Genomic DNA, 56,368 nt, shown 5'->3' with positions numbered 1-56,368 from the left:
GTTGCGAATGCGCTCGTCGAGCAGATTGTCGCCGACCACGCCGATGGTGAGATCGCGCAAGCCCCCATCGACCTTCGCGAATGTGTGCGTGTAGCTGACCTCGGCCTTGAGAAGGTTATAGCCCGCGGTCGAGGTCTCGTTGAGGGCGATATCGTCCTGCGTGAAAGCATGCAGCAGTCCGAGGCGCGCATACCAGGCGGCGCTGCGGAACCAGATGCCGCCGCCGAGCCGCATCGGCGCGATGCGCGGCACATTGCTGCCATCGGCGAACGTGGCGCGCACCACGTCGAACTGGCCGTCGAGGCCGAACATGCCGTCATGCATGGGCGCGACGTCGAGCTGCGCCATCAGTTCGGCGCCGCGGAAATTGGCATCGCGCTGGCCATAGGCGACCTGCAGCAACGGACCGGCCGCGCCGCAACTCGCGAACACGTCGGTGCAGAAATTGCCGGTGACCTGCTTGAAGATGAAGTCGAGATAGCGCGTGTAGTAGATATTCGCCTCGAAGCGCAGCTGGCCTGTGCTGCGCTTCAGCCCGAGTTCGAGCGACTCGGCGGTTTCGATCTTCAGGTCGGGATTGCCGATCACGAAGGTGCCGGAAGCGCCATCCGAGCCGCGCGAGAACAGTTCGGGGGCTGCTGGTGCGCGCTGGGTGCGGTTGGCGTTGAACGACAGTACCATGTCCCAAGGCAGCGACTTCAGAACGCCAAAGCTGAAGCTGGCCGGCGTGAAATTGCGGGTGGCGGCCGATTCCGTGAAGGTGTTCGGCGGCGGCAGGAAGTTGGCCGGGAAAATCGGCGCGAGGCCCGAGACCGTCAGTGTCTCGACGCGCGCGGCCGTCTGGATCTTCAGCGTGTCGGAGAGTTGCAGCTGCTCAAAGGCGAAGCCGGCAACCGAATCCGTATTGGTCGGCGCCAGCAGGCCGCCGAGCACGCCGAATGTGCCGAGCTTGCGGTTGCTGGCCTGAATGCCCCAGCTGCCGGTGAGAGCACCGAGTGGCGTCGAAACGGCAGCGTGATCGAGTTCGACGCGGCCTTCGATTTCCTTGTTGGTGATGGTGTTCTGCAAGCCATCGACGCCATTGCCGTCAAGGCCGTATTCGCCGTGCTTGTAGTCGCTGACGCCGACTGCGAAGCGGATCGCGGCGATCTGCTCATTCGGCGCGCGCCATTCGCCCTTGGTGGTCCATTTGGTCTGTTCGAGATCGATGCGCGTGCGCGCGGCGGATTCGGCGATGCCGGGGATATGATAGAGGCTGGTGATGTGCTGGATCGCGGTACCGATATAGCCGCCGTCGAAGATATAGGATCCGCCGATCGCCTGGCCTTCGGACTGCTGGCGCGTATTGGCCTGCACGCCGCCGCCGGGAATGCGATAGTCGCCGGCACGGCGGCCGAATGCATCGACATGGATGGCGACATTGTTGCCTGATGCATCGATGCTCGCAGCGCCGTCGATGCTGCCGTCCACGGTGGAGCCGCCGCTCTTCAGTTTGGCTGCAAAACCGTCCGGCACCAGATTCTCCGGAATGCGATTGTTGATGGCATTGACCACGCCGCCGATGGCCTGGTTGCCGTAGCGCAGCGTGCCCGGCCCGCGGATCACCTCGACCTTGTCGGCGGTGAGCGGATCGACCGGCACTTGATGGTCCTGGCTGAAGTCGGACGCATCCTGGCTGCCGACGCCGTTCTCCTGAATGCGGACGCGGTAGTCGTCGAGGCCGCGGATGTTCGGTCGGCTCGCCCCCGGCGCGAAAGTGGAGGCGGCTATGCCGGGCTGGGTCGCGAGCAGGTCGGCCAAAGACGACGATGCAGCGCGCTGCAGCGCTTCACCACTCAACTGGGTCGTGGTCTGGAATGCGTCGGTGTCCTTTTCGCGTTCGGCAGTGACCACGATCTCCGACAACGCTTCCTGCGCGCGCGCCATCTCCGCCCATGCGACGGGAATGCAAGCTGCCCCCGATAGTGCCGCGACCGACGCCCAATTCCCCAGCTTCACACTATTCCCCCGACAGTCTCATGCGAATGCTAATGCGAACTAGTCGCAATAGATGTCTATTGCGAATGACTGTCAAGAAGCGATGAGGCTGGCTACCCCGTGGGCGGGCCGTTGAGACCGCCTAATAAATAGGCGTTTAAGCATTTATGTATGCAATAAGCGGCGGGCAGGATGGCCCCGATGTCGAGAAAGCTGAGCGGTATCAGTCCTCTGGACTTCTCACGCCCGGTTCCGTCGGCTGGCACGAACCTTGCGATGCAGCATTCCAGTCAGGATTCCCTTGGGAGAGTTGAGAATGAAGCGTCGCGATTTTCTGAAGGCCGCCACCGGTGCCGCCGCTGGCACCATGGTGTCCGGCCCGGCCATCTGGTCCGCCGCAAAGGCGGATGCCCGGTCGGAGACCTTGCCGGTGGTGTCCGAGAGCGGCCCCAACAATCTCGACATCATGGGCGTCGGCACCAATGTGCCGAGCTATGAGGTTGCCTGGAATTGCTACGACCGCCTGATCACCCATGAGATGAAGGAAGGGCCGGGCGGCGTCACCTATTACGACAAGGACAAGTTCAAGGGCGAACTCGCCGAAGACATGAATATCGGCGACATGTCGGTGACGTTCAAACTGAAGAAGAACGCGAAATTCCAGGACGGCACGCCGGTGACGGCGAAGGACGTGAAGTGGTCGCTTGATCGGTCCGTCAGCGTCGGTGGCTTCCCGACCTTCCAGATGAGCGCGGGATCGCTTACCAAGCCGGAACAATTCGTGGTGGTCGATGACAACACCGTGCGCGTCGATTTCCTCACCAAGGACAAGCTGACGATCCCCGATCTGGCTGTCATCGTGCCGAGCATCATCAATTCGGAACTGGTGAAGAAGAATGCCACGGAAAAGGATCCGTGGGGTCTCGAATATACCAAGATGAACACGGTGGGCTCCGGCGCCTACAAGGTGACCAAGTGGACGGCCGGCACCGAAGTGATCATGGAGCGCAACGACGCCTGGGTCGGTGGTCCCCTGCCGAAGATCAAGCGCGTGATCTGGCGCATGGTGCCGCAGGCCGGCAACCGTCGTGCGCTGCTCGAGCGTGGCGATGCCGACATTTCGTATGAATTGCCGAACCAGGATTTCGCCGAGATGAAGCGGGCTGGCAAGCTCAACGTCACCTCGGTGCCGATCAGCAACGGCATCCAGTATCTCGGAATGAATGTCACCCAGCCGCCCTTCAACAATCCGAAGGTGCGCGAAGCCGTCGCGCTTGCGATCCCGTATCAGAAGATCATCGATGCCGTGATGTTCGGCTTGGCAAATCCGATGTTCGGTGCCGCGGCGAATGCGCCGACCGAGGCGAAGTGGCCGCACGCGACCAAGTACAATACCGATATGGCCAAGGCGAAGGCGCTGATGGCGGAAGCCGGAATGGCTGCCGGTTTCGACACCACGCTGTCATTCGACCTCGGCTTTGCCGGCGTCAATGAGCCGATGTGCATCCTGATCCAGGAAGCGCTTGCGCAGATCGGCATCCGCGCCACCATCAACAAGATCCCCGGCGCTAACTGGCGCACCGAGCTGAACAAGAAGGTGCTGCCGCTCTACGTCAACATCTTCTCGGGCTGGCTCGATTACCCCGAATACTTCTTCTACTGGTGCTACCGCTCCGGCAATTCGATCTTCAACACGATGAACTATTCATCGCCGGAGATGGACAAGCTGATCGCAGGCGCCCGTACGGCCGCAGCGAATGGGGACAATGCGGCCTATGACAAGGACGTGAAAGGCTTTGTCGATCTCGCTTTCACCGACATCCCACGCATCCCGATCTATCAGCCCTATCTGAACGTCGCGATGCAGAAGAACGTGTCCGGCTTCCAGTACTGGTTCCACCGCCGGCTCGACTATCGGGCCATGGTCAAGGCGTAAGCGTCGGGGGATCGCCATGCTCGCTCTTATCGGCAAGCGCCTGATGTTCGCCATCCCGAGTTTGATTGGGGTGGTGATCGTCACCTTTCTGCTGACTCGCGCGTTGCCGGGCGATCCCGCGGCATATTTTGCAGGGCCTGCGGCTGACAAGCAGGTCGTCGAGGACATCCGCAAGAAGCTCGGCCTCGACAAGCCGTTGATCGAGCAGTTCGTCCGCTACAGCGCTGATCTCGCGCGCGGAGATTTCGGCGACTCGCTCACCACCGGCCAGCCGGTGGCGACTGAACTCCGCAATCGCCTGCCGGCCTCGGCGGAGCTGACGCTGCTCGGCCTTCTCGTCTCGATCACGATCGCCATTCCGCTCGGCATTCTCGCGGCGACCAGGCCGGGATCATGGATCGATCACCTCTGCCGCGTGACCACGACGGCCGGTGTCTCGCTGCCCGTCTTCTTCACCGGGCTCGTGCTGGTCTATGTGTTCTATTTCAAGCTCGGCTGGGCGCCGGCACCGCTCGGGCGTCTCGATGTCTTTGCCAGTGCGCCGCCGACGGTGACCGGCTTCTATGTGATCGACAGCATCATCGCCCGCGACTGGGAGACTTTACGATCGGCGCTCAGCCAGTTGATCTTGCCGACGGCCACGCTTGCGATCTTCTCGCTGGCGCCCATCGCGCGCATGACCCGCGCCTCGATGCTGGCCGTTCTCGCCTCCGATTTCGTCCGCACCGCGCGTGCCTCCGGCCTGTCGCCGCGCGCGGTCATCGTCACTTACGCATTTCGTAACGCCATGCTGCCGGTCATCACGACGCTGTCGATGACCTTCTCCTTCCTGCTCGGTGCCAATGTGCTGGTGGAGAAGGTGTTCGCCTGGCCGGGTATCGGCTCCTACGCGGTGGAAGCGCTGATCGCGTCGGATTTCGCGCCGGTGCAGGGTTTCGTGCTGACCATGGCGATCATGTATGTGTTGATCAATCTGGTCATCGACATCCTTTACGGCATCATCGATCCGCGCGTGCGGCTGGAAGGCTGAGGTTTGACCATGAATGCGATCACGCCCATCGCCGTCGATACGTCGGCATCACCGCGCCGGACCTCAAGCCTTAAAGCGACGCTGCAGCACACCCGTTACATTCTCGGCGAGAACCGCGTCACGGCCTTCGCCTTCGGCCTGCTTGTCGTAATCGTGTTTGCGGCGGTGTTCGGCCCCTATATCGTTCCGCACGATCCCCTCGCCAGCAACACGATGCAGGCGCTGAAGCCGCCGTCGGCGGCCAACTGGTTCGGTACCGATCAACTCGGCCGCGACATCTTCAGCCGCGTGGTGGTGGCGACGCGGCTCGATCTCTTCATTGCCGTCGCGTCGGTGGCGCTTGTGTTCGCCATGGGCGGGCTGGCCGGCATTGCTGCCGGCTATTTCGGCGGCTGGACCGACCGTATCGTCGGCCGCATCGGCGATACGATCATGGCGTTTCCGCTCTTCGTGCTGGCCATGGGCATCGTCGCGGCCCTCGGCAACACCGTGCAGAACATCATCATCGCCACGGCGATCGTGAATTTTCCGCTCTATGCGCGTGTCGCCCGCGCTGAGGCCAATGTGCGCCGCGAGGCCGGCTTCGTGCAGGCCGCGCGACTGTCGGGCAATAGCGAGATGCGCATCCTGCTGGTGCATATCCTGCCCAACATCATGCCGATCACGATCGTCCAGATGTCGCTGACCATGGGCTACGCCATTCTCAATGCAGCCGGCCTGTCCTTCATCGGCCTCGGCGTGCGACCGCCCACGGCAGAATGGGGCATCATGGTCGCGGAAGGCGCGTCCTTCATGGTGTCCGGCGAATGGTGGATCGCACTGTTTCCCGGCCTCGCGCTGATGATCGCGGTGTTCTGCTTCAACCTGCTCGGCGACGGTCTGCGCGACATCGTCGATCCGCAGCGGCGGACGTGAGGAGATCGGCATGACCGCACAGCCATTGCTCGACGTCCGCGATCTCACCGTCGAATTCGCCACCCGCCGCGGCATCGTCAAGGCGGTGCAGCAGGTCGATATCTCCGTCGCCAAGGGCGAGACGCTCGGCATTGTCGGCGAGAGCGGTTCCGGCAAGTCGGTGACATCCTATGCGGTGATGCGCATCCTCGATCGCGCCGGCAGCATCGCCGAGGGTTCGGTGATGTTTTCCGGCGTCGATGTGAAAGCCGCGACCGAGACGCAGATGCGCGACCTGCGTGGTCGCGAAATCTCGATGATCTTCCAGAATCCGCGCGCGGCGCTCAATCCGATCCGCAAGGTCGGCCACCAGATCGAGGACGTGCTGCGTCAGCATGCCCAAGCGGGCAGCGCAGATCGCGCCGAGAAGGCCATCGAGGCGCTGGAGCAGGTCAAGATCGCGCGGCCGCGCGAGCGCTACCATGCCTATCCGTTCGAATTGTCCGGCGGCATGTGCCAGCGCGTCGTCATCGCCTTGGCGCTGGCCTGCAATCCGCAGCTCCTGATCGCTGATGAGCCGACCACGGGTCTCGATGTCACCACGCAGAAGGCGGTGATGGATCTCGTGACAGAACTGACCAGGAGCCGTGGCATGTCCACGATCCTGATCACCCATGACCTCGGTCTGGCCGCGGCCTATTGCGACCGCGTTGTGGTGATGGAGAAGGGGCGGGTGGTGGAGACGGCTTTGTCCGCCGACATCTTCGCCAATCCGCAGCATCCCTATACGAAGAAACTCATGCAGGCGACGCCGCGGCTTGGCGTGTCATTGCGGGATCTGTTGCCGGTGGAGGAGCGTGCGGCGATGGCTTCCTTCACCTCTCCCCTCCGGGGACAGGTCGATCCGGCGAAGCATAGCGAAGCCGGAGCGGGTGAGGGGGACTTCACGCCGACGGCACCCGCGGCTCCTCCTCACCCCGGCCCTCTCCCCGGAGGGGAGAGGGGGCAATCACCGCTGCTTGTGGTGGAAAACCTCATCAAGGAATATCCCCGCCAGGGTGCCACCGCGACACTGTCAAAATTGTTCGGCCGCAAGCCGGCGTTGGAGCCCGATGTGTTCCGCGCCGTGGATGGCATCAGCTTCAGCGTCGGCCGCGGCGAAAGTGTCGGCCTGGTCGGCGAATCCGGCTGCGGCAAGTCCACCACATCGATGATGGTAATGCGGCTGATCGACAAGACTTCCGGCCGCATCGCCTTCGACGGCGACGAGATCGGTGAAATCGCACCAAAATCCTTCGCGCGGCTGCCGTTGCGCAAGAGCATCCAGATGGTGTTCCAGGATCCGACCGACAGTCTCAATCCGCGCTTCACCGCCGCGCGTGCCATCGCCGATCCGCTTCTGCAGCTCGGCGATATCAAGGGCGCCGATGCGTTGCGGGCAAAATGCGAAGACCTCGCGCGGCAGGTCGGCTTGCCCCTGGAATTGCTCGATCGCTTTCCGCATCAGATGTCCGGTGGCCAGAAGGCGCGTGTCGGCATCGCCCGCGCCATCGCGCTGCAGCCGAAGTTGATCATTCTCGACGAGCCGACGGCGGCGCTGGACGTCTCCGTGCAGGCGGTCGTGCTCAATCTGCTGCAGGATCTCAAGCAGTCCATGCGCATGAGCTACCTGTTCGTGTCGCATGACCTGAATGTGGTGCGGCTGTTATGCGATCGTGTCATCGTGATGCGCGCGGGCCGCATCGTCGAGCAGGGTGCGACCGAGACGGTGATGAGCGCGCCGCAGGACGACTATACGAAGCAGCTTTTGACCGCGATCCCGCATCCGCCGCTGCCGGTGCATTGAGAGAGGACGGACCATGAGCGACAGTCTGGACGACTATATCGATGCTGTCGCGGCGGCGCTGTCGCTGCCCATCGATGCCGCATGGAAGCCCGCAGTAAAAATGAATCTCGAAGTATCGCTGCGCATGGCGCGTCTCGTCGATGAATTCCCGCTGCCCGATGAATCCGAAACGGCTGATATCTATGTCGCTTGATCACGTTTTCACGCCGAATGGCGCCTGGCGCCCGGCCTCGGATATCGCCAAGGCCGTCGCCGCGCAAAAAATCTCTGCGCTCGCGGTCGTCGAGGCGGCGCTGGGGAAAATCGAGCGTCACAATCCGATGCTCAACGCCTTCACCGATGTCACGGCGGATCGTGCCCGTGCCACGGCGCATGCGCTCGATGCAGTCATTGCCAAAGGGGAAAGCGTCGGCCCGCTCGCCGGTGTGCCCTTTGCGGTGAAGAACCTGCTCGACATCGAAGGCCTGCCGACACGGGCGGGATCGAAGATCAACCGCGATCGGCCGGCTGCGCTCCGCGATGCGACGCCGGTGGAGCGCATGGAGGCCGCCGGCGCGGTGCTGGTCGGCGGGCTCAATATGGGCGAATACGCCTATGACTTCACTGGCGAGAACAGCCATGACGGCGCCTCGCGCAATCCGCATGACATCACGCGCATGACCGGCGGCTCGTCCGGCGGTTCGGGCGGCGCGGTGGGTGGCAGTCTGGTGCCGCTGGCGCTCGGCTCCGATACCAATGGCTCGATCCGCGTGCCGTCCTCATTCTGCGGCATCTTCGGTCTCAAGCCCACTTATGGCCGGCTGTCGCGCGCGCGTTCGTTTCCATTCGTGGGGAGCCTCGACCATCTCGGCCCGTTCGCGCGGAATGTCGAAGATCTCGCGCTGTCCTATGACGCGATGCAGGGGCCGGATGCGGAGGATGCCGCCTGCAGCAACCGTCCGATAGAGCCCATATCGGCATTGATCGGACAGGATATTGGCAGTCTCCGCATTGCGACGGCCAGTGGCTACTTCCAGAAAAATCTGATGCCGGAGGCGCGGGAAGCCGTTGCCATCGTCACCAAGGCGCTCGGTGTCACACGACATGTCGAGCTGCCCGAAGTCGCCCGCGCGCGTGCGGCCGCCTATCTGATCTCGACCACCGAGGGCGCGTCGCTGCATCTCGATCGCCTGCGCCAGCGTGCTGCCGATTTCGATCCCGCGGTGCGCGACCGCCTGATCGCCGGCGCCATGGTGCCGGCGGCACTGGTCGATCGCGCGCAGAAATTCCGGCGCTGGTATCGCGCCCGTGTGCTGGAGATTTTCAAGGACGTGGACGTCATCATCGCCCCGGCCACGCCTTGCATTGCACCAAAAATCGGCCAGGCGACGTTCGAGCTCGACGGTGTCGAGCTGCCGGTCCGCGCCAATATCGGCATCCACACCCAGCCGATCTCCTTCATCGGCCTGCCCGTTGTTGCAGTGCCGGTGCCGCAGGATCCGATGCCCATCGGCGTGCAGGTCATCGCAGCACCCTGGCGTGAAGACATCGCGCTGCGTGTCGCCTATCATCTGCAGGAAGCGGGCGTCGTCGCCGCACCGCACGCAAAAGCGTTCAACTAATCAGGGACTGGAAATGGATATCGATCTGCCGGACGTCATCGCCGAAGTGAGCGCGGCTTTCGCGCGTTACGAGACGGCGCTGACGACCAATGACACCGCCGTGCTCGGCGAACTCTTCCGCAACGATTCGCGCACCATCCGCTACGGCATGGGCGAAAATCTCTACGGCTATGACGAGATTCAGGCTTTTCGTGGCGCGCGCTCGCCGGTCGGCCTGATGCGCCGCACCGATCGCACCGTGATCACCTCCTATGGCCGCGACACCGCGGTGGCCTCGACGCTTTTTTATCGCGACAATGCACCGGGCAAGGTCGGCCGACAGATGCAGACCTGGGTCCGCTTCCCCGAAGGCTGGCGAATCGTGGCGGCCTCTGTCAGCCTGATCGACGAACCGCAGGCAGCAAAAGCATAGGCCGCAATGAGCTTCGACGACATGTTGATGACGCCGGGCAAGCCGCGCCGTCTGCGCAGCACTGGCGCGGTGGATCGTGCGACAGGCAAGCTCACGCGCGCCGAGGAGCTGCGTCAGCAATTGTCCGACGATATCGTGCGCGGCGCGCTGCCACCCGGTGCGCCGCTGGACGAAACCGAACTGGCCCAGCGCTTCAACGTTTCGCGCACGCCGGTGCGCGAGGCGTTGCGTCAGCTCACCGCCAGCGGTCTCATCGAGTCCCGCCCGCATCGCGGCGCCGTCGTCGCGCAACCGTCTGCAGATCGTCTGGTCGGCATGTTCGAGGCGATGGCCGAACTCGAGGCGCTGTGTGCGGGCCTTGCCGCCGAACGCATGCCCGCGGTGCAGCGCCGTCAGCTTGAGGCGATTCATGAAGAGCTGCGCGTGCTCAGCTATGACGGCAATCCCGAGCGCTTTCATGAAGTAAACGAGCGCTTCCACAATGCGATCTACAAGGGATCGCAGAACGACTACATCGCCGAGATCACCCTGGCGACGCGTGCGCGCGTGCAGCCGTTCCGCCGCGCCCAGTTCCGCAATCTCGGCCGGCTCGCCAAGTCGCATGCCGAGCATGATCGCGTCGTCGTGGCCATCATGCGCGGCGATCGCAGCGGCGCCGCGGCTGCCATGCGCGATCACATCGTGCTGGTGCGCGACGAATACGAGCATTACGCCGTCTCGCTCTAGCGGCGCGACGCTTCGGCTAATCCCCTGTTTCCGCACGGGGATTTTCACCTGCGGAACTTTCGTGGTCCGCGCCGGTTAGGATTTGTGGGAATTCAAGGTGTGAGCCAGAGCAACCCGTGCCCGGAGGCATCGGGTGATTTTTGCTTTGGCATCAGTCGTGCGGTGGATCAAAGGAGCCCGGGTGTCGATGTGTCGAAGCAGGGCGACATGAGCAGTGCAAGCGCCGAGGCCACAGCGCCGGACGGGCTTTCGCTGCAGGGCGCGCGGGTCATCGAGACGGATATTCCGGCGCGTCTCGACAATCTGCACTGGAGCGGCTTCCACACCCGCGTCGTCATCGCGCTCGGCGTCACCTGGATTCTCGACGGGCTCGAAGTGACCTTGGCCGGCGCGCTCTCCGGCGCGCTGAAGGAGGACCCGGTCCTCAAATTTTCCAATCTCGATATCGGTCTCGCCAACAGCGCTTATCTCGCCGGCGCCGTGCTCGGCGCGCTCGGCTTCGGCTGGCTCACCGACCGGATCGGTCGCAAGAAACTGTTCTTCATCACGCTCGCGCTTTATCTCTCGGCGGCCGCCGCGACCGCGTTCTCGTGGAATCTCGCGAGCTACGCTTTGTTTCGTTTTCTCACGGGCGCCGGCATCGGCGGTGAATACACCGCGATCAATTCGACCATCCAGGAGCTGGTGCCGGCGCGCTATCGCGGCTGGACCGATCTGGTCATCAATGGCAGCTTCTGGCTCGGCGCGGCCATGGGCGCCGTCTGCGCCATCGTGTTGCTAGATCCCGCGGTGGTGTCGCAGTCCTATGGCTGGCGCATCGCTTACTTCACGGGGGCGGCGATCGGTCTCGTCGTGCTGTTCATGCGCATGTGGATTCCGGAAAGCCCGCGCTGGCTGATGATCCACGGCCAGCCCGAACGCGCCGAAAAGATCGTGGGAGACATCGAGGCCGCCGCGCATCAGCAGGCGAAGCCGTCGGAGATCGCATCGCTGCCAAAAATCAAGCTGACGCAGCGCGATCACACGCCCTTGGCCGAGGTCGCGAAGACGCTACTGGTGTCATATCGGCAGCGCTCGCTGGTCGGGCTGGTGCTGATGGCGGCGCAGGCGTTCTTCTATAACGCCATTTTCTTCACCTATGCGCTGGTGCTGACGGATTTCTTCAACATTCCGTCGAACCATGTCGGCTGGTATCTGCTGCCTTTCGCCGCCGGCAATTTCCTTGGCCCGCTGTTGCTCGGCCGGCTGTTCGATACGGTGGGCCGCCGCGTGATGATCGCCTTCACTTACGGCATGTCGGGCATCCTGCTCGCGATCTCCGGCTATCTGTTCTCCATCGATGTGCTGAGCGCACAGACCCAGACCATCGCCTGGATGGTGATCTTCTTCTTCGCCTCGCCGGCGGCGAGTGCGGCCTATCTCACGGTGAGCGAAACATTCCCCATCGAGGTGCGTGCGCTCGCCATCGCGCTGTTCTATGCCATCGGCACCGGGATCGGCGGCGTCGCCGGCCCTGCGCTGTTCGGCGTGCTGATCGATTCCGGCTCACGCCTCAGCGTGTTCGCCGGTTACCTCCTTGGTGCCGTGCTGATGATCGTCGCAGCGTTCGTCGGCTGGCGCTATGCCATCGCCGCGGAACGCAAGCCGCTTGAATCAGTTGCACGGCCACTGGCCGCGACGGAGTGACACCATGACATCACCGCAGAAAATCATCGAAATTGCCATGGACGATGCGCCGCCCGCGGCCTCTGCGATCTTCGATCATGTCGACATCGCGCTGCCGCGCCTCAGCGAATGCGCGCTGCTGCTGGATATCGACGGCACGCTGCTCGACATGGCGCCGACGCCGCGCGAGGTCTGGGTGCCGCCGGATCTCGCCACGAATATGGGCAAACTGCTGCAGCGAACCAATGGCGCCATGGCGCTGGTGTCCGGCCGCTCCGTCAACGATATCGATCTGATTTTCGCGCCGATGCAGTTTCCCGCCGTTGGTGGCCATGGCGCCGAGATGCGGCTTGCCCGCGAGGTGGAATCCGTCGCGTCGGGCGCGCCGCCGATGGACAAGCAATTGAAGCGGCGGCTGGCTGCGATCGCAAAGCTCTCACCCGGCATTCTGCTGGAGGACAAGGGCTATTCGCTGGCGCTGCATTATCGTCTCGCCCCGCATGCGGAAAAGGCGATCTATGATGCGGTGTCGGCCATCCGCGCCGATCTTCCGAATGCGCCGATCGAAGTCTTGCCTGGCAAGTTTGTCTGCGAAATCAAGCCGGCCGGCTTCACCAAGGCGACAGGCGTGATCGAACTGATGACGCATGAACCGTTCAAGGGGCGTCGTCCGATTTTTCTCGGCGATGATGTCACCGATGAAAGCGTCTTCGCCATCATGCCGGGCATGAATGGTCTTGCATTCTCCGTCGGCCGTCATGCGCAAGGTGTTGCTGGTCATTTCGCCGAACCGCGCGATGTGCGTGCGTGGCTCGGGCGATTGCTCATCGATGATGCCAAACTGAAATAGCTAACGCAGCGCGTAGGCGCGTCACTGTGTCTCCTGTCGAACATTCGGAACTTCACAAAAATGTCGAGTTCCACTTCTGCTTGCCCGAATTTGGTTTCAATCGGGTCGAATGATGACGAGGAACCATATTCATGAACGGACGTTTATAATCCGCAGCCAATCAGGAGGGAATCTTGTGAATCTCGTCGTCGTCTCAAACCGTGTCTCGCGCGCTTCGGCAAATGAACCGATGACGGGAGGTTTGGCGGCAGCATTGCTGCCCGTGGTTGAGAAGTCCGGCGCGATTTGGGTGGGTTCCTCGGGCCGCCTGCGCGAAGGCGCGCAGAAAGAGCCTTTCGCTGAAATTGAAGCGCTTGGCGCCGGCGCGCTGGCGATGCTGGATCTGCCGGCTGCGCATTACGAGGGCTATTACGAAGGCTTCGCGAATTCGGCGCTGTGGCCCGCGCTGCATTCCCGCACCGATCTGATCCGCACCACGCAGGACAATTATCAATCATATCGCGAGGTGAACTCGTTCTTCGCACGTGCGCTGCTCAAGTTCCGCAAGCCGGACACCGCCTTCTGGATTCAGGATTATCATTTCCTCGCGCTCGGCGCCGAGTTGCGTGCGCTTGGCGTGACGCATCCGATCGGCTTCTTCCTGCATACGCCATGGCCGACCCGCGATATTTTCGGCGGCGTGCCGCATCATCGCGAACTGGTCGAAGCCATGCTGGCTTACGACTTGATCGGTTTCCAGACCGATGGCGATCGCGATAACTTCCTGTCTTATGTGGAGGCCGATCTCGGCCTCGAAGTGTCGGGCGGCACGGTGCAGTCGCGTTATGGCGCTGCGCGCTGCGCCGTGTTCCCGATCGGCATCGATCCCGCGAAGTTCGCCGCCTTTGCCGCGAAGTCGTCGTCGCATCCGGATGTCTCGCGTTTGCGCCGCAGCCTCAATGGCGAGAAGCTCGCCATCGGTGTCGATCGCGTCGATTATTCGAAGGGCCTCGTCAATCGAATCGAGGCGTTCGATCGCATGTTAACGGCGCAGCCGCAGCTCAAGCGCTCGGTCTCGCTGCTGCAGATCGCAACGCTGTCGCGCGGCAATATCGAAGCTTATGGCGATCTGCAGAACCAGCTCGCCAAGCTGGTCAGCGACGTCAATGGCCGCCACGGCGAGGTGGACTGGACGCCAATCCGCTATCTCAACAAGGGATTCAGCCAGACCGTCCTTGCCGGCCTCTATCGCACCGCGCAGGTCGGTGTGGTGACTCCGTTGCATGACGGCATGAATCTGGTGGCCAAGGAATATGTCGCGGCCCAGAACCCGGTGGATCCCGGCGTGCTGGTGCTGTCTAAATTCGCCGGCGCCGCCAATGAGCTCGATACGGCGCTGCTGGTGAACCCGAACGATATCGACGGCATGGCCCGCACCATCGCGACCGCGCTCTCGATGCCGCTGCTGGAACGCCGCATGCGCTGGGAAGCCATGATGACCAAGCTGCGTGCCGGCACCATCCAGGAATGGTTCAGCGATTTCGTCGATGCGCTGGACCGCGCCCATGCGCTGAACGACACCGCCGCCAATGACGATGTGCCCGCTTCCGAACCTCCGGTGGTATGGCCGGTCCATTCGGTTGCATCCGGCGCCGCAACCAGGCTGCATTGACGCGGCTGCTGGGTAGGCGCGCTCTTCGGCGCCGGTGACTGGGTTCAAAGCGGCCGAATCGGGCGCTTTCCCCACCATCAGGTGGGCTGCGCCGATCCCGGAGCGGCCAAAATACCCTTTATTTTCCAATTCATTGCGAAAAATCGCCGATCTCTCGCGGCGCTCTCTTGCAAATCGGTCGTGAGCCCGTCATGAGAGGCGCACTGGGGAGGTGGCCGAGTGGTTGAAGGCGCACGCCTGGAACGCGTGTGTGCGGGAAACCGTACCGAGGGTTCGAATCCCTCTCTCTCCGCCAGTAGCCCCTTAAAGCCTTGAAATTCAAATTGTTTCTTTCGAAACAAGGCTTTCGCAATCGGTTCGGTGTACACGAAAGTGTCCACAACATGCGCCGACTGGCGAAGAAGAAGATGCTCTCACCCTGGGTACATCCTCGCAGTTCCATCTATTGGTTCCGTCGGCGCGTGCCAGCGAAATACCTTAAATTTGGAATGCCGACCGAGATCAGGTTCTCGTTGGAGACCAGGATCTGGGAAGAGGCGGTAGCTCTCTGTGCGGAGCACAATCTCCGCCTTGAGCGCGAGTGGAAGGCCGGCCTGGTCGGAGAGAAGCCGACACAGATGTCGTTCCGGCAGATCGCGGGGCTTGCAGGCGAGTTCTACCGGGAGACGATAGGAGCCCGCAGCGAGGAGCCGGGTAAGCCGCTGGACATCCAAGCCGAGCTCTCGGCCACCAAGCGCCGCCGGTTTCCGCCCCCCGGCATCCCGATGCACGACGGCCATCTCTACGGGAGCTTCAGCGAGGAGGCTCGCCGATTCCTGACGGAGAAGGGCATCATCCTGGTCGGAGATCGCCTCAAGTTGTTCCTGGAAGCGTATGTCGACGCCAAGAGCGTGGCCCTTGAGGAGCTTCTCGAAAACGCCAATGGTAAATACAAGAAGAATCCGGCAGCGGACGACTTTCCGGCTTACGATCGGCCGGCCGACCCGGCGCACCAGTTCGACGTGCTGTGGGACGACTACAAAGGCGACGTCGGGCGCGCCTTGGCAGCATCCACGGTGAAGCGATGGCTCCCGTGCATGGAATCCTTGATGTCCTTCGCCGGCACGCGCGACATGTCGCGGGTCACCGAGAAGCACATCCTGGGCTGGCGGGACAATTTGCTGGACAAGTCGATACCGCGGAAGAAGTTGATCACTCCCAAGACCGTAAGGTTCGCCTACATCGCCGCGGCGCAGAGCTTTTTCGGCTGGGCCAAGCGAAATTCGCGGCTGCCGTCCGATCCGGCCGCCGAGGTGCATGTCGAAGTCGTCAGCAAGAAAGCCATCAAGATGCGCGGCTTCAGGGACGACGAGGCCGCCACGATCCTGTCGGCGGCGCTGGCGCCGATGAGCGAGCAGATGACGGCGGAGAGCCGGGCGGCCCGCCGTTGGGTGCCTTGGCTGTGCGCCTACACGGGCGCGCGCGTCAATGAGATGACCCAGCTTCGCGCCATGGACGTCCACACGTACGATGGCATCTGGTGCGTCCACATCCGGCCGGAGGCGGGCACGGTGAAGACGCTGCGCGCCCGCAGCGTGCCGATCCACCCGCATCTGGTCGAGCAGGGCTTCCTCGAATTCGCGGCACAGAAGCAGGGCGAAACGCCGCTGTTTTACGCGATTGAGCGCCAGCGCAAGAAAGACCGTAAGAACCCGACCTACACGTCCGTCGGAAACAAGCTGGCAAGTTGGGTGCGGGAAGACCTCGAGATCACGGATCCGACGGTCGCCCCCAACCACGGCTGGCGTCACCGCTTCAAGACCGTGGCGCGCAAGGCGGGCTTGGACGCGGAAAAGCGCGACGCCATCCAGGGCCATGCGCCCCGCACCGAAGGCGAGAACTATGGCGAAATCCCGCCGGACGTGATGCTTCCGGAAATTCTGAAGCTGCCGCGTTACGAGGTCGAGCCGGGCGAACTGCGCGACGGACGGAGAAGGAAGGCTCGGTAAGGCGTGCGCTCGGCGGCTGGTGAGCGTGCGCACCTGGATCGGGTGTGGAATGTGAGACTACGAGCATAGCCGCCGCGAGTTCGCTTCGCCTCCGTCCGCCCGCTTCGTCAGCTTGTGAGCATTGCAGCGCTGCTCAGGTCAGCTGGATATCGGGGCCCCATTCCGATCCTTCTGTTCAGCGAGGTAGACGTCCTGGAAGTCGATATGTCCGGCCAGAAGTTCCGGCCGGTACGGCATTTCGCGATCATAGACGAGGACGCGAGGCGCCTTGAAACGCCGCATGACCGAAGGATGATAAGTGGCTTTGGGAATGATCTTCCGCGCCTTTTCCTTCCACTTCAGCCGCCAGAACAGCAGCCGGACGCCCGTCTTGCATTCGTCGTGCTGCTGCCCGGTATGGCGGCCATACGTCGACAGCAGGTTCTCGTTCACCAGTAGGCCCGCTTTCTTCGCCTGGTTGGCCATCCACTTGAGTGCGATGTCCGACAATCTGGATTCGTTTTCGGGATAGCTGCCCCCGACGTCCGAATGGTTGCCCGCGAACCATAGCTGCCTCAGATACGCGCCTTCCTCGACTTCGCGGTTGGGAGGCTCCGTATCGTTCGCCCAAGGCACGCGGTCGAAGTCCGCTCGCCGTTCGTCGAGGGAAAGAGCGTGGCGTGCGTAGCGGACGAGCGAATTGAGGTGACGATCGAAGAACTTCATCTGCACATTCGTCAGATGCACCGTTTGCCACCATTTGAACCCAGGTACGCCGACCGAGACCTTGAGCCGCAGCAGATAGTACGATGCGAGACCCACAAAGCCGACGGCGGCAACGGTCTCGATCCACGTCATCCAGAAGACGAAATCGTATCGTGTGAGAAACCATGCGAGGAGCGCCGCCAATCCGCATACGACGACGGCAGCAGCCGTCCATAGCCAGGGAACGAGCGACGAACTGACGCCGATCGCGGCGACGGTGTCCCACACGCCGATGAAGTGCGGTACGACGTTGGAGACACCGGCCTCCTCGGAGGCGTAGCGTTGCCTGAACTGATCGCCAAGCACGGGCGCTTCCGCACGATCGTCCGGTCTTGCTAGGCGAGATCTCTTGGATGGAAATATTCTTCCACGTTATTCGTTGCCGCTTTCCGCGTGGGACGAGTCGAGGATATGGGCCCAGTTCAACGAGATGAAGTCGATCCGGCATCGGCTCGCGCTCCACCCTCTCCGGCCATTCGCAGTCATCACGACCGTGAGCGCAAATCCGGCCAACTAAGCTACCTGGATTTGCATTCCGAAGAGCTGCTCGCGTCTATGGGTTTCTCAAAGATTCTAATCGTCGCGTGGTCGAAGAAAACAGCGGCCTGTAGAGGACCGCGTTGCGCTCCAACTAACTACTCTCCCAATACCGAGACTCGGAAAGTGCAATCGCGGTCACCGCGGAGCAGCGTGAAACGCTCGAAAAGGTGCTCCGGCGTAACCATCTCCCGAGCAGACGCCCAGCAAAATGGCCCGCAGGTCCCGCAACGCGAAGGCGCGAGCCGAGGTGCATACGGCCGTCGGGCGCCATCGATATAACCGAGATCATGCGTATGGATGAAGTCGAGCAAAATTCCTCAATGCTGATTATCGTGAAGACGGAAACGTAGATGCAAGACGCATTCAGCCTGATCTCGCAACTGGCGGCATCGGGCGACGTAGGGGGCGCTACTACTTTCCGCGACTCATGACTGCGCCTTCTCCAGTCGATCTATCTGCGTAAATGAATCGCACGCCCAGCTCCTCAAATTTGAGCCGGATCGCATCGATGACGTCGATACGACGTTGGTTAGTCGGTATCGTATCGTCGTTTTCGAGGCGAATTATCGTGCGCCGCGACACGCCAACATGCTCGCCAAGCGTCAATTGATCCATGTTCAGCAACCCGCGCGCGGCTCGGATCATGCGCGGTGACGGGAGCTTATCCGACATGTCGTTTACCAGCCTCCTGGAGCGAATCAGCAAGAATTAACCATAGCCGATTGTCACTTAAAGGAGCACTGGACATTTGCCCAATACTGTCACATATAGTGACTGTCGCTTTTGGAGACACTCGCAAACTGGAGCACGATGTGAACTACACTGCCTACATCTCGAGCCATCGCTGGCGCAACAACGGAGCGCGCCTGCGCGAGCTCGCAATCGCTGGCGGTCAGTGCCGGCTTTGTGGCTACGCAGGACCGCTTGAGGTCCACCACCGCGATTCCGTCAACCTTGGCGATGAGCGCGACGGCGACCTTATCGCCCTGTGTATTACATGCCACCGCGAGGTGACCTGCATCCTGCGTCGCCGGCGCTACCAAGCCCTCCGTCCTCTGAGTCCGGATGCGCCTCGCGTCCGTGGTCGTCGCCTCACCCTTGTCGATCCGACCCGCGGGAGCACCAATCCATGAATGCCGAGCACGTGAAAATTCGGATTGAGGGAACGCGACGCCTCATCATGCACGCTGGTCGTCTGGCTGATCCGCTAGACCCGGTCTCCAAGAACCTCGCCCGATTGACCTCGAAGAAGATGAAAACGGAGGCTGACCACGAAGCGATCGGGAAAACTGAGTGGTTTGGTGGCTTGTGGCTCGACGGTGGCGTGCCGTGCATCACCGCAGAAGCTTTGATGGCCACGTTCATCGGTGCAGCCCGTACTCGTCGACGAGGACCTCAGGCGAGCGCCGGCTTGGTCGTTGAGACAAATGCAAAGCTGGAATACGCCGGTCCAGCAGACCTCGACGCCCTATGGGAAGACCATCGCTTCCGGCTGCGAGTGCCGGTGCGCGTGAACAGCGCGCGTGCCATGCGTACCCGTCCCTGCTTCGAAGATTGGAGCGCAGAGTTCAGTGCGTCTTTCCTGCCGACGTTGTTGAACCCCGCCGAGATTGTCGAACTTTTCATCATCGCGGGTTTCACTAAGGGCGTAGGCGACTGGCGACCCCAGAATGGGACCTTCACGGTCAAACAAATCGGGTAGCCAAAAGCTACCGATGCCACGGTTTGGTAGGGCGTGGCGGGGCGTGGCCCGGCGAGCAATGGTGTGGTCCGCCTAATGAGATGATGGGGATGCATTGCTTCTGCATCTCCATCATCGCTCCCGATGAACAACGCCAGAAACGCTCACCAAACGAACGACCGGCGGAGACTACACTGACCGTGAAACGTGGAAATCTCGCGACAGTCGGGATCCAGAGCAAATACCAACGCGATCCAAACGGATCGTAACGCGCCATCCGGCGCGAACAGGAGAACTTTGTCATGCGTAGCGAACTGGATGAGAAAGGCCGTATTGACGACGGCCGCGCACTCAAACTCAAGCGGCCGAACTCTATCGCGGCGCGCTTCTTCGACGAACGGCCGACGAGTTGGCAACAGGCCACTGTTTTGTGGCGGTCCGTGCCGGCACACGCGTTCCATCGTGATCACCGTCACGCCGTCAATGAATGCATGCGACGGACATCTTCAACCATGGCGATTTGGCGTGCCGCTATTGCAGGCGATGCGGCTTGTGCGATCAAGCTGGCTCTTACTATGGGCGTCCCCGGCCGGATCACGGTGCGCACGGATCTCACGATGACCGTGCTGCTGCACAACGTTCTCCGCGGCGACACTGCGGCGACCTTGGTGCTCTCAAGCTTGATCAAACGCATGCCGATCGATCGCATCGACCGCCTCTGTATCGCAGCGTCGTGGCTTGCGCACAATTTCCGGCAGGCGTGGCCCGAACTCGATGAAAGTGTCGAACGCGTCCGTCGCATCGAAGGAGACCTATGATGAACACTTTCATTCCGTCCTTTGCAAGACTCGGAACGTGGCAGGTGCATCCTCCCTAGCATGCAAAGTCGCCGACCTCGCCATCACCACAACGGAGACATCGATGTCCGATCTCACAAACTACTTCGCCAGAGGCCTGAACCCGCAGGTGCATCCTCCCTAACGCTATCTCCGAATGGAAATACCATGAAGACTAATAACAAATCCGGCGTAAATCGCGGGCGTGCCAACAGCACCTCCGGCATCGCCACCACCAAGAAATCCGAAGCACCACCGGCTATGGGGCCGGTGGCAGCAGAAGTCCATCGCAAGAGCTCCGAAGCCGCTCGTGTCTACCGACGTAGCATGTTGACGACGAAAGCGAAGCGCGCTGACGAACTTCAGATATCCGTACCGCCCGAAGTGAGGGGTGTCACCGGCCTTGCCGCCCTTCGCAAATTTGACCATGACGACGACGACCACAAAGGTGCGACCGTAGCCTTCAAGGCGCCGGACATCGTCGCCGTCACTGCCATCGATGTGGCGGCTAAGCTGGCGCTTGCCGACGCGATCGACGCTTCCATCGGCCTGGCTCAGGAGATCCGGGACGGATCTCCTGTGGTGCTTGTCGATGTGACCGATCTCGAACTGCTGGAGCGGATCGCCCTGATTTGGAGGGACGTCATGCTACCCTCGGCCGCCGCATGCGCGAAAATCTCCGCGGGCGGTCTCAGGCATGGCCGACACGACGCGGCATATATGGTCGTCCGGTCACCTGCGAAACCTCGCGATGTAGACGACATCCGTCGCAGCGTGTTGGAGGCGCTCGCTTTGGCGGTGCCAGTCTTCGCTTTTACGCCGGGGGCTGAGGCTCACCTTCCCGCCGAACTCCAACGCGCCTGCACTCACCGCCTCACGCTGTCGCGTCTTGACTCCGCCACGATCACGCGGACGATTGAAATCGTGAGCGGACGGAAGTGCCGCAAGCGATTGACGTCGGCTGCTGCTTCGGTCACGAGCATGGCGGACATCGCGATCGCAGTTAGGTTCGATCGCAAGCCGACCGTCTGCATCACGGCTCTTGAGCGTCTCGCCGCGGAAAAGAATGCAACACGCGATTCACGCGACCTGACACTCGATCAATTGCACGGTATGGATGAAGCGGTCAATTGGGCCCGTTCGGCAATCGACGATGTCGAAGCGTGGAAGCGCAAAAAGATTCCGTTCAGTTCGATATCTGCGAAGATCGCTTTGAATGGCCCACCCGGCACCGGTAAGACGACGTTTGCGAAAGTGTTTGCCGCAGAAGCGAAGTTTCCTCTGGTAACCGCCAGTTTAGCGCAATGGCAGGGTTCAGGTGAAGGACATCTTGGACATTTGCTCAGGGCGATGAAACAGGATTTCGATCGCGCGCGAGCATTGGCCGATCCGGTCTGCGTCTTGTTCATCGACGAGTTCGATTCATTTCCAAATCGCGCGGAGTTGACGCACTCGCACAAAGACTACCAAATCGAAGTCGTGAACGCGTTGCTTGAGCAGGTAGACGGCCTAGCGTCGCAAGGCCACCTAATCATCATCGGTGCATGTAACGACGTCAGTCGATGCGATCCCGCATTGGTTCGGCCAGGCCGCCTGAATCCGGTGATCGAGATCAAACTTCCAGACCTCGCTACGTTGGAGCGCATGTTTCGCGTAAGGCTCGGTGACGATCTTAAAAATGAAGATCTGACGGACATTTGCGAACGGTCGCTGGGAGGCGCAGGTGCTGACGTCGAGCGTGTTGTCGCGGACGCACGCCGCATGGCGCGCCGGGACGGAGGTCGCAGCTTGACTTATGGAGATCTTCGAAATGCAGTTAGCAGCACGCACGATATGTCCGACGTGCAGCGGCGCCGTTCGGCTGTGCATGAAGCCGGCCACATCGTTATCGAAGTGTTGCTGAACGGTGCCGATGGTGTGCACGCCACCATCGCAGTGTCGTCGCGCATTGGCGGTCGCGTTGTCCGAACTAGGGATCTGGATGCTGCCGGCACGTATGAGGACTATGCCCGGCGTCTGCAGGTACTGCTCGCGGGCCGCACGGCGGAAATACTCTTGCTCGGCGATTGCGGACACGGATCCGGTGGGGTGCCGGGATCCGACTTGCAGATCGCCGGCGCGATGGCGGCCGCCATGGCGGGTTCGATCGGACACTCAGGTCCGCACCCGTTGCTTTATCTCGCATCTCGGGAGCGCACTGACGAGCTGTTGACCTATTCCGAGATCCGCCGCGCCGCCGGTGAAGAATTGTTGAAGGCGGAGGATGCTTGTCGCGCTCTACTACAGCGGCATCGCGGTGCGCTGCAAGCAGTCGCAGAAGTTCTCGTCGAGTTCGGCCGGATCGACGGCGTCGCGGTGGCACGGCTCATGGCTGAACAGAATTCTTGGAAGGCACTCCGAGCATAAACTCATAGGAGTAGACGGTCTCGATGAGACGGACCGCGGCGGCGGTGGGGCGCACTAACTGCCGTGCTTCGTCAAGTTCACGTGTTGGCTGGATGATCGGTTCCATCCGAGGCGGGTGGAGAAAGTTTGTGAAAGCCCATTTGAGTACAGAAGACGACATAATCGCCGAGAACGACGATCTGGGTAGGATGGCAGCGTTGCTGCAGGCGAGCTGCGATTTTCGCGTACTGCAGCGCCTAAAGCCGCGGTCGATCTTCGAGCCTCGAGACGGATCGCCGACCCGGCGTGCGTTGCTCGTAGACGTCGAGACCACCGGCCTAGACCCCAAAAGCGACGAGGTCATCGAACTCGCGCTGCTGCCTGTCGTCTACGGCCTTGATGGTCGGATCTTCGAGGTTGGCGAGGCTTTCGTGAACTTGCGACAACCGACGAGGCAGATCCCGGCGGCGGTTACCGTCTTGACGGGGATCACTGACGAGATGGTCGTGGGCAAGAAGCTCGATCTCGCGAAGGCTGTTGCATTGATTGCCGAGGCCGATCTCATCATCGCGCACAATGCCGCCTTCGACCGCAAGTTCGTCGAAAAGCTAATCGGCGACGTCGCCAAAAAGCCGTGGGCATGCTCGATGGCAGACGTCGATTGGGCGAGGGAAGGCTACGAGGGATCGAAACTCGCCTATCTCGCCATGCGCACGGGCTTCTTTTTCGAAGGGCACCGGGCAGCGGACGACTGCTTCGCCGCGGTGGAGATCCTGGCGCAGCAATTACCGAGCACCGAAGGCCCGCAATGGAGCAGCTTCTCGATCGCTCCCGTCGGACAACATGGCGGGCCTGGGCCGACGGCGCCCCCTTCGAGTGCAAGAGCGCACTTAAGAGCCGGGGTTACAGTTGGAACGGCGACGCCCAATCTGGTCCGAGGTGCTGGTTCTGTGACGTCGAAAAAGACGGCGTCGCGGACGAAGTCGAATTCCTACGCGGGGCCGTGCGCCGCAGCGACTTCCGCCCGATCGTCGAAAAGCGCACGGCATATGAGCGCTTCTCGACGAGGCGGCGTCTTGGAGCGGCTCGACTAATGACGGCAAGCCGCTCCGGGTAATCTTGGACGCGAGCGGCCTCCGGTCATCGGAAGAGCGTGCAAAAGGGGCGCCGTTTGACGCGGCAGTTGGTGGTCCGCTCCGGCTGTCGGCGAACGGGCGCTTCGCGGTGAATTCGCCCTTGGCGTTGCAGCATCCGCTCAGCCAGACGGGAGATACCTCGTCGTGCAGAAACGGCTTTGGGGTCTCGCAAATCCCCGGCTGTCTGACGAGGTGAAGGCGGCGCTGGCTTTCGAGCTCATGTCGGCTCGTCGGGCGGTAAAGAGGTGAGGGGACGGTGTGACAAAAATTGGGGAATTCTTCGTATGCTTTGTCGAGGCACAGTCGCGTGTCGCATCGGTAAACTGCTTGGCCTTTGAAGAGGGATGTTGAGAGAGGCTCCGAGATTGGCGGGCTTTACTTACAGTGGGAACGTTTGTGGGGAGACATCCGACTTGCGCCCCCCGTTACTTAGTACACGCAGAGACAACTCTTATCGCCACCGGAGACAACTCATCATAGACAATCCGAGCGTTATCGTCGCGCGATGGCTTGCTCGGTTCCTCGTTGATCGACGTCGTAAACAAGGTGATTCACCGGTAAGACAGTGTGAAATTAGAAAATAGCTATTATTTTCAATGGCATAAAGAGCGGGTCCTTGAATCGTCCATCTAGCGTTTCAACGATGTGAAAGGATCGTTGGAGCTTTCGCATTCACACCTTACGATCCCTCCGTAAGCGCAAGGAACGCGATTGATGGATGGGGTCGTTCGATTACTTGATCAGAGCGCAGCGAGTGGAGCGTGCGAGCCCAAGGGGCCAGACTTCGCAGCGATCAATAAGGCCCGAGAAGGTATTGAAAGGACGCGCCAGGAATATCGCCGTCGCTGGCGGAATAAGCATGAGATCACGGATGGGGGAGACGCATCTCCATTGGCTCAAAAGCCTCGTCTCTACGAGGCGACATCTGCGATGCGAGCTGAATATTTGAGGCGTGGAGAGAGACTGTTTTCGCTGTACGCTCATGAAACGGGATTGCCGTGCTCGAAGGACCGACTGAGTCCTCTAGCATTTGCCAGTTGGATCCTAGGTCGTGAGCCGTTGCTGGATCTGAGCACAAGGCGCAACTACTATGCGTTCGCGACAGCGTTGATCGAGACATTTCCGGACCACAGCAGAGGGGAAGCCTTGGCGATGCTGTCGGTCGAGGCTGGAGTCAGGTCACGCGCGCGGCAAAATTCCAATGTGCCAACCAGATTTGATTATCACCACCACAATGTCGTTAGGAAATTTCTTCGGGCAAGCACGCTGTATGGTGGATCGGATTGTGCGGAGGATTGGCTTGTCTCTAGCCTGCACACGGGGCTCTCGCCACAGGAATGGGCCCTCACAGACATCGAGCAAGTCGGGAAATCGTCGATCTGGTTGCATGTGGTTAGCTCCGAGGTTGATCCGGAGTATTCTGCCTGGTCTTATCGATCTCTTGACATCTCCAATTTCAATCCAGAGGTTTTGGCGTCCATCGCACGAATGGTAGATCGTGGGCGCAGTTGGGCCACCTCGGGCAGGTTCGCGAAGAAGCAGAGTGAAGCGAACGCTCTCTTGAGTAGGGCGTGTAAAGCTGCAATTCCGAGGTTGCAGGCGCCATATAGTTTGGAGAGCGCCCGTTATCAGTTCATCGAAAATATGCGGACTAAGTGTGCAGAGGAAGACGTGGCCGCACTGGTGGGAACCATTTGTCTGGAATTCAATCGGGCATCTTATCATCATCGTCGCGCAGCATGGCAGGATGACGAGATCAAGAACATTCCGATCCCTTCTGCAAAGCTCGTCGCCAATATGCGTTTGCGACTTGAGGTCTTCTCTCTTCGTGTCATGGCGCGTAAGTTAATGTCTAGAAGAGGCTTTTAGAGGGTAGGGTCTGTTTCAAGCGCTGGAGCATTTTGAGCGACTAGCGTGTCAGATTATGCGTCGATCTTCTACTCCGGTGGGGTGCAACAAGTTGCGCCAATAGATTGGACGAGTCTTGAATGTATTCGGAATGTCTGAGCGCCCTCAAACATTGCAAACGAATTCACAAGTATTGTCTAGCGTAGGCCGAAATGCTGGTAACTATTGCCGATAAGCCTCACGACCGACCCAGGGCTAGGTTTGCTGGCTGCAGCCGATTAACGACAGCACCAAAGCCTGACTTATGGAGGCATCAAGCGTAAAAGCCGGGCAAGATACTTGGGGTATAGGCTACTCTTGGCGCAAAGCAGACATTAGGTGGATGCAGCTTTACATCGAGAAGATGACCATTTCCACTAAGTGACCTCACGGAAAGCAATATCGCGCTGTAGCGCTGTGTTGCGACCAAGCGAGAACTGATACCACTACTGCCTGCACAAGCGCCGCCTAGCGAGTTGCTTCCCCGTCGGAACGCGACCGTGCTTGCAAGGTTGTCTGCCAAATCTGGAGTTTCAAGATTTGCAGACTTCCTACCGCATTGCTGGACTCTGGCGATATCCCGTCGCCTCGATCGGCGGAGAGGCCGTTTCGTCAGCAATTGTCGGCGCGCAGGGGCTGGTGGGCGACAGGATGTATGGCCTTTTCGACGCGGCATCCAAAGCGCCGGCGGCGCCCGAAAAGGATTGTCGGTGGCACAAGGCACTGTCGTTGATCGCCACGCGCACCGAAGATGGCACTATTACGATCCGCTTTCCCGATAGCAACGAAATTGAGTTAAGTGCTGCGAGCGCGCCGATCTACCTTTCGGATTTCCTCGGATTCGAGGTTGGCATTGGACAAATAGGATCGGAACCGCACGTCACGGATTTCCCGTCTCTCCAGCATCGCCAGCCGCACTTTCCCATCCATCTATTGACCACTGGGTCGCTTCGATATTTGGCCCAACTGCGGGAGGTGCATTCAGTGGACGTCCGCAGGTTTCGGCCCAACATCCTGTTGCGATCGAACTCCAACGATGAGGATATCTGCTTCGCCGAAGCGGCGTGGATCGGGAAGCGGGGTCGTACGCAGGATGTCGTCATGGCGGTTGAGGAGGAAGCGACCCGCTGCGGAATGACAATCATCCCTCAACCGGGCATCGAGGACGACCCAGAAATCCTCCGTACGATCCTGCGGAGAAACCGGAGGCGGCTGGGCGCATATTGCACGGTGGCGGAGACGGGCGTTCTGTCTGTCGGGGACGACTTCGAATTGAGTTGACGCTATGCGCTTTCGAGGATCAGCGACGGCGTGGTGTCCGTCGCGTTGCCGCGGATCGCCGCCGATACAATGTCGCCGATTTCCTTGGCGCTTGTTATTCCTTGAACAAAAGGCGACTTGTGGAGAAGGAAAGGGATCGCCGCACAATACAGGTTCGCGCACAAGGGTGCTGTGACGATCGGCCGATATTGAGCGTCAAGCTCGATGCCGCCCGTTGACTTGTAGGCGGGATCCGATAAGTCGGCTTGTTCGGCGGATGTCAATGTTTTGGCGGGCTTGACGGCGCCCTGCGACAGCAAGCTCGGAAAGGGAAGATCGCGTACCGACAGCGCGGATTGCCCGGTCGCATCGATAAACGCCTCGAAGTCATGCGTTTGCTCGTCGAGCAGTATGCGCGCGCCGATCTCCACGCTGTCCGTGTCGAGTTCGTAGCCCGATCCGAGCCGCATGATGCTGAGCTTGTCAGCTCGGTGAAGGGCAAGCATGCGCTCGATCGACAGGTGCGGGACCGTCGCGTAATCATCAATGAAAATCGTCTTCAGTCCCCGTCCGAACCGCTTCAAGTCGTCTTCATCGAGATGCGGTACGATCTTCGCGATCACTTCGTGCATCCGCAGGATGGCATAGCGCCATTCAACAGTGACGTTGTGACGTTTGTTGTGTTCGGCTTCCGCCAGATTGCGCGCGGCCCAAGCGAATGGATCCGCTTCATCGCGGTCCGCGAAATATGCGTTGGCGAAGTTGTCGGCATTCAAGGAGGAAAGTGCGACATGCGCCGCGTAATCAGGATCGCACGCCGCAAGCTCGCGCGCGAACAGATCGAAAGCCCGGTCCAAAAGCTGCGATTTTCCTGCGGCAATGGCGTCTGCCACGGCGTTGGGCGTGCAAATCGTCAATGGCCGATACGGATACTCGCAATGGAAATCGGCTTCCGGAAGCAGGCCTTTTCGCGACATCATGGTCACGTGCAGAGTCTCGGAGCCCGCCGACGGTGCATATTGAAGCTGACCGGCGGCGTCCCTGTAGAAGACGCCGTGTGCCGTCGAGACGGTCATAAGCGCATCGATCGCGCTTAGGGAGGTGCCTAGAATGCCGACTGGCCCTGGTGCAATCGCCTTGAGATCGCCTGCTGGCCAAGGGGAAATGAAGTAGCCGGGCTTCACTTCGGTCCTGTCCGGCCAGTTGTGGCCGGTTGCCATCACGACGTGGTCGAAGGCGTAATCCTTTCGCTCTCCCGCCAAAGTCTCCGCACTCAGGAAAATGTCGTCGTTATTGAGACGGATATCGACAACGCGATGACAGGATCGAACCACGATCGAGTGGCCGTTGGCCGTTCCGACATCGACGAGTGCGCGAAATTGCGTTTGCAGAAATTCACCGAGGACGACGCGGGGGTAAAATTCGCGCTCGCTGATTGCGGTCCGAGCGATCCCCAATCTGAAGAGCTCCTGGTCTGGGAGACCTGAAAGCCACTCGGTCAAAGATTGGGTGATCGGAGGAAGTTCGACGCTTGCGATGTTTGCCAACATGATTCGGTCGTTGGCATCGGGATGATATGGGGTGCCTTTTCCCGGCTCCGCTTCGACTTCGAAGATGGAAATCTCCATCGGCACCATATGGCCGACGAGCCCAGCAAGCGTGTAGATACCCGTGGGGCCGGTGCCAATGATTGCCACTCTCGATTGCATGCGTTGCCGTCACCGCCCGGATCGAATACGTCTTTATGACGGCTTTCCCAGCGGTTTGTTCCACGTGTCGAAGGCGGCAGCGGGCGGCCTTTTGCGGTCCGCTTCTGTAAGTGAGGCAGTGATCGCCTCAACTCCGCGACGGGAAAACGACCCGTCGCGACACAATTGCAGATCTGGTTCAGCGGGATCGAGATCTCAAAGATCTCCGCGCTGGAGATTAAGACCGGCCGTGCTGCCAATGCGTTGTGACGTCCTCGCCTGACTTGTTCAGGTGTACGTGTTCATCGATGTGATCGATCCATTCCGTGGGAATGTAGTGATGATGCTGGCCGTCAGGCGAGCTTGCCTTGGTGAGCTTGATTTTGTCGGTGCCGTCCATGTGATCAACTTTACCGACGACCTTCTTGTCGGAAGAAATCACGTCCATATGCTCTTTGATAGCTGCTGTATCGACCATGCGGGCCTCCTGCGTTGAGAGGCTGAGTAACTGCCGAGGTCAAGCAAAGTTTCGATACTGACGGCGGCTTGCTTCGCCGTGCTTAGGTAAGGCTGTTTACTCCACCCTGCGATCCCGGGCAGGCGGCAGCATTCGCGCTCAGTCGAGCCGGATAACTTTCGGGAAGCTCGATAGGGAGAGTCCATTCGTGAGACGATTCTTCCCAGATCTGCCTTTCCTACACAGCAGGATGGCGCAATTTCTCCCAGCGATCGATGTCGCGTTCGCCACGTGGCGAGCTCATCTGGCGCCGCGATCAAGGGGGCAGCTGCGCCCTAGCCCTCGAAGAGCGAAGACCCACAGTGCTCATGGCCTGTCGAAAACACCCGCCGCCCGCAGGTCGGCTCGGACTTGTTTGACGCCCCGAAACGCGAGTCCAAGATCCAGCGCCTTCCGTTTAACGCTCGACGACGAGCGCCTGAGCGCCGCAGTTGCTCGAATTAATGACGCGCCGGAGGACGCCAACTCGCGAAGCCGGTTTTCATCACGGTCAGTCCAAAGCTTGTTCGCATTTCTCGGCATGGCGTCCTCAACTTTTGTTTGGGCACTAACGCCAATTTAATACGAATGTTCACGCGTCGTTGGGACCGAATGTGTTTTCGCTGTGAAGCCCGTGCCGAATGGGAAGGACGCGTGCGTGCCGTTCGCGTCAATCGGTATGAACACCCTCGAAGTTGGCCATCAACCGCGGGACCTCATCCGGCAATTCCCTCGCCAGCGTGCCTACACTTCCGTGCCGGACACTAAGCATCCGCCCGGCCTCGCCGTGGAGACACACCGCCCAGAGCGCTGCAAGGGTGGAATCTGTACCGCGGGCCAGGATGCCTCCGAGGATGCCGGCGAGGACGTCTCCGGAGCCGGACGTGGCCAAAGCGATCGAGCCGAAGCACGCCCGCCATGTCTCTTCGCCGACGACATACGTCTCGGCGCCCTTCATGACAACGACCTCGGCGTGCCCTGCTGCGCGATGAGCGGCCTGCAGCGGCTCGCGCTCGACCTCGTCCCGCCCGGTCTGTAGAAGACGGGCCATTTCACCGGCATGCGGGGTGATAATCGCTCTGCTCGATCCGCCACGGAGACTGCCCAGCTTCCCGCGCAAGCAGGTGATGGCTGCGGCGTCCAGGACGATGCGTGCCTTCGTACCCGCGAGCAGCGCCATCACCAGCGGACGCAGCGCGTCCTCATCCATCATGCCAGGCCCCACGACGACCGCGTCGGCGCCCTCCGCCAGAGACACGATTTCTCCAGTATTGGCTGGGTCAATCTCGCCTCCGCATGTCTCTGATAGCCCCACGACCATGGCCTCGGGCACCGCCACTCCGATATGAGGCGCTACCGATGCGCTCGTTGCAATCTGCAGGATACCTGCTCCCGACCGCAGCGCGGACACGCCGGCAAGGATTGCCGCTCCGGGAACCCGCGCATTTCCGGATATGACCAGCACGCGCCCACGCGCTTCCTTTCCGCTGCCGTTTTCATGGAAGGGAAGCGGGTTAGCGCGTAGATAATCTGTTGAGAGCTCGCGATACGCTGTCATCGCGCCGCTCCGTTGTCGTCCGGCTCCTCCGTGACGGGCGCACCTTCGCGCTTCAGCGGAGCCACGTAATTGTACCTCGCCAATTGCATCGCTTCGTCGCCGTCCAGCAACCCGTATTCGGTCACGGAACAATTCGCCACATCACCCTCGCGATCGATCGCGAGAATCGTCTTCTCGTCCATCGATTCCAGAAGGTAGCGCAGGCATAGGACGACGACCTGATGGGCAACAATGAGCACGCGTTCTCCAGCGTAGTGCAAACTAACGGAGTCGAGAACGCTCCGCAGCCGCAGCACAACATCCGCCCAGCTCTCACCTGCAGGTGGTCGGTAGTAGAATTTGCCGACAAGTGCGCGTCGGTTCGCTTCGTCCGGATAACGCTGCTCGATGCCGGTCCTCGTCAAACGATCGAGTATTCCAAATTCCTTCTCCCGCAGCCGCTCGTCGTGCGCGATCTTCAGGACCCGATCGTCGGTACAAGTCACTCGCGTAATGATTTCTGCAGTCTGTTGCGCTCGCATGTACGGTGAGCTGAGAACTACACTCGGCCGTTCGAGCTTTGGAAGATCCGCAAACCAGCGACCTAGAGCTTCCGCCTGACGCTCGCCCAAGCCGCTCAGAGGCACATCGACGTCCCGCGTGTCGATGGCAATGTCGGCCAGTCCAGCCGCATGAGCCGCATCGCGGGCCACATTTCCGGAGCTTTCCCCGTGCCGCACGATCCAAAGGGTCGTCGGCCAGCGCTGCTTGGCATTCCCCGTTCGGGTTCCTGCATCGACGCCCACACGTGCCCCCATTTGCATTCCTCCTCGCCCTCGTCGTGGACCCGGCGAAGCATTCAACCTATCAGCGGATGTTTGATAGCCAGGTCAGCCGCGATGGTGTTTACCGCATGAGCGAGCTCGACCGCGTCTGGCGCCTCTGCATATCCAACCTTGAAGCGGATACGCGGGTGCCACGTTCCACCATTACGGATGATCTGGATAAGCAGCCCGTCGGGAATTTCTCGTGTCTTGCGCAGCTCGAGCTTGATCAGCGTTTGAAGCTCATTCGGCGTGAATTCGATCCTCGGCATTTCTCGACGCATCCATCGCCTTGTTTTCCTTTCAATTGCGAGGCGGCCTCTCGGTTCCAAGGGGGCTGCGCCGCTTGATTGATGAAGTTCGACTTAGGGAGCGTGCCAAACCTTACGCTTCCGATGCATCGAAATTGTGGGCCGTTAAAGCGAGGAACAGAGCCGTTAATCCGCCGTTCAACGGGCATAACAGCACTCAACTGAATGGATAATAACATGAGCAAGGTATTGACGCTTTTTACTGCGCTGGCGCTTCTCGTTGGTTTCGCCGCTGACGCTTCAGCGGGCAAAGGTCGAAAGCACCATTCTCAGAGCCAGAATCAAGGTAGCATGACAACGGGCCAGTCCCGATCGGGATACACCGGCGGGAACGCAGCGTTGCAGGGCAACAACGGCAATTCGGGCCAAGGCAGCAATTCGCTCGGACACATCAAGGGCGGCAATATCGGTGGCGGCAAGTGATCGGTCGAGCGCTGGCCAACGCGACCGTCATCACGCTTTGGGCGAGCGGTGGCGTCGTCGCTCAGACCTCGGACCCGGGGGGCACGGCAGCGACGAGTAAGACTGGCGATCCAGCCGCCAGTTCAGCGTCCAGCAGTCCCTCGTCGCAGAGAAGCAATCCGAGCGGCAGCGGGACATCGACATCTGGCGGGCGGGACGACAACGGTGATCAAGGTCGAGACAAGGCGCCAAACACGAACATCAAGTCGGCCCCTCGCTATAATTCGCCGAAGAACTAGCGCGAAGAGCCCGCCGACTCGGCGGGCTACTTTGCTTCAATCACTCGGACCGCAGTAGGTCGGAGCGCGTGGAATGCTTGATCCGGCGCGTTGAGGACGTGATCACAGCTGATCAGCAACATTCCAACCGCTCGCCAAGCTTAGCCTTGTCGGAGCGATTGTCTGGGTTGACCGCCTCACTCGGTCTGTTGTCTTCAGACTCTCCATGACGCCCTCGGTGTTGACTGATGAAATGTCCTGCTCGTGTCGCGCACGTTGCATCATGCTGCGCCTCGCTCCACGGGACGCGGCTCGTCCACCAACACATACAACTCCCGTTCTCAAAAAAATGACCCGCCGAAGCGGGCCATCTGGCTTAGCGATACAATGCCCGCTCCTTACGGACCTCATCGGCGCCGTAGGGCTGGCTCGCAGGATCATACCCTGTCCAGCCGCTCTTCTGCCAAGCGGCGCTGCGATCTCGCAGGTTCACCGAGGACGTATCCAGAACAGCTTCCAAACGGGTTTTGTCGACATCGGCGACCTTGGCCGTCACCAGCGAACCGCCGCGGCGGACGCCCTCGGCATAAAGCGGAGCCTCGTCGTCGGATACGCCGGCCTGGGTCAGCGCACCAACCAGACCGCCCGTCGCTGCGCCTGCCGCGGCACCGACCGCGGTCGCGGCCAGCCAACCGGCTGCAACGACCGGTCCAAGACCAGGAATGGCAAGCAGGCCAAGGCCGGCCAGCAGACCTGCAGCGCCACCGATGCCAGCGCCGACGCCGGCGCCGGTACCTGCCGCTTCGGCGCGGTCATCGACGCCGTCGCCGTCGCGGTCTTTCTTGCCGTCGAACCACCCGTCCGAGTTGTTCGCGACGATGCTGATGTCGGAGTGAGGAACGCCGGCGGCCTCAAGCTTTGTCACTGCGGCCTGGGCGTCGGAGTGGTTGTCGTAAAGACGGGAAATGGTCGTTGTCATGTTTTTTCTTCCTTACTTGGCCGCGTTAACGTTGCCTTGGAAATCGACGCTAATGCCGGTCGTCATGCCACCCTTGGAGGCCTTGCCGCGCCAGACGCCGTTGTCGTCCTTCTTCAGCTCCGTCACGTTGCCGTAGCCAGCCTTCTCGATGGCCGACTTGGCTTGGCCTTCGGTGAAAGAGTTGCGACCGGCGACCGGTGCGTTTGAATTTTTCTGCTCTGAGTTGACGGCGCTGTTGTTCGGCCCGTCCTTGGCCGGCGGGTTCTGCGCGAAAGCGGCTCCGGAGACGAGCAGGGAAGCGGCTACGATGAGATTGGAGATCGGTTTCATGCAAATCCTCACATGTGGGTGACGGGCCCTTCCAACATCTTCGAACATGCTCAGTTCCGTTGCTTTAAGTTTGAAGTATTCAGTCGGGTCGGCAATCGAGGCGGCGGCCGTGTTTGGTCCGATCCTTGTATGGGAATACTTTGCCGCCTGACTCGCAAGCAAACAACGAAGGATACACCCGATGCCGAATGCCGCCCTCAAGACCGAAGACTTCCGTTCGCCGGCCGTCATGCTTTCCGGCGTCGTCGACTACGACATGTACAGGAGTTTCCGCCAACAGCTCGACCAAGCGGGTGAAAGAACCCTCGTCGTTTGCGAATTGTCGACCTTGGGCGGCGACCCGGAGGTCGCACGCATGATGGGAGAGGACATCCGGTTCAACAGCGAGTTGGCTCCCGACCGGAGATACGTGTTTTTAGGGAAGGCTGCGATCTACTCTGCCGGTGTAACGTTTATGAGCTTTTTTGTCCGGGAGAACCGTTACGTCACGCGTGGGAGCCGTCTAATGATCCACGAGCGTAAATTGTCGAAGACTCTAACAATCGATGGGCCTCTCACGACTTGCCGGGCGACCGTCTAAGCGACGCTGAACGAGATCGAGTGCTCGATAGCGATCCAGAATGAGGGCTTCGAGAACCTGGTGCGCGGGTCGCATGTTTCGATGGATGACCTGCTGAAGAAAGCCCCAGCAACTGGTATCTTGAGGCGAACGAGGCGCGGGAGCTCGGGATCATCGCATCCATTTTATGAAGCGGCGAAGCAGCCCGCAGTCGCGACGCTGGCGACGCGTCCTCGCTCGTTTGCATTACCACGACAAGCCGGAATGCCCACGAAGCAGTCTCCTTCACGGTGCCTGAAACTGAGCGGAAGGGCGGCGGGAAAGCCCTTGGTTTCACGGGCGCAGATGTCGCCGATATGGTCTGCAGTGCACAATGATCCGTAGCGCTGGATGAAGGAAACGCGATGCCTGAAGCGCCATTCTTTCCTCTGCTGCAAACAAACTACAGCGCTTGTGGAACGAGCGCGCAACGTGAACATTGCACCGTCGCCCGACACTAACGGCTGCCTGCCGGCTCCTTTTGAGAGGTTTTCATGACCGACGATCAGACGCCTTCCGAGACCGAGCAACTGTCGGACGTCACTTCGACCGTGACAGAGACCGTGAAGTCCGCCGCGAGCACCATAAAAGGCGTGATCGAGGAGGGCCGGAAGCCCGGCAACTCGCTCGATACTTTAAGCAAGGTCGTGCGCCAGGCGCCCCTCGCGGCATTGGTCGTCGCCTTTCTGGTGGGCCGAGCTTCTAAGAGGCGCTGGTGATGCTCGACAAGCTGAGCCGAAAGATCGAGCGCGCCAAATATGCCGCCGGGTCCTACCTTCATGACCAACTTGATCAGACTCAAGCCCATGTAACCTCTTATGCCGTGGCTATTGGACTATACGCGGCGGCGGCCATCTTCCTCATCGCTACGATACTTGTCGGAGCCATGGCTGGTTTTCGGTGGACCGAGTTCAACTATGGTCATTTCGAAGCGTTTGGCGCTTTGGCTGCTCTTCTCGGCGCACTGATGGTCGGTTTCACCTTTCTCGCCATCTATCGCTCGCAACGCCCTGCCAAGCGCATCATGCCACTTGCGAGCCGATTGCGTGTCGCAATCAGCTCATCGCCATCTCGCGACGAAATCGCGCCGGCGGCGACCATCGCGTCGTTGGCTACGCGCAGCAGCGAGGCGCGCGGCGGTGCCGCCATCTCTGCACTCGTTGTCGCGTCGTCTCTCTTCGGATGGGCGATGCTGCGGCGGCGAAATTTACGACGATCAGCTTAGGCCGATCGTGGAGGAGTTGCGGATGCGAATCGATCCTCCAATTCCGGGCGAACATCTCGATACCAACCGAGAGGCGGCAGGTCTGGTCGCCGCAGTGGCAAGTACGATCCTTGCGGCGATGGTCATCTCCGCGCTTTACTTCGGGCGGGAAATCTTCGTGCCGATGGCATTAGCCATCCTGCTGACCTTTGTGCTGGCGCCTGCGGTACACGCCCTGCAGCATATTCGGGTGCCGCGGAGCCTTGCCGTTGTGGGGGTTGTCCTATGCGCGTTCGCCTGCATCCTTGGTCTGGCCAGCCTGTTCGCGGCGCAGTTGAACGATCTCGCCGGCGAGCTTCCCAAATACCAAACCACCATCAGCCAGAAGATCAGTTCGTTGCGGAGCACGACGGCCGGACGAGGGACACTAGAACGCGCCTCCGACATGCTCAGGGATCTAAGCAATGAGCTGGACAAGCCTGCGCCTGCGGTTCACGGCGGCCCCCCAGGACAGGTCTCCTTAACGCCGCCCGGAACGGTGACGCCGGTCCCGGTCGAGGTTCGGCAGCCCGATCCCAGCGCGCTTGAGAACCTGAGAACGGTTCTGGCGCCCTTGGTCCACCCGCTGGCAACCACCGGCATTATCGTCATCTTCGTGATCTTCATCCTCATCCAGAGGGAAGACCTCCGCAACCGGCTGATCCGGCTGGCCGGCGCCCACGACCTACAGCGGACAACCGCCGCGCTCGACGACGCCGCCGCGCGTCTCAGCCGGTTGTTTCTCACTCAGATCGCCGTCAACGGGGCATTTGGCATCGTGATTGGTCTAGGACTGTGGGCCATTGGCATCCCGAGTCCGATCCTTTGGGGAATATTGGCTGCTGTGCTGCGGTTTGTGCCGTATGTCGGCGCCATAATCGCGGCGGCGTTCCCATTGATCCTCGCCGTTGCCGTCGATCCGGGCTGGTCGCTCCTGCTCTGGACGGCAGCCCTCTTCGTTGTGGTCGAGCCGCTAGTTGGACACGGTATCGAACCGCTAGTCTACGGACGCAGCACCGGCCTATCGCCCGTCGCCGTCGTCGTCGCCGCGACCTTCTGGACCGCACTCTGGGGCCGATCGGCCTCGTCCTCGCCACCCCTCTTACGGTGTGTCTCGTGGTCCTCGGTCGTCACGTGGAAAAACTGCAATTCCTGGACGTTATGTTCGGCGACAGACCGGCCCTGACGCCGCCAGAGATCTTTTACCAGCGCATGCTCGCGGGAGATCCAACGGAAGCAGCCGAAAAGGCTGAGCAATTCCTCAAGGAGCGCTCCCTCGCTTCCTACTACGATCAAGTCGCTGTTCCTGGCCTTCGCCTGGCACAAAACGACTTTGACCGCGGCGCGCTTCAACTCGAGCGGCAGGCGAAAGTGCGGGACTCGGTTCGCGAGTTCACGTCAGACTTGGCTGAGATCGACGAAGAAACCGAGGACGACGTCCCGACTACGGACACCGAGGCCGCGACCGCAGTGGACCGTAGCCTCGAGGAAGAGCCCGCGGAGCGCATGCCCGTTCTTAAACGCGAGGATCTGGCTCCAGCGTGGCATGGAAATCCGGCGGTTCTCTGCGTGGCGGGACGATCGTTGCTCGACGAAGCCGCGGCCGTGGCGATGGCTCACCTCGCTGAGGTGCATGGGATCGCCGCAAAGGCCGAGCCGTCGGAGGCGCTCGCCAACACCAACATCGTTCGACTGCAGCCGGATGGCGTGCAGGTGGTCTGTCTCGTCCACATGGGTGACGAGGTGTCGTCGCACACCCGGTTCGCGATCAGGCGGCTAAAGCGAAAGATGCCGAAGGCGAGGGTCATGCTTTGTTGGTGGTCGGGCCGGATCGATGAAGAGGCCGCGGAGCAACGTCGTCTGGAGGTGAGGGCGGATCTGGTCGCGACTTCCCCCAGTCACGCGCTCACTATCCTTCTGGACGCCGCGGCGTCCGTCCCGATCACCACTCAGCCGGAGAGCGAGCTGGCAGAGATTGCGAGGTGAACGAATTTCGCGGGCGGATGCAGAGTGCAATGCGGGCCCGTCGATTGCGCTGCCTACCTTAGGAGCTTGGCGGATTTCCGGGAATAGACGCTCTCGGAACTGCATAGACGCTCGACCGGTATGGTCAGTGTGGGAGAGGCGCTTCGTAGGACGAGTCGTGCTCGAACGTCATTGGGGCGCGCAGCTCAACGCCCACCGAGGTAGGCTTGGACTATCTTCAACGCCCCTTCCGGTTCGTCAAACTTGTCGGCAGCGAAGCTCTTCATTGGGCTCCAGTGGGGCCCGTGTGTCGTGATTCCGAACTTGCCGTCCTCTCCGCGGCGGACGCGGCCGATGATCTCCTGTCGCTCAGTCCATACAAGCAACCAGGTCTCCGGGAATTCGTTGTGCGGTTGCAGTTCGATGGTGGCCATGACGCCTGTCCGTTGGAAGCGATGTCTGACAAATGCGGATATGCATCGTTGTTCCGGTTTCTTGGAACAAGCGGCGCGTTGCGGACTTCAAAAGCGCAGCAACGCGAGGGTAAGACCATTTTAGCTCCAGCGAACCGATCCATTGAGAACATCTTCGAATTCGCCGCGAAAGCCGCGCAGCGTGCCGCGAAAACCGATAGCGATGCGCTTATCGCTCCAGAGATTTGGGAGGATTTCCATTCCAGCGGTTTGGGCAAGAGCCCGTTGCCGGAGGAATTTGGCGGCGTCGGTCTCTGGGAGCCACGACACGGCGAGCGGCTTTGCGCGGTTCTGCGGGCCCTCGGCGCGGCGGACCTGTCGATCGCCCGGCTGTACGAGGGGCATCTCAACGCCGTTGGCCTGGTGTGCCGCTATGGCTCACGGGAGCAGATCGAGGACTTGGCGACGGACGTGGCTGCCGGCGCGCTTTCCGCGGTCTGGGGAGCTGACGACGCAGAGGGGCTCACGATCGTTTCCGGCGAAGGCGGCGAGGTCCTGAAAGGACGTAAGATACTCGCTTCGGGAGCAGGTTTCGTCACGCGTCCCCTAGTCACCGCTAAAGGACCTCGGGGACAGCAGATGTGCTTGCTGGATCTCGAGCCGGGATACGTTCACGACATTTCCGGCTGGCAAGCTCAGGGGATGCGTGCCACGGCGACAGGGACGGTGGAATTCACCGGGCGCTCCGTTGGCGCCCGGGAAATCGTCGGCGATCCCGGCGACTTCATGCAGCAGCCGCATTTCTCCGGCGGAGCTTGGCGGTTCTGTGCAGCACATGTCGGCGCGACGGAACGTCTGGTGGATGTGTTCCGGAACCATCTGAGGTCCTCCGGCAGAGGTGAGGACGCCTATCAGCTTGAGCGGTTGGCTGGCTGCGTTGCGGATGCGACGACCGCACGTTTCTGGGTGGAAGAGGCCGCACGGCGCCTCGCATCGGACACCGATCCCGAAACCATCGTGGCATTTGCGAACCTCACTCGAATGGTCGTCGAAAGGTCGGCCTTGAATGTCATGGAGAGGGTTCAGAGAGGCGTCGGCCTCCGCGCCTTCGTGAGGCCCAACCACGTGGAGCGCGTCTGCAGGGACCTGGCAACCTATCTGCGTCAGCCCGTGCCCGATCTGGCCATGAGTGACGGCGCGCGCGTTTTTCTCAAGACGGCACTTTCGGTGGGGGAATTCTGATGAAAATCGCGCAGTACCTGGAGGCGGCAAGGAAGCTACCAATCATCAGCCGCGAAGAATTGACAAGTCATGCGCCGATCGTCGTCCTGTCGCCGCACCCGGACGACGAGACCCTCGGCCTGGGCGGGCTCATCGCACAAGCGCGCTCGGCCGGCCAGGAGGTTCACGTGGTGGTCCTGACAGACGGAGCAGGATCACATCCCAATTCGATCGAATATCCGCCCGAAAAGCTCGTCAATCTTCGCAAAGCGGAGGTCCGCGCTGCCGGGGAAATCCTCGGCATGGACCCAGCTTGCGTCTACCATTTAGACTTGCCCGATACGCAAGCTCCTTCCGAGGGGCCGGCGTTCGTTGAGGCGGTCAGGTTCGTGTCCGAGCTCGTCCGCAGGACAGGCGCGAAGAACCTTTTCGTCACATGGGATCAGGACCCTCATTGCGACCACAAGGCCGCAGCCGCTCTCGCCGCCAGCGTTCTGAGCGATAACCCTGTCGTTCATCTGTGGGCCTATCCCATCTGGGGATGGCATTTGAATACGGAGGAGCATCTACCCGGAGAGCCTCGGGGTACCGTCTGCATATCCGATCCGAGCGTACGATAAAGCAAAAAGCCATAGCCGCCCATGCGTCGCAGATGTCCAGCCTGATCGAAGACGACCCGACGGGTTTTAGATTCACTGCCGAGACGCTCGCGCCATTCATGACCGACTATGAATACGTTCTCGAGATCCCGTCATGACGCGGCACACCGAAAGCCTGCCTGCCGAATACTTCGAAGGTCGCTATCGCGAGAATATCGATCCATGGGACTTCCGTAGCAGTGCTTACGAGCGCGAAAAATACGATGCGACGCTGGCCGCGCTTGGCAGCCGGACCTATCGGCATGTCTTGGAGGTCGGGTGCTCGATCGGGGTGTTGACGGGCAAGCTGGCGAAACGAAGCGAACGATTGCTGGCGATCGACGCTTCGCAGACTGCCATTGACGTGGCGCGTGAGGGTGCTTCGTCGAACGTGACGCTTGAGAAGCGTGTTCTGCCAGGGGATTTTCCTGGAGGCCATTTCGACCTGATCGTGCTTTCGGAAGTCCTGTACTACTTCACCGAAGCCGATCTCCGCGTGGTCGCGGATCTGTGCTGCACAGCGCGGGCGCCGGGCGGCGAGATGGTGCTGTGTCACTGGCTCGGGGAGACCGACTACCCGCTCACCGGCTGCCAGGCCAGCGACATCTTTGCCGCCGCCGTGGCTAAGCGAGCTCCGTCTCGCCGGATCCTTCGCGATCATGTCTACCGCTTGGAAACGTTGTCGTCGTAGGGCTCTCCGTTCGGAGAGCTGCGAGGACCAAACGCGCGGCGGAAATCTCGCGCGGAAGTTCGGAAGGCCGCAAGGTGCGTCGCTCGCTCAACGCGGAGCTCGCTACCGAAATAGCCTCCCAAGCTTCGAGGAAGGTCGCTTCCTCCGCACGGAGACGGGGAATAAGGTAGGGTGGAATAGCGACCCGGGCGGAAAAGGTGTCGGCGTCCAAGTCACCCCTCCATGCTCTGCGGAAAAACGATCTGCAGAGAGCCCGCCGGGTCAAGTGCAGCGCGGGCTCCAGATCTTCGTCGCAGGGAGCATCGAGGTCGGTCAACCGGCGCTGCATCGTATCCGCCGCGCCGCCCGTCGCGCGGCCTGAAAGGCGGCAGGATGTCTGCACGGTCACATCCAGCGAATGCCTCACCTTGAAGCCGGCTTCTTCGAGCGACGCCGTCAGGGCCGCATCTTCACCTAGCGGCCGGGCGGGAAGCCCCCCTATCGCCCGGTACGCCTCGACCGTGACTGCGAGGCTCGCGCCCGACGATACCCGGTGGTTCGGCCATGGATCGTGAGGCCGTGGATCGCAGCGCGCCACGATCTCGGCAACCAGCCTGAGATAGGTGTCTTCGAGGCGCCCTCTCTGCAAGAAGCCGCGCCCAAGCATCACGATCTCGGAGGGGGCTGCATCGACATAGCCCGCCACGCAGTCCACGCCCTTCGCCAGTTCGCAAAGATTGGAACAGACCCATGTCGGGCTGACGCAGGAGTCGGCATCCGTGGTCATGACGACCCTGCCATTGCCGAACTTTTCGAGACGATCGACAGCCAGATCCATGGCGCGCTTGCGTGCCCATCCGGCGTTGGACATCTCGCGCGGGAGACATTCTTCGGCGACGACGACACGCTGCGGAAGAAGTCTAGCAATGCGTTCGGCGACGGCGACCGTGTCGTCCGTACAGTTGTTGGCGAAAACCAGTACCTCGAAAGCGTCTGCGGACAACGGAGACCCGTGCAGATCCCGCTGTACAGCGAGTGCGGCGAGGCATGCGCCGATTCGCTCGGCCTCGTTGCAGGCGGGGATGGCTATGCTGGCGAACGCAGTAACAGCGGCCATGGCTTGGGATATCCTCTCGATCGCGCTGCTAATGCCTCGCAACATGGCAGGTTCCGGTGAACCCGGCCGCGGAACAGGCGACGTCGTCGAGCAAAGAGGCGAACCGGCCGCAATCGAACGCGCTATTCGACGGCCCATATTCGACGAACATGGAGAGCTGGTCGTCTCAAATGAGACGTTCGAAGGTTTCGGCAGCTTTATAGTTCGACGAGGAAACGCGAGGATCGTTGATGTCGAAACCGATCGTGAAGAGTTGGCGTCCGGAAGACGTCGCCCTGCTCCTCAAACTTGCGGCGAGCGGAGCCACGTTGCTACGGGCCTCTGCGGCGCTGGGTCGCCCAATCGCTTCGGTGAGGAAAAAGGCTCATCAGCTGGGAATGACGTTTCCGGGTGTCCGACAAGTCCGTGCGGCGCTGCGCGACACCGGCGCCATCGAGCGACCCCGCGTTCGGTAGCGGCGCTGGGACTAGCACAGACAAGACGGCCCTCAGGGATCGAGTGGTTTCCGCAGATGCAGATAGGTCGGCTGAAACTGTCCGATATCTGACAATGTCTTCCAGTCGCGGATCGTTATGCGCCCATTCTGAAGATCGGCGGTGCCATTCGCTCTCAACTCTGCCAGAGATCTGTTGACGGTGGCCAACGACAGTCCCAACGTCTCCCCTAGTTGCCTGAGGCCGATCGGTGCGCTGCAATCGTGGCTGGTCGTCAGCTTGGCAGCCTTCGACCGATAAACCAACTCGCAGAAAAGATGGGCCATGCGCGCGGTTGGACCGCGGGAGCTGTTGTTCGTGATCGCTTCGCGGAAGATCGCGGCATCGATCAAGGTCTCGCGCCAAACAGCTCCCGCGAGCGACGATCGCCTCTCGAAGGCTGCAAATAGGGCGGCGTGAGGAATCAGGCCCACGACGGCAGGTCCGATCGCGCACACCGCGTGGTCCATCCGGTCTACGAAGAGCGCCTGGGTATCGGGAAGGTCGCCGGCTAGATGATAGGACAGATACTGGCGCCTCCCGTCCGGCAACAGATGATATCGCGCGACCAAACCCTCGAGTACGAGTGCGGAAGACGTGGGTCTGTCGCCCTGCCGTACGATATCGTCGTCAGGATCCAGCACTCGCGTCATCATGGGAAGCTTACGGAGTTCTGCGACATCACGGGCAGTCAGTCGAGAATGCTCGGACAGCTTCCTGATCATCAGTTCTGCGGGTCGAATGGATGCCTCCCTCACTGCTTGACGCGCCGCATTTTCCTGCTGGCATGAATCCTTGGATCAAGCGACATCCAAATATAAGTGGGCGCGCAGGAACAGACCACTCAGGCGCAGGTTCAGAAGGCACCACAACCCAGGAGATAGCACGATGTTCCTTCGTGTCGACAAACTGCAGGCCGAGCTTCCGATTCCTAAGGCTCCGAACCCGAACGCGGGAGCCGCACTCCAGGAACTTCTCGGCGGCAAGTACGGCGAGATGTCCACGCTAAACAATTACATGTTCCAGAGCTTCAACTTTCGCAGCAAATCCAAGCTTCGTCCGTTCTACAGTCTCGTCGCGGCCATCACCGCTGAAGAGCTTGGGCACGTAGAACTCGTCAGCAACGGCGTTGCCATGTTGAACAACGGTCCCGGCGATCCGACCGAAGGTGTCGATCTCAGCGGCGCGCCGTTCGAGGACATGCAGGACATCCGGTTGGCGGCTTCGTTTGTGTCGGGTGCGGGCGGTGCGATGCCGATGAACAGTAACGGCGCGTCGTGGAACATGGATTTCGTGACGTCGAGCGGCAACGTGATCATGGACCTGCTACATAATTTTCATCTCGAATGCGGCGCCCGGCTTCACAAGCTTCGCGTCTACGAGACGATGACGGAGCCGACCGGGCGGGAAGTTTGTGGCTATCTCCTTGTCCGCGGCAGCGTCCATGCTCACGCATATGCCTTGGCCATCAAGAAGCTGACGGGCGTCGAGATCGAGAAGATGTTGCCCGCGCCGAAGATCAATCTCGACAACATTCCGGAATGTCAGAAGTATCTGGCCGAAGGATCCCACCGTCGGCTCTACACCTTCAGCCCCAAGGACTACGTCGAGATGGCCGGGATTTGGGGCAACGGCGAGATGGCGCTGCCGGGAGATCCGGTCGGCGATCTGGAAGTCGTCGAGGGGATGCCGGATGGCGCCAAGATTGCGGAGTTGGAAGGTACGCCGTCTGCCTTCGCTCCGGACTATGCGCCCGAAGAGTTCTACGAAATCGCTTCGAAACTCTACAAGAAATCTCGTTGATGGGTTGATGACATGAGCGGGGATGATGTCCCCGACCCTCTCTCGATTGGAGGTCTGGCGTGGTTAGAAGGACGGGTCTGGTTGGCAAGGCCTTGCAAGGCCTCAGGGCTGCGGCAACAGGAGGAAGGGCGGCGACCGAACCTTCGGGAGCATCGGAGAAAGCCGTCGGGATTCCGGAAATCGCGGTGTTCTCCGAACTGCCGTTTGCCCAAGTCGGCGTGATCGGTGGAAAAGCGAACATCGTAGCCAATTCATCCGCCGCCCCGCGGAAAGCCAAGAAGAACATAGCGCCGAAAAAGTCTTCCGCGCCGCCCAAAGCCAAGAAGGGCAGGAAGAAAACCGCCGTGAAGAAGGCCGTGAAACGGAAGAAGGCCACGTGAGTTCCACATGCTCCGCGCGATCCAGACCGACAAAGTCTTCTCCAGGGGAAGATGGACGATTTCCATCCAGATCAACGCCTCCGCTGCCATCGTCCGCTTCCCCTCTGGGAATGACGGCACTCTATCTGCTCGACGTCTGGCGCACCGCGGGCCGCGCCGGGGTTATCTTCATCTGTCAAGACGAGCGCCGCGCGGAGCGATTGGGCGCTGTCGTTCACGCGTTCGAACCTCGAGCCGAAGTCATGGTGCTGCCGAGCCTCGGACCGTCGGCTTCCGATGATCTTGAACCGTCGCCTGAGATCGCCGGGCGGCGAAGTTCGGTCCTGCGGCGCCTCGCACAGGCTCAGGGCGCACTAGCCATCACAACCGTACATGCTCTCGCAAGGCGGGTGCCAAAGCCGGAGAACATGTTGACTTCGGCGCTGCGCGTGTCGAACGGTGGGCCGTTCGTCGAAGACGAGGTGCGCAGCTTTCTGACCGTCAGCAAGTATCTGATCGATGAGCGGATCGAAGCGCCTGGCTCCGCGATATTTTTGGGCAACGCCGTCGAAATCTTCCCGGCAGGCGCGCTGGGTCCGGTGCGCATCGGCTACGACTCAGGCAGGGTCACCGACATTCACTTTTACGATCTGACGGATCAGAGAGATCTGGATGCGCTCGACGCGGTCGTAATCGACGTCGTCGATGAAACCAGTGCATGCGCGGCTGACGAACCCCAAGTCTCGGAAAAGCCTCGGATCGCGTCGACGGTTTTCGACTACTGCCCGTCTTGCGCACTTGTCGTTGATCATGGCGTGGAATCGATCGCAAAACGGTGGCTGAGCCGGGTCGATGGCAAGGAGGCGTCGTCCGTCATGTCCCTCGACGAATGGGAACAACATCTTTCGCATCGCGACATCGTCATCCTGCCGGAAACATCTTCCGGGCCAGAGCCGCGAACGTTCTTCAAAGACGCTGCACCCACGGGATCCTTCCGACGCTTCCTCAAGGAGCAGCACGATAGCGGTCGTCGGGTGATCTTCACGGCAGCATCGAAGCGAGATCTGCGGGCAATGGACCGACGGGCGGGGTTGGCCAGCACCCTGTGCCCGGACTGGAAACAAGCGTCCGCGCAGGCGAAGCCCGAAGATCCCGCAGCGATGATCGCCGACCTCGATAGCGGCTTCGGCGGGCCTGGAAGCGTGGTCGTCGTGGCGGCCGCCGATGTTCTCGGGAGCCGGGCGACGCATCAAGACATCATGAGGGTCGGTCGCCGACGGAGCATCGGCGATCGGGGACTGTCGCTAGGTGATGTCGTCATCCATATGGACCGCGGCATGGCCATTCTGCGGGACCTCGTTCCGTTGTCGGCGGCAGGCGTTCCGGACACGGAGATGGTTCGACTGCAATTCGCAGACGATGACCAGGTCTTGCTTCCATTATCGGACTTACGGTCGATCTGGCGTTATTCTTCGGATCCCGGTGGTGTTTCGCTCGACAAAGCTGACGGCTCGTCATGGCTGCAACGCCGATCGCAAGCCGAAAATGACATAGCGGCGACAGCCAGACACATCACTGATCGCATGTCCGAACGTCGGCAGCGTCGCGTTGATCCTATCGTGCCGAAAGTCGCGGACTATGAGACTTTCGCGTCCGCCTTTGCTTACATCCCTACGGTAGATCAGGCTTCGGCCATCACAGATGTCCTGAACGACCTAGCCGCCGACAGCCCGATGGACCGTCTGGTGTGTGGCGACGTCGGCTATGGCAAGACAGAGGTCGCGCTGCGAGCGGCCGCGGCGGCGGTGTTTGCGGGAAGGCAGATAGCGTTGGCCGTCCCGACGACGGTGTTGGCGCGACAACATTTCGAGACCTTCCGCCGTCGCTTCGAGCCGTTCGGAGTGGAGGTGGGATTGCTGTCCCGCTTTACGACGGCCTCCGAAGCTCGGGCCATCAAGGCGAAGTTAGCGGATGGCTCGATGTCCGTCGTGATCGGAACTCATGCAGTGGCCGCCAAGGGCGTCAAATTCGACGATCTGGGCCTGCTGGTCGTCGACGAGGAGCAGCATTTCGGAAAGGCGCAAAAATCCAAACTCGAGGCTTTGGCTGAAGGTTTGAACGTGCTGACCATGACGGCCACTCCGATTCCGAGGACCTTGAATGAAGTGAGCGCAGGATTGCGGGCGCTCAGCATCATTGCGACCCCGCCCGTCAGACGCGTCGCGGTCGTGACTGTCGTCGAACCGTTTCATGAAGCCACCGTCGCCGCGGCGCTCCGCCGCGAACATCGGCGCCGTGGCCAATCCTTTGTTGTATGCCCGCGGATCGAGGACATTGCGCCGATGGCGCGGCGTCTCAAGGACACGGTGCCCGAATTGAAGGCCGTCGCGTTGCACGGCAAGATGCCGGCTGCCGATATCGATGCTGCGATGATGAGTTTTGCCGCAGGCGAGGCCGACATACTGCTCGCGACGAACATCATCGAAAGCGGCTTGGATCTCCCGCGCGCCAACACCATCATCGTGTGGCGTCCGGACAAATTCGGCTTGGCGCAGCTGCATCAGTTGCGAGGCCGGGTGGGCCGCCGGAGTACGAGATCGTTCGCCCTCTTTCTCACCGACCCCGAAGGCAAGCCTTCGGGCGCGGCGGCCAAACGGTTGAACACGTTGAAGAAGCTGCACGACCAAGGCGCCGGTTTTCTGGTGAGTGCGGGTGACATGGATATGCGGGGAGGTGGCGACTTCCTTTCGGACGAGCAGAGCGGACATATTCAGCTTCTCGGGACCGAGTTGTCTCGTCATCTGTTGGATCGAGAGATGAGGCGGGCTGGTCCACCGCCGGTGGTCGAACGGCATCCGAAGGTCAATCTCGACATTCCGGCTTTCTTGCCGAGCTCTTACGTCAAGGATGCGGGCATCCGTTTGGAGCTTTATGCCCGCATCTTCCGCGCCGATGATGACGGTCAGTTGGAAGAATTGGAAGACGAGGTCGATGAGCGCTTCGGGGATATTCCGATGGAGGCTGAGAATCTCTTCGGACTGGCGCGCTTCGAGCTCGCTTGCATCCGTCTCGGGATCTCGAGCGTCGATGCCGGCCCCAAATCTTTGGCGGCGATATTCGATGACCGACGACGTGCCGACCTCAACAAGTCTGTTGATGGCGACGCTGCACTCGAATGGAAGGATGGCCGTTTGGCCTATGGCCGACCGGCGCCGCCATCGGAGCGCGTGGCCGTTCTCGAAGCGTTCGTTGCAGCAGTCGAAAGGATGACGTCCACACCTGCCGTTGACGAAATTCCGCCTTCGAGCGCAGCGGGCAAGCCATCTACGGATGCATGATACGGGTCGGACGATGGCTTGGTGACATGGTGGCCGCGATGGCGATCCCTCGCCGTGTCCAGGTGCTCAGAAGCGTTTACCGCGGCGTCATGTGCGTCAAGTCACCTCCCTCCGAGGCGTCGACATGTCAGGAACTGACCTCGTCGTCCGTCATTAGCGTCATGGAAGAGGGCGTGACACTTGCATGAAAGTTTTGGAGATTCGTGATGGATTTGGAAGTCAAGGCTGCATTCAGAGATCGCCGCGCCGCGGAGATCGCACTCGAGCATCTCGTCCAAGAGATCGGCCTGGAGAGGACGGATATATTCATTGCTGCCAACGGCGCTCAGAACACCTCGGGTAGCAGGCAAGCAGGTGCCGATGTTCATGGCAGCCTCGCCGAATCTAGAGCCGCGGCTCCCGTGTTGGAAGGGGAGATCAACATGTCGGTCGGGTGCGACCGAGAGAAAGTCGATCGGGTCGCCCAAGCTCTGCGGGATGCCGGCGGCGAAATTCGATAGGCAGCATTGATCGGCGGAGAAGCCCGCCTGAACGGCGGGCATCTCTGCTTCAATCCCGCGGGCTGCGGTTGGCCGGTGCGAGCGAGATCTCTTCCCGCGCCGCTTTTCCGTAGACCGACGTGACTGAGCGCTTCAATTTCAACGCGATGATGCCGGTCGGAGTATTCTGCTTTATCATCGTCTTCATCGATCTCAGCTCCGCATCAGTCCAATCCTTACGCGGGCTGGCGCTTGATTTTGGCGACGAGGACTTTCGCGCACCTGCTCTGGCAGACGTCTTTGATGCCTTCGCCTTTGCATTTGTCGCTTTCTTGGTGGATTTCGTTGCTTTGGCTTTCCTTGCCATCTCGGTCTCCTTCGATTTTGATATGCGATTACGGTTTCGTCTGAACGGCTACTTCACTTATCTGGTTAGTCGGGTCAGAAGCGATCGCCCCCATTTTCTCCACTATGCGACCTGGCTGGGCGTGGGCTCATCGGACAGAGCGTGCTGGTCCATTCAAAGATCTCGATAGCTCACTCGCAGCCGGAACAGCTATCGCCGAGACCATCGAGGACTTCTTCGATAGCGCAAACGCGTTCACGTTTGTTTTTTCCCGAGAACTTGCGATGCTCGGCAAGGTCCTTGGCGTAGTCGACGGCGTGATGGCTGTGACGCAACCGCATGTACCCGTGATCTGGACAGGCGTAGATGGCATGAGCTTCGAGCAAAAGATCTGTCGCCCACATCTCGAGCGTCTCCTTGTCGTTCGCGGTCTTGCTCTTCTTAGCCATTTCATTCTCTCTTGCGCCTTTTTATGGTCGTAGCATTCGGTGTCGACCGGAAGATCACATCTCCGACGACATGACGCTCTTCGGTCTCGGTACTGTCCGCAATGAATGCCCGTTCGTCCTGCCAGTCCCGACCGAGAGCATCGGCTGCCGTTGCGATAGCGCGTGCTATTTGCTCGGTTTGGGCCGGGACGAAGGCGATCTGCCTGCTAGACTGGGAGAGGTCGTCGAAAGCGGGGGATAGGCGGAATATGCGATGGGTCTCCGCCACCATGACGGGTGGAGAAACGATCTCGGGGATGTCGTCATCTTCGGATATCGCGCGCTGATCCAAGGAAGGTTTCAAAGGAGGAGAACCATTTGCCCAAGCTGGGCAGGGGTCTCCAACGGGTTGAGCCCGGACAAGGTCCGAGCCCATTGCACGTCACCAATAGCCGTAAGTTCGATAGACGCGGCCGCCCCATGGTCCGCCGCCCCAGCCGTATCCCGGACCGCCCCAAGCGTAACGAGGACCACCGTAGTAACCGCCATAATAGGCGGGACGATAGTAGCGCGGCCCGTAGTAGCCATAGCGTGGGCCGTAGTAGCGCGGACCATATCCGTAATAGCCGGGACCATACCCATAGGCCGGACCCGAAGCAGCGACCGCCAGGGCGCCAGCGGCTAGGCCAAAGCCGATCGCAGGTCCGCCCCAGCCACCGCCCCACCCGCCATGGCGCCAGCCGCGAGCTTCAGCAGGGGCAGATAAGGCGGTAGCGCCGATAGCCGCAGCCGCGATGACGAGTGCACCTTTCTTCATTTGCATTCTCCGTCTATATGAGGTGCGCACTAAACAGTCAGATGGACGAAAAGTTGCGAACTTTGGGGAAGTTACCCGGTCAGGCCCTTCGCCGCTCCACAGAGCCTGACACTGCGGCGTCATGTGCCAATCCGCCGCCTGCTATCCCAGTGCCTGTCGGCCCGCTTCGGTGACCTCGACCTCGCCGTCGCGGTCTTCGACCCATTGAAGCTCACGCAATCGCTGTATTTTGGCCTCGCTCACACGAAGGAACCGGTGTCGCCGGGCTATGATGTCTCTCAAGGCCCATCGCAAGGCGATCTCATCAAGGATCTCGTCCATGGCGTGCTCCAACGCGGCGTCAGTTCAGTGTCCAGATCCTGAAGTTCAACGCGGCCGCGAACAGAATCCATAGCAGGTAGGGCACCAACAGCGCGCCCGGAATCCAGTAGACCTGGAACGCCATGGCGACGGTGAACGTCAACGTGAGCGCCAAGAGCAAAATGATGACCAGTCCGCCGGTGATGTCGTGCCGACCGAAGAACACGGGAGACCAGATCGTGTTGAGGAAGAGCTGAGCTGCAAAGCCGATCAATGCGGCCGTCCTGGCCGGCGACGGCTCGGCCTGCCAGAGCAGCCACACAGCGACGGCCATAAGAAGATAGAGAATGGGCCAGACGATCGGAAAGGCGGCTCGCGGCGGCGTCCATGACGGCTTCGCGAGGCTGGCGTACCAGGTCGGGATTTCGGGCGTCGTCACTTTCGCACCGAGCGCTGCTGCGCCGAAGCACAGACCGAGCGCGACAGCCAGGACCAAGAGCGAATTCGTACTGAAGGACATCGAAGGACCGCAACCCTTGGGCATGACGACGATGCGCCGGCCTCGCTTGAATGAGGCCCGACGCGCCGGGGAATGCTGGAGGGAGGCGCGCCGGGCTTGCCTGCGGAGAATGGGATCCCGTCAGGCGGTCCATCAAATCACCGACCTCGACGAATGGCTAGTGGCAGTGTCTTTGTGTTCCACCGCGAAGGCTGATACTGGGCTGCCTTTCGTCAATCGATTTTCATGCCGCCATGCCGTTCCAGGTCCATGCAACCGATGCCGCCTGCTGTCTCCGCCTGCGACGGGACTCGCTGGAGGGCGCGCAGAAGAAGGCTCGCGAACTCGTCGAGGCCAATTACTGGGACGTTCAAATCGAATACCCGGATGGCCGTCTGGTGAAGGTCGATTTCGGGAAGCAGGCGTCAAGGTCTGACGATATGTAGTTGTAGGGAACCGTCGCGCGGCCGTCGGCACCTAGCACCGCGGGCGTCTGGTCAAAGAATTCCCGGCCGTGGATGGGCCGTTCTCAAGCGACCAAGCACCAATCTTTCCCTTTCGCTCGCCGCGAGCGTCACTGACGTCGGCAGGCGGCTGCGCCAAGCACGCACCAGGGCAGCGGTCCCCATATCAAACGTCTGGGCAGCTTCGCATGCGCTGGCGCACTCCTCTGCCGACAAGACCGTGATCTTGCCTGCGAGCACCGCGTGCAAGGCGCTCGAATGGTGCTTCGCGGCAGTGTGGCTGCCTCGGAGCATCAGGAGTCATCTTCGCGAGATCGGCTTCGCATGTAGGCCACGAAATTTTCGGTGAACTGGATGTCCGGGCGGCGGCGATGGACCTTTTGCCGATTGTGCTGGTTTATAGGAGCCGCCTGCATCGCGGGCGATCAAACCGGTTGCCGGAAAGTCCACGTCATGACGCATGTCGCCAAGCCGAGCCTGGACCGTCGATCCTCAAGCTTCTCGTTGCGAGTCTGGGTCTTACAGGGTCAGTTCTGGCAGTCGTCTGGTTCTTTTTCTTTCGTACCTGATCGGCTCGGCGGACCGCCGATTAAGGGCGACGTTTGACCGAAGGTGCGGCTCCCCGCAGACACCATTCGCTCTGCATATTGTCGAGCAAGGGGAAGCTAAGCGGCCTCGCCCTAGTCCTTCGCCGATCCCGGCTCCGCCATCTTGCGATGCTGCCCGGCAAGGACACCAGCCGGAATGACGTTGGCGGCGGCGGATTGGACTTTGTTTTTCAGCCCGCTGACGACGTCGCCAGCGCCGCTCATCATGGCCTTAAAGCCGTCTTCGGCAACCTTTGCAGGATCGTCCTTCTCGGTCGTGCCGACATCGGTATCCATCATGTCGGCACGACGGAAGAATTCGGTGTCGGTCGCGCCCGGCATCAGGCAGGTCACCGTGATCCCGGTGTCTTTCAGCTCCTCCCGTAGCGCAAACGAGAAGGAATTGAGGAATGCCTTGCTGCCATTGTAGATCGCCTGAAAGCTGCCCGGAATGAAACCCGCGATCGAACCGGTAATCAGGATTTTCCCAGCGTTACGCCGTCGCATGTCATTGCCGATTTTATGGATAAGATAGGTGGTGCCGGTGATGTTGGTATCGATGACATGACGGGCCTTGGCAAAATCCTGGTCTAAAAACGCGCGCCCGAGGCCGCGGCCCGCATTGGCCAGAAGCGCATCGACCTGACGACCTTTGATCGCCTCATATAATTGATCAACGCCCTCCAGCGTTGCGAGGTCGGCAGTGAGCGCTTCAACGTGGGCGCCGCTGCTGCGGACTTGCGCCGCAGCATCCTCAATTGCCGGCTCATCGGCGACAACGAGCAGATCGAAGCCACCCAAGGCGCAGCATCTTGCCAATTCCAGACCGATGCCGGTTGAGGCGCCGGTGACGATGGCGAATGGTCGGTTGGCGGACATAGCAGGCTCCTGTGAGATGGCGTGCTGCCAACCTGCTGATGTCGGTCATGTTCCTGCGGGAGGAACGGTGCCGTCTTTGGTCGCTTGTGATGGCAGACCGATGGAGGATTCCATGAAAGCGCTGACGTGGCATGGCAAGAACGACATTCGTTGCGAGAGCGTACCGGATCCAAAGATCCAGCATGGTCAGGACGCCATTATCAAGGTGACGGCCTGTGCGATCTGTGGATCCGATCTCCACATTTTCGACGGTGTCATTCCTTCGATGGAGCATGGCGACATTCTCGGCCACGAAACCATGGGCGAGGTCGTCGAGGTGGGCGCGGACAACAAGAAGCTGAAGGTCGGGGATCGGGTCGTGGTGCCCTTCACGATATCCTGCGGCGAGTGCTTCTTCTGCAAACGCGGTTTCTTCTCGGGCTGCGAGCGATCCAATCCCAATGCCGACAAGGCGTCCAAGCTGTGGGGCCATTCCCCGGCCGGGTTGTTCGGCTACTCCCATCTTCTCGGCGGCTACTCCGGCGGCCAGGCCGAATATCTCCGCGTCCCCTACGCCGACGTCGGCCCGATCAAGGTGCCGGACCATCTCACCGACGATCAGGTCCTGTTCCTCTCGGACATCTTCCCCACGGGCTACATGGCTGCAGATTTCTGCAATTTGAAGGGCGGCGAGACCGTCGCCATCTGGGGATGCGGACCTGTCGGCCAGTTCGCGATCCGCAGCGCCTTTATGCTCGGCGCGGAGCGCGTAATCGCGATCGACACCGTTCCCGAGCGGATGGAGATGGCTCGCGAAGCCGGCGCCGTGATCATCGATTTCAGAAACGAGGATGTTTACGACCGGATCCAGGATCTGACGGGCGGGCGGGGCGCGGACGCCTGTATCGACGCCGTCGGAACCGAGCCGGAGACAATGTCCGGCGTCGACGCTGTCATCGACCGCGTCAAGGTCGCGACCTTCATGGGTACCGACCGCCCCCACGTGTTGCGACAGGCCATCCATTGTTGCCGCAACTTCGGCACGGTTTCGATCGTGGGCGTCTACGGAGGGTTCGTCGACAAGATCCCGATGGGATCCGCGATCAACCGCGGCCTGACCTTCCGCATGGCGCAGACCCCCGTGCAACACTATCTGCCGATCCTGCTGGAGCGTATCGAGACGGGCGAAATCGACCCATCCTTTGTCATCACGCACAGCGCCAAACTTGAGGACGGGCCGGAGCTTTACAAGACGTTCCGCGCCAAGAAGGACGGATGCATCAAGGTCGTGATGAAGCCCTGACCAAATGGTGACATTAGAGGGAATTTTGCCGTGGATCGGTTCGCTCGCCGCACTCATGACTTCCCTGTCGTATGTGCCCCAAGTCCGTAAGGCGTTGCCGCGCGGATCAACGGAGGATCTGTCTCTCAAGACCTTGATTATCCTCACGGCGGGCCTCGGCACCTGGATCGTCTACGGGGCGCTGAAGGAGGACTGGGTGATCCTGGCAGGCAATGGCGTCGGTGCGGCGCTTTCCGCCATTGTGCTCGGCTGTAAGGTGCGCGACATGCGATCGACGACTTGAAGGAGCGGCGCCAACCGTGCGGCCCTTTGCATAAGGTTCGTTGGTGCCGAGGGATAATTGGTCAAGAACGATACCGGACGCCCCGCAGGCGCCAATTCTCACGCAAACCCGAGATTGCACGGTTAGGGTATCCGGCATTGATCGCAATTCGGATGCGTCTTCGACGTCTCGCGGGCGTGCGTTGTTTACCTGACTTTGGTTGGTTGCCGTAACCGCTCCCCGACAGGTGTCACGATGTATTTCGCCGCGGGTATCAGGGCGGCGCCGAGCAAAAGTCCGAAGATGCCCGATCCCGCCGCGGTTACGATCCAAACGATTGTCGCATCGAGCGCCGGAAAAGCCTGAGCGGCGGGCTCAGCAACCGATGCAATCAGATGTTCGATGCCTGCCAGACCGTAGCCGGCCAACGCGTGAACGATTATGCCGCCGCCGACCCAGATCATGGCGGCCGTACCAACGACACTAAGCGCCTTTAGAAAATGCGGCATGCCGCGTACTAATCCGCGGCCGATACAGGCCTTCGTGCGTCCAACACTTGAGGTGAGATCACCCTTCGCCATCGCCAAGCCGACATCGTCGGCCTTCACGATGAGCGCGACGCCGCCGTAGACTAGAACCGTGATACCGGTTGCGACGATCGCGAGAACCATTGCTCTCACGAAGAACGGTCCAGGAGGCACGGCCGCAAGCGTTATAGCCATGATTTCCGCAGAGAGGATGAAATCGGTCTTGATGGCGCCGGAGACCTTGTCTTGCTCCATCGCCGTCGGGTCAACGGCCAATGTGCGAGGGTCGTCGGTATCGGCGGCATGCCCAGGAAGCGCGGCCTCGGCAACCTTTTCGGCACCCTCGTAACAGAGGTACGCGCCGCCGATCATGAGCAATGGCGTGACAGCCCAGGGTGCCAAAAAGTCCAGCAGTAGCGCTGCCGGCAGAAGGAACAGTAGCTTGTTCCTGAGCGACCCCACAGCAATCTTCCGGACGATCGGCAGTTCACGCGACGGGTCGAAGCCGACCACATAGCGCGGCGTCACCGCGGCGTCGTCGATGACGACACCGGCCGCCTTCGCGCCGGCGCGCGCGGCTTGTCCGGCGATGTCATCCACGGAAGCAGCGGCCACTTTCGCGATACCTGCGACATCATCCAGTAAGGCGATCAGTCCGACGCTCATGATGTTTCCAAGCTGCAAAGCTCTCCATGCGACACAGAACGCCCTGCGGGGCGGCGGGGCCATCCTCTCTCAGGTATGAACTCTTACGGACGCTCTTTAAAAATTCGACCCACGGCGCCGACGGAATATCGCACGAACCCCGAATTCACACCCGGTTCGATCACTGCGGCGGTTGCCCGTTTGATGCGGAAACGCCTCCGTCGACCGCAACATTGGCGCCCGTCATAAAGCTGGCGTCTTCGCTGGCGAGGAACGCGATCACCGCTGCGACTTCCTCGGGCTCACAGACGCGGCCCAGCGGAATCCGCTCCGCGAATTCCGCCAGCAACTTGTCGTCGTCCATCATGTCGGCAGTCATGCCTGTGCGGGTGAGGCTAGGGCATATGGCGTTGACGCGGACACCCTTCTTGCCGAGATCCATCGCAAGCGCGCGGGTCAGGTTGACAACGGCGCCTTTGGCAGCGTTGTAGGGGCTCATGCTCCAGTCGCCGCCGGTGCCGGAAACCGATGCCGTGTTCACGATGGAGCCTCTGGTCTTGGTCAGATGCGGGATGGCAGCCCGGCAGCCGAAGAATACTCCATCGACATCGGTCGCCATCACCTTCCGCCACTGGTCGTCGGTTATCTTGTCGGGGGCGCCGCCAGCGTGGACGCCGGCATTGTTGACCATCACGTTCAGTCCGCCGAAACGCGAGACGACGGCGGACACCATCGCCTCTACCGCGGCGGAATCCGAGACATCGACGACGTGGTGGGTTGTTCGGTCAGGGGGCAGTTCTTGCGCAACGGTTTCCAGGTTGGTCCGGTCGCGGTCGATAAGGGCGACCCGAGCGCCTTCGGCGGAAAAACGGCGGGCGGTGGCCGCGCCGATGCCCGACGCGGCACCGGTCACGATCACTACCTTGTCCTTGAATCGGTCCGTCGACATCGGATCTCTCCGCATTGATTCTCGCAGGACAACGGCGAGGCCACGGAATGGGTCCTGACGGTGGCCGGTCAGCTTCCGAGCGATCCAATCCATCCGGAGACGACGCGCGCGATGTCGGCCACGACCTCGCGGTCGGCCCGACCGCTGCGGGCCGGAACGTGAAAACCGTGGTCGGC

Annotated in this window: 58 protein-coding genes and 1 tRNA gene (2 of these 59 only partly in view); 37 read left to right on the top strand and 22 right to left on the bottom strand. The window is 60.9% G+C overall.

The features are described 5' to 3' along the window. Window positions 1-1,998, bottom strand: the 5' portion of a protein-coding gene (locus RPMA_RS27575; RefSeq protein WP_249225484.1) for a TonB-dependent receptor. 75 nt of this gene lie to the left of the window's left edge; 1,998 of the gene's 2,073 nt are visible here — the first part of the coding sequence; it begins with the start codon at window positions 1,996-1,998; the stop codon falls past the left edge of the window. Between the two features lie 295 nt (window positions 1,999-2,293). Between RPMA_RS27575 and RPMA_RS27570 the strand changes: the two genes are divergently transcribed. The 13 genes from RPMA_RS27570 to RPMA_RS27510 all read left to right on the top strand — a co-directional run bounded on the left by RPMA_RS27570 (window position 2,294) and on the right by RPMA_RS27510 (window position 16,576). Beyond that, the gene (locus RPMA_RS27570) at window positions 2,294-3,913 is read left to right on the top strand and encodes an ABC transporter substrate-binding protein (protein WP_211910858.1); all 1,620 of its coding nucleotides are present in this window, start codon (window positions 2,294-2,296) and stop codon (window positions 3,911-3,913) included. 16 nt (window positions 3,914-3,929) lie between these two features. Beyond that, window positions 3,930-4,943 (top strand): ABC transporter permease, encoded by a 1,014-nt coding sequence (locus RPMA_RS27565; RefSeq protein ID WP_211910857.1) that lies wholly within the window; start codon window positions 3,930-3,932, stop codon window positions 4,941-4,943. 9 nt (window positions 4,944-4,952) lie between these two features. After that, entirely contained in the window at window positions 4,953-5,858 is a 906-nt protein-coding gene (locus tag RPMA_RS27560; RefSeq protein ID WP_211910856.1) for an ABC transporter permease, read from the top strand. 10 nt (window positions 5,859-5,868) lie between these two features. Continuing rightward, window positions 5,869-7,683 carry a dipeptide ABC transporter ATP-binding protein gene (locus tag RPMA_RS27555; RefSeq protein WP_211910855.1) on the top strand — a complete coding sequence of 605 codons (1,815 nt, stop codon included), beginning with the start codon at window positions 5,869-5,871 and terminating at the stop codon, window positions 7,681-7,683. 13 nt (window positions 7,684-7,696) lie between these two features. Then, on the top strand, window positions 7,697-7,876 hold the full coding sequence (locus RPMA_RS27550) for a DUF4089 domain-containing protein (protein WP_211910854.1): 180 nt from the start codon (window positions 7,697-7,699) through the stop codon (window positions 7,874-7,876). After that, window positions 7,866-9,284, top strand: coding sequence for an AtzE family amidohydrolase (locus RPMA_RS27545; protein WP_211910853.1), 1,419 nt, complete (start codon window positions 7,866-7,868; stop codon window positions 9,282-9,284). The genes RPMA_RS27550 and RPMA_RS27545 overlap by 11 nt, the downstream gene beginning before the upstream one ends. Before the next feature lie 13 nt (window positions 9,285-9,297). After that, window positions 9,298-9,696, top strand: a complete 399-nt coding sequence (hpxZ, locus tag RPMA_RS27540) for an oxalurate catabolism protein HpxZ (protein WP_211910852.1) — start codon at window positions 9,298-9,300, stop codon at window positions 9,694-9,696. Window positions 9,697-9,702: 6 nt separating this feature from the next. Next, the gene (locus RPMA_RS27535) at window positions 9,703-10,422 is read left to right on the top strand and encodes a GntR family transcriptional regulator (RefSeq protein WP_211910851.1); all 720 of its coding nucleotides are present in this window, start codon (window positions 9,703-9,705) and stop codon (window positions 10,420-10,422) included. A 207-nt stretch (window positions 10,423-10,629) separates the two neighbouring features. Continuing rightward, window positions 10,630-12,108 carry an MFS transporter gene (locus RPMA_RS27530; protein WP_211910850.1) on the top strand — a complete coding sequence of 493 codons (1,479 nt, stop codon included), beginning with the start codon at window positions 10,630-10,632 and terminating at the stop codon, window positions 12,106-12,108. A 37-nt stretch (window positions 12,109-12,145) separates the two neighbouring features. Further along, a complete protein-coding gene (otsB, locus tag RPMA_RS27525; protein WP_249225774.1) occupies window positions 12,146-12,937 on the top strand; it encodes a trehalose-phosphatase in 792 nt (263 codons plus the stop codon). Window positions 12,938-13,112: 175 nt separating this feature from the next. Then, on the top strand, window positions 13,113-14,588 hold the full coding sequence (gene otsA / locus RPMA_RS27520) for an alpha,alpha-trehalose-phosphate synthase (UDP-forming) (RefSeq protein WP_211910848.1): 1,476 nt from the start codon (window positions 13,113-13,115) through the stop codon (window positions 14,586-14,588). A 205-nt stretch (window positions 14,589-14,793) separates the two neighbouring features. Next, window positions 14,794-14,883: transfer RNA gene (locus RPMA_RS27515), tRNA-Ser, on the top strand. Between the two features lie 193 nt (window positions 14,884-15,076). Further along, window positions 15,077-16,576, top strand: a complete 1,500-nt coding sequence (locus RPMA_RS27510) for a site-specific integrase (protein ID WP_211910847.1) — start codon at window positions 15,077-15,079, stop codon at window positions 16,574-16,576. Window positions 16,577-16,714: 138 nt separating this feature from the next. Here RPMA_RS27510 and RPMA_RS27505 read toward each other — a convergent pair whose 3' ends face one another. Both RPMA_RS27505 and RPMA_RS27500 read right to left on the bottom strand, forming a co-directional pair. After that, window positions 16,715-17,626: a phospholipase effector Tle1 domain-containing protein gene (locus tag RPMA_RS27505; protein ID WP_211910846.1), complete on the bottom strand. Its 912-nt coding sequence runs from the start codon at window positions 17,624-17,626 to the stop codon at window positions 16,715-16,717. Between the two features lie 645 nt (window positions 17,627-18,271). Next, the gene (locus RPMA_RS27500) at window positions 18,272-18,532 is read right to left on the bottom strand and encodes a helix-turn-helix transcriptional regulator (RefSeq protein WP_211910845.1); all 261 of its coding nucleotides are present in this window, start codon (window positions 18,530-18,532) and stop codon (window positions 18,272-18,274) included. A 457-nt stretch (window positions 18,533-18,989) separates the two neighbouring features. Between RPMA_RS27500 and RPMA_RS27495 the strand changes: the two genes are divergently transcribed. From RPMA_RS27495 to RPMA_RS27470, 6 genes are all read left to right on the top strand, one after another. Continuing rightward, window positions 18,990-19,562, top strand: coding sequence for a hypothetical protein (locus tag RPMA_RS27495; RefSeq protein WP_211910844.1), 573 nt, complete (start codon window positions 18,990-18,992; stop codon window positions 19,560-19,562). A 281-nt stretch (window positions 19,563-19,843) separates the two neighbouring features. Beyond that, on the top strand, window positions 19,844-20,359 hold the full coding sequence (locus RPMA_RS27490) for a hypothetical protein (protein WP_211910843.1): 516 nt from the start codon (window positions 19,844-19,846) through the stop codon (window positions 20,357-20,359). 186 nt (window positions 20,360-20,545) lie between these two features. Further along, on the top strand, window positions 20,546-22,783 hold the full coding sequence (locus tag RPMA_RS27485) for an AAA family ATPase (protein WP_211910842.1): 2,238 nt from the start codon (window positions 20,546-20,548) through the stop codon (window positions 22,781-22,783). 128 nt (window positions 22,784-22,911) lie between these two features. Continuing rightward, window positions 22,912-23,856, top strand: coding sequence for a 3'-5' exonuclease (locus RPMA_RS27480; protein WP_249225482.1), 945 nt, complete (start codon window positions 22,912-22,914; stop codon window positions 23,854-23,856). A 1,194-nt stretch (window positions 23,857-25,050) separates the two neighbouring features. Next, entirely contained in the window at window positions 25,051-25,767 is a 717-nt protein-coding gene (locus RPMA_RS27475) for a hypothetical protein (RefSeq protein WP_211910841.1), read from the top strand. 558 nt (window positions 25,768-26,325) lie between these two features. Further along, window positions 26,326-27,066: an MOSC domain-containing protein gene (locus RPMA_RS27470; protein WP_211910840.1), complete on the top strand. Its 741-nt coding sequence runs from the start codon at window positions 26,326-26,328 to the stop codon at window positions 27,064-27,066. Between the two features lie 2 nt (window positions 27,067-27,068). On the opposite strand, the gene RPMA_RS27465 is transcribed toward RPMA_RS27470, so the two are convergent. The 5 genes from RPMA_RS27465 to RPMA_RS27445 form a co-directional block, all read right to left on the bottom strand. Further along, on the bottom strand, window positions 27,069-28,742 hold the full coding sequence (locus RPMA_RS27465) for an FAD/NAD(P)-binding protein (protein WP_249225480.1): 1,674 nt from the start codon (window positions 28,740-28,742) through the stop codon (window positions 27,069-27,071). Window positions 28,743-28,971: 229 nt separating this feature from the next. Next, window positions 28,972-29,211: a DUF2171 domain-containing protein gene (locus tag RPMA_RS27460; protein ID WP_211910838.1), complete on the bottom strand. Its 240-nt coding sequence runs from the start codon at window positions 29,209-29,211 to the stop codon at window positions 28,972-28,974. Between the two features lie 688 nt (window positions 29,212-29,899). Beyond that, window positions 29,900-30,787, bottom strand: coding sequence for an NAD(P)H-hydrate dehydratase (locus tag RPMA_RS27455; RefSeq protein WP_211910837.1), 888 nt, complete (start codon window positions 30,785-30,787; stop codon window positions 29,900-29,902). Then, window positions 30,784-31,572 carry a histidine phosphatase family protein gene (locus tag RPMA_RS27450; protein ID WP_249225476.1) on the bottom strand — a complete coding sequence of 263 codons (789 nt, stop codon included), beginning with the start codon at window positions 31,570-31,572 and terminating at the stop codon, window positions 30,784-30,786. Before RPMA_RS27450 ends, RPMA_RS27455 begins: the two co-directional genes overlap by 4 nt. A gap of 53 nt (window positions 31,573-31,625) precedes the next feature. Next, the gene (locus tag RPMA_RS27445; protein ID WP_211910835.1) at window positions 31,626-31,862 is read right to left on the bottom strand and encodes a hypothetical protein; all 237 of its coding nucleotides are present in this window, start codon (window positions 31,860-31,862) and stop codon (window positions 31,626-31,628) included. 216 nt (window positions 31,863-32,078) lie between these two features. Between RPMA_RS27445 and RPMA_RS27440 the strand changes: the two genes are divergently transcribed. Continuing rightward, complete coding sequence (locus RPMA_RS27440) at window positions 32,079-32,324, top strand: hypothetical protein (protein WP_211910834.1); 246 nt, start codon at window positions 32,079-32,081, stop codon at window positions 32,322-32,324. Window positions 32,325-32,957: 633 nt separating this feature from the next. Here the strand turns inward: RPMA_RS27440 and RPMA_RS27435 are convergent. Beyond that, window positions 32,958-33,560: a hypothetical protein gene (locus tag RPMA_RS27435; RefSeq protein WP_211910833.1), complete on the bottom strand. Its 603-nt coding sequence runs from the start codon at window positions 33,558-33,560 to the stop codon at window positions 32,958-32,960. A gap of 12 nt (window positions 33,561-33,572) precedes the next feature. Continuing rightward, entirely contained in the window at window positions 33,573-33,890 is a 318-nt protein-coding gene (locus RPMA_RS27430) for a hypothetical protein (protein ID WP_211910832.1), read from the bottom strand. A 181-nt stretch (window positions 33,891-34,071) separates the two neighbouring features. Between RPMA_RS27430 and RPMA_RS27425 the strand changes: the two genes are divergently transcribed. From RPMA_RS27425 to RPMA_RS28680, 5 genes are all read left to right on the top strand, one after another. Beyond that, window positions 34,072-34,470, top strand: a complete 399-nt coding sequence (locus RPMA_RS27425; RefSeq protein ID WP_249225475.1) for a hypothetical protein — start codon at window positions 34,072-34,074, stop codon at window positions 34,468-34,470. A gap of 512 nt (window positions 34,471-34,982) precedes the next feature. After that, window positions 34,983-35,207: a hypothetical protein gene (locus tag RPMA_RS27420; protein WP_211910831.1), complete on the top strand. Its 225-nt coding sequence runs from the start codon at window positions 34,983-34,985 to the stop codon at window positions 35,205-35,207. Continuing rightward, window positions 35,207-35,713, top strand: coding sequence for a phage holin family protein (locus RPMA_RS27415; RefSeq protein WP_211910830.1), 507 nt, complete (start codon window positions 35,207-35,209; stop codon window positions 35,711-35,713). Before RPMA_RS27420 ends, RPMA_RS27415 begins: the two co-directional genes overlap by 1 nt. Window positions 35,714-35,735: 22 nt before the next feature. Next, complete coding sequence (locus RPMA_RS28685) at window positions 35,736-36,917, top strand: AI-2E family transporter (RefSeq protein WP_408056494.1); 1,182 nt, start codon at window positions 35,736-35,738, stop codon at window positions 36,915-36,917. After that, window positions 36,866-37,717, top strand: a complete 852-nt coding sequence (locus RPMA_RS28680; RefSeq protein ID WP_408056493.1) for a hypothetical protein — start codon at window positions 36,866-36,868, stop codon at window positions 37,715-37,717. Before RPMA_RS28685 ends, RPMA_RS28680 begins: the two co-directional genes overlap by 52 nt. A gap of 185 nt (window positions 37,718-37,902) precedes the next feature. Here RPMA_RS28680 and RPMA_RS27405 read toward each other — a convergent pair whose 3' ends face one another. Then, window positions 37,903-38,130, bottom strand: a complete 228-nt coding sequence (locus RPMA_RS27405; protein ID WP_211910829.1) for a hypothetical protein — start codon at window positions 38,128-38,130, stop codon at window positions 37,903-37,905. Between the two features lie 48 nt (window positions 38,131-38,178). On the opposite strand from RPMA_RS27405, the gene RPMA_RS27400 reads away from it, so the two are divergent. From RPMA_RS27400 to RPMA_RS27390, 3 genes are all read left to right on the top strand, one after another. Next, window positions 38,179-39,351 (top strand): acyl-CoA dehydrogenase family protein, encoded by a 1,173-nt coding sequence (locus RPMA_RS27400; protein WP_249225474.1) that lies wholly within the window; start codon window positions 38,179-38,181, stop codon window positions 39,349-39,351. Further along, window positions 39,351-39,950, top strand: a complete 600-nt coding sequence (locus tag RPMA_RS27395; protein ID WP_249225472.1) for a PIG-L deacetylase family protein — start codon at window positions 39,351-39,353, stop codon at window positions 39,948-39,950. Before RPMA_RS27400 ends, RPMA_RS27395 begins: the two co-directional genes overlap by 1 nt. A 133-nt stretch (window positions 39,951-40,083) precedes the next feature. Further along, on the top strand, window positions 40,084-40,659 hold the full coding sequence (locus RPMA_RS27390) for a class I SAM-dependent methyltransferase (protein WP_211910828.1): 576 nt from the start codon (window positions 40,084-40,086) through the stop codon (window positions 40,657-40,659). Here the strand turns inward: RPMA_RS27390 and RPMA_RS27385 are convergent. Continuing rightward, window positions 40,592-41,755, bottom strand: coding sequence for a glycosyltransferase (locus RPMA_RS27385; RefSeq protein WP_211910827.1), 1,164 nt, complete (start codon window positions 41,753-41,755; stop codon window positions 40,592-40,594). The genes RPMA_RS27390 and RPMA_RS27385 overlap by 68 nt on opposite strands. 487 nt (window positions 41,756-42,242) lie before the next feature. Then, the gene (locus tag RPMA_RS27380) at window positions 42,243-42,953 is read right to left on the bottom strand and encodes a Crp/Fnr family transcriptional regulator (RefSeq protein ID WP_211910826.1); all 711 of its coding nucleotides are present in this window, start codon (window positions 42,951-42,953) and stop codon (window positions 42,243-42,245) included. 163 nt (window positions 42,954-43,116) lie between these two features. Here RPMA_RS27380 and RPMA_RS27375 point away from each other — a divergent pair, with 163 nt between their 5' ends. The 5 genes from RPMA_RS27375 (at window position 43,117) to RPMA_RS27355 (ending at window position 48,743) form a co-directional block, all read left to right on the top strand. Next, window positions 43,117-44,031: a manganese catalase family protein gene (locus RPMA_RS27375; protein ID WP_211913854.1), complete on the top strand. Its 915-nt coding sequence runs from the start codon at window positions 43,117-43,119 to the stop codon at window positions 44,029-44,031. A gap of 185 nt (window positions 44,032-44,216) precedes the next feature. Further along, window positions 44,217-44,411: a hypothetical protein gene (locus RPMA_RS27370; RefSeq protein ID WP_211910825.1), complete on the top strand. Its 195-nt coding sequence runs from the start codon at window positions 44,217-44,219 to the stop codon at window positions 44,409-44,411. A gap of 110 nt (window positions 44,412-44,521) precedes the next feature. Further along, entirely contained in the window at window positions 44,522-47,728 is a 3,207-nt protein-coding gene (locus tag RPMA_RS27365; protein ID WP_211910824.1) for a DEAD/DEAH box helicase, read from the top strand. A 206-nt stretch (window positions 47,729-47,934) separates the two neighbouring features. Next, complete coding sequence (locus RPMA_RS27360) at window positions 47,935-48,228, top strand: hypothetical protein (protein ID WP_211910823.1); 294 nt, start codon at window positions 47,935-47,937, stop codon at window positions 48,226-48,228. A gap of 119 nt (window positions 48,229-48,347) precedes the next feature. Further along, window positions 48,348-48,743, top strand: a complete 396-nt coding sequence (locus tag RPMA_RS27355; RefSeq protein WP_211910822.1) for a hypothetical protein — start codon at window positions 48,348-48,350, stop codon at window positions 48,741-48,743. A gap of 1 nt (window position 48,744) precedes the next feature. On the opposite strand, the gene RPMA_RS27350 is transcribed toward RPMA_RS27355, so the two are convergent. The 5 genes from RPMA_RS27350 to RPMA_RS27330 form a co-directional block, all read right to left on the bottom strand. Next, the gene (locus RPMA_RS27350; RefSeq protein ID WP_211910821.1) at window positions 48,745-49,002 is read right to left on the bottom strand and encodes a hypothetical protein; all 258 of its coding nucleotides are present in this window, start codon (window positions 49,000-49,002) and stop codon (window positions 48,745-48,747) included. 1 nt (window position 49,003) lies between these two features. Further along, window positions 49,004-49,333 carry a hypothetical protein gene (locus RPMA_RS27345; protein ID WP_211910820.1) on the bottom strand — a complete coding sequence of 110 codons (330 nt, stop codon included), beginning with the start codon at window positions 49,331-49,333 and terminating at the stop codon, window positions 49,004-49,006. 90 nt (window positions 49,334-49,423) lie between these two features. Beyond that, entirely contained in the window at window positions 49,424-49,798 is a 375-nt protein-coding gene (locus tag RPMA_RS27340; protein WP_211910819.1) for a hypothetical protein, read from the bottom strand. Between the two features lie 141 nt (window positions 49,799-49,939). Continuing rightward, window positions 49,940-50,119 (bottom strand): hypothetical protein, encoded by a 180-nt coding sequence (locus RPMA_RS27335; RefSeq protein WP_211910818.1) that lies wholly within the window; start codon window positions 50,117-50,119, stop codon window positions 49,940-49,942. 19 nt (window positions 50,120-50,138) lie between these two features. Further along, on the bottom strand, window positions 50,139-50,594 hold the full coding sequence (locus tag RPMA_RS27330) for a TspO/MBR family protein (protein WP_249225469.1): 456 nt from the start codon (window positions 50,592-50,594) through the stop codon (window positions 50,139-50,141). Between the two features lie 257 nt (window positions 50,595-50,851). Here RPMA_RS27330 and RPMA_RS27325 point away from each other — a divergent pair, with 257 nt between their 5' ends. Continuing rightward, a complete protein-coding gene (locus RPMA_RS27325) occupies window positions 50,852-51,043 on the top strand; it encodes a hypothetical protein (RefSeq protein WP_211910816.1) in 192 nt (63 codons plus the stop codon). Between the two features lie 389 nt (window positions 51,044-51,432). Continuing rightward, window positions 51,433-51,630 carry a hypothetical protein gene (locus RPMA_RS28675; RefSeq protein WP_408056492.1) on the top strand — a complete coding sequence of 66 codons (198 nt, stop codon included), beginning with the start codon at window positions 51,433-51,435 and terminating at the stop codon, window positions 51,628-51,630. A 111-nt stretch (window positions 51,631-51,741) separates the two neighbouring features. Here the strand turns inward: RPMA_RS28675 and RPMA_RS27320 are convergent, their stop codons facing one another. Further along, a complete protein-coding gene (locus tag RPMA_RS27320; RefSeq protein ID WP_211910815.1) occupies window positions 51,742-52,527 on the bottom strand; it encodes an SDR family NAD(P)-dependent oxidoreductase in 786 nt (261 codons plus the stop codon). A gap of 112 nt (window positions 52,528-52,639) precedes the next feature. Between RPMA_RS27320 and RPMA_RS27315 the strand changes: the two genes are divergently transcribed. Both RPMA_RS27315 and RPMA_RS27310 read left to right on the top strand, forming a co-directional pair. Beyond that, window positions 52,640-53,809, top strand: coding sequence for a zinc-dependent alcohol dehydrogenase (locus RPMA_RS27315; RefSeq protein ID WP_211910814.1), 1,170 nt, complete (start codon window positions 52,640-52,642; stop codon window positions 53,807-53,809). Window positions 53,810-53,834: 25 nt separating this feature from the next. Beyond that, a complete protein-coding gene (locus tag RPMA_RS27310) occupies window positions 53,835-54,092 on the top strand; it encodes a SemiSWEET family sugar transporter (RefSeq protein WP_249225467.1) in 258 nt (85 codons plus the stop codon). A gap of 185 nt (window positions 54,093-54,277) precedes the next feature. Here RPMA_RS27310 and RPMA_RS27305 read toward each other — a convergent pair whose 3' ends face one another. The 3 genes from RPMA_RS27305 to RPMA_RS27295 all read right to left on the bottom strand — a co-directional run. Beyond that, window positions 54,278-55,264 (bottom strand): DUF808 domain-containing protein, encoded by a 987-nt coding sequence (locus RPMA_RS27305; RefSeq protein WP_211910812.1) that lies wholly within the window; start codon window positions 55,262-55,264, stop codon window positions 54,278-54,280. A 160-nt stretch (window positions 55,265-55,424) separates the two neighbouring features. After that, window positions 55,425-56,192, bottom strand: coding sequence for an SDR family NAD(P)-dependent oxidoreductase (locus tag RPMA_RS27300; protein ID WP_211910811.1), 768 nt, complete (start codon window positions 56,190-56,192; stop codon window positions 55,425-55,427). A 68-nt stretch (window positions 56,193-56,260) separates the two neighbouring features. After that, window positions 56,261-56,368, bottom strand: the 3' end of a protein-coding gene (locus RPMA_RS27295) for an alpha/beta hydrolase family protein (protein ID WP_249225465.1). It continues 582 nt past the right edge of the window; 108 of the gene's 690 nt are visible here — the last part of the coding sequence; its start codon lies off the right edge, out of view; its stop codon occupies window positions 56,261-56,263.

This window comes from Tardiphaga alba (assembly GCF_018279705.1).
Taxonomy (GTDB): Bacteria; Pseudomonadota; Alphaproteobacteria; order Rhizobiales; family Xanthobacteraceae; genus Tardiphaga; species Tardiphaga alba.
The sequence above is the reverse complement of the archived record's forward strand: the minus strand, read 5'-3'. Positions and strand labels throughout refer to the sequence as shown.

Bases quoted from the DNA above. Each gene is read 5' to 3' on its own strand.
- RPMA_RS27570 (WP_211910858.1), top strand. From the start codon at position 2,294: ATGAAGCGTCGCGATTTTCTGAAGGCCGCCACCGGTGCCGCCGCTGGC.
- RPMA_RS27565 (WP_211910857.1), top strand. From the start codon at position 3,930: ATGCTCGCTCTTATCGGCAAGCGCCTGATGTTCGCCATCCCGAGTTTG.
- RPMA_RS27560 (WP_211910856.1), top strand. From the start codon at position 4,953: ATGAATGCGATCACGCCCATCGCCGTCGATACGTCGGCATCACCGCGC.
- RPMA_RS27555 (WP_211910855.1), top strand. From the start codon at position 5,869: ATGACCGCACAGCCATTGCTCGACGTCCGCGATCTCACCGTCGAATTC.
- RPMA_RS27550 (WP_211910854.1), top strand. From the start codon at position 7,697: ATGAGCGACAGTCTGGACGACTATATCGATGCTGTCGCGGCGGCGCTG.
- RPMA_RS27545 (WP_211910853.1), top strand. From the start codon at position 7,866: ATGTCGCTTGATCACGTTTTCACGCCGAATGGCGCCTGGCGCCCGGCC.
- hpxZ (WP_211910852.1), top strand. From the start codon at position 9,298: ATGGATATCGATCTGCCGGACGTCATCGCCGAAGTGAGCGCGGCTTTC.
- RPMA_RS27535 (WP_211910851.1), top strand. From the start codon at position 9,703: ATGAGCTTCGACGACATGTTGATGACGCCGGGCAAGCCGCGCCGTCTG.
- RPMA_RS27530 (WP_211910850.1), top strand. From the start codon at position 10,630: ATGAGCAGTGCAAGCGCCGAGGCCACAGCGCCGGACGGGCTTTCGCTG.
- otsB (WP_249225774.1), top strand. From the start codon at position 12,146: ATGGACGATGCGCCGCCCGCGGCCTCTGCGATCTTCGATCATGTCGAC.
- RPMA_RS27510 (WP_211910847.1), top strand. From the start codon at position 15,077: ATGCCGACCGAGATCAGGTTCTCGTTGGAGACCAGGATCTGGGAAGAG.
- RPMA_RS27500 (WP_211910845.1), bottom strand. From the start codon at position 18,532: ATGTCGGATAAGCTCCCGTCACCGCGCATGATCCGAGCCGCGCGCGGG.
- RPMA_RS27495 (WP_211910844.1), top strand. From the start codon at position 18,990: ATGAATGCCGAGCACGTGAAAATTCGGATTGAGGGAACGCGACGCCTC.
- RPMA_RS27490 (WP_211910843.1), top strand. From the start codon at position 19,844: ATGCGTAGCGAACTGGATGAGAAAGGCCGTATTGACGACGGCCGCGCA.
- RPMA_RS27485 (WP_211910842.1), top strand. From the start codon at position 20,546: ATGAAGACTAATAACAAATCCGGCGTAAATCGCGGGCGTGCCAACAGC.
- RPMA_RS27475 (WP_211910841.1), top strand. From the start codon at position 25,051: ATGCTGTCGGTCGAGGCTGGAGTCAGGTCACGCGCGCGGCAAAATTCC.
- RPMA_RS27460 (WP_211910838.1), bottom strand. From the start codon at position 29,211: ATGGTCGATACAGCAGCTATCAAAGAGCATATGGACGTGATTTCTTCC.
- RPMA_RS27455 (WP_211910837.1), bottom strand. From the start codon at position 30,787: ATGACAGCGTATCGCGAGCTCTCAACAGATTATCTACGCGCTAACCCG.
- RPMA_RS27445 (WP_211910835.1), bottom strand. From the start codon at position 31,862: ATGCCGAGGATCGAATTCACGCCGAATGAGCTTCAAACGCTGATCAAG.
- RPMA_RS27440 (WP_211910834.1), top strand. From the start codon at position 32,079: ATGAGCAAGGTATTGACGCTTTTTACTGCGCTGGCGCTTCTCGTTGGT.
- RPMA_RS27435 (WP_211910833.1), bottom strand. From the start codon at position 33,560: ATGACAACGACCATTTCCCGTCTTTACGACAACCACTCCGACGCCCAG.
- RPMA_RS27430 (WP_211910832.1), bottom strand. From the start codon at position 33,890: ATGAAACCGATCTCCAATCTCATCGTAGCCGCTTCCCTGCTCGTCTCC.
- RPMA_RS27425 (WP_249225475.1), top strand. From the start codon at position 34,072: ATGCCGAATGCCGCCCTCAAGACCGAAGACTTCCGTTCGCCGGCCGTC.
- RPMA_RS27420 (WP_211910831.1), top strand. From the start codon at position 34,983: ATGACCGACGATCAGACGCCTTCCGAGACCGAGCAACTGTCGGACGTC.
- RPMA_RS27415 (WP_211910830.1), top strand. From the start codon at position 35,207: ATGCTCGACAAGCTGAGCCGAAAGATCGAGCGCGCCAAATATGCCGCC.
- RPMA_RS28685 (WP_408056494.1), top strand. From the start codon at position 35,736: ATGCGAATCGATCCTCCAATTCCGGGCGAACATCTCGATACCAACCGA.
- RPMA_RS27405 (WP_211910829.1), bottom strand. From the start codon at position 38,130: ATGGCCACCATCGAACTGCAACCGCACAACGAATTCCCGGAGACCTGG.
- RPMA_RS27395 (WP_249225472.1), top strand. From the start codon at position 39,351: ATGAAAATCGCGCAGTACCTGGAGGCGGCAAGGAAGCTACCAATCATC.
- RPMA_RS27390 (WP_211910828.1), top strand. From the start codon at position 40,084: ATGACGCGGCACACCGAAAGCCTGCCTGCCGAATACTTCGAAGGTCGC.
- RPMA_RS27385 (WP_211910827.1), bottom strand. From the start codon at position 41,755: ATGGCCGCTGTTACTGCGTTCGCCAGCATAGCCATCCCCGCCTGCAAC.
- RPMA_RS27380 (WP_211910826.1), bottom strand. From the start codon at position 42,953: ATGATCAGGAAGCTGTCCGAGCATTCTCGACTGACTGCCCGTGATGTC.
- RPMA_RS27375 (WP_211913854.1), top strand. From the start codon at position 43,117: ATGTTCCTTCGTGTCGACAAACTGCAGGCCGAGCTTCCGATTCCTAAG.
- RPMA_RS27365 (WP_211910824.1), top strand. From the start codon at position 44,522: ATGACGGCACTCTATCTGCTCGACGTCTGGCGCACCGCGGGCCGCGCC.
- RPMA_RS27360 (WP_211910823.1), top strand. From the start codon at position 47,935: ATGGATTTGGAAGTCAAGGCTGCATTCAGAGATCGCCGCGCCGCGGAG.
- RPMA_RS27350 (WP_211910821.1), bottom strand. From the start codon at position 49,002: ATGGCTAAGAAGAGCAAGACCGCGAACGACAAGGAGACGCTCGAGATG.
- RPMA_RS27340 (WP_211910819.1), bottom strand. From the start codon at position 49,798: ATGAAGAAAGGTGCACTCGTCATCGCGGCTGCGGCTATCGGCGCTACC.
- RPMA_RS27335 (WP_211910818.1), bottom strand. From the start codon at position 50,119: ATGGACGAGATCCTTGATGAGATCGCCTTGCGATGGGCCTTGAGAGAC.
- RPMA_RS27325 (WP_211910816.1), top strand. From the start codon at position 50,852: ATGCCGTTCCAGGTCCATGCAACCGATGCCGCCTGCTGTCTCCGCCTG.
- RPMA_RS28675 (WP_408056492.1), top strand. From the start codon at position 51,433: ATGGACCTTTTGCCGATTGTGCTGGTTTATAGGAGCCGCCTGCATCGC.
- RPMA_RS27320 (WP_211910815.1), bottom strand. From the start codon at position 52,527: ATGTCCGCCAACCGACCATTCGCCATCGTCACCGGCGCCTCAACCGGC.
- RPMA_RS27315 (WP_211910814.1), top strand. From the start codon at position 52,640: ATGAAAGCGCTGACGTGGCATGGCAAGAACGACATTCGTTGCGAGAGC.
- RPMA_RS27305 (WP_211910812.1), bottom strand. From the start codon at position 55,264: ATGAGCGTCGGACTGATCGCCTTACTGGATGATGTCGCAGGTATCGCG.
- RPMA_RS27300 (WP_211910811.1), bottom strand. From the start codon at position 56,192: ATGTCGACGGACCGATTCAAGGACAAGGTAGTGATCGTGACCGGTGCC.